The following is a 57,671-nucleotide window of genomic DNA, read 5'->3' as shown; positions in this document are numbered from 1 at the left end:
AATCATCCCACCGAACGATTGCAGAACCCCAAGAAAGCCATTAAAGAAATCCCGCGTCTCCGGCTCGGTTATTTCAAAGGTTAAGACGTTGTAGGCGAGCCAGTAAAACCCGTAACCAATGCCAAGCACGCTCCCAAGCAAAAAATTATAGGTGGAGGCCTTCTCACCTATCATTAAAACACTCAAAAAAAATAGAGATAAAAATGTTACCCCTAATCGTAATACAATAACGCGATCAATCTTTTTCGCAATTTTTCCTGCAAGAATAAACATAATTGGCTGAAACAAATAAATCCCCAGATTATACACGGCGATTGTAATATAGTCACCCGATTGTTTCCAAAGATAAATGTTAACAAAGGTATTGGAGAGAAATATCCCTAAGGAATAGAGACCGCCAATCACTAATAAAAAGATTAAATCCCGATTGATTTCTACTTTTCCTGTTAGGTGTTCTAAACTTTTTAGCATTGTCTTTAAGCTCCTTTTGTATATCTAATAGTGTGAACAAATCACCATTAGATATGCAAAAGGGTTGCGTTTTATAGCAAGCAAAAACACGGGGTGCTTCCCCGTGTTTTTGCTAAGCGTATATTTTATTTAGCTGCTTCGTAATTTTTTGCAACTTCATCCCAGTTCACAACATTCCAGAACGCTGAAACATATTCAGGACGTTTGTTTTGATATTTTAGATAATATGCATGCTCCCAAACATCAAGACCAAGAAGCGGTGTTTTACCTTCCATTACTGGGTTGTCTTGATTTGGTGTACTAGTAATTTCAAGCTCACCATTATGGAGTACTAACCATGCCCAGCCAGAACCAAAGCGACCTGTTGCTGCTGCTTCGAATTCTTTTTTGAACTTATCGAAGCTGCCAAACTTACCAGTTAATTTATCAGCTAATTCACCGGATGGTTCGCCACCGCCATTTGGAGAAAGTACTTTCCAGAATAAGCTATGGTTTGCATGGCCACCACCGTTATTCCGTACAGCTGTACGAATATCCTCTGGTACAGCATCAAGGTTTGAAATCAGGTCTTCAAGCGATTTTTCCTGAAGGTCAGCTTTTCCCTCAAGCGCACCGTTCAGCTTTGTAACATAAGTATTGTGATGCTTTGTATGATGGATATTCATTGTTTCTTTATCAATTGTCGGTTCTAAAGCATCGTATGCATAAGGTAATTCTGGTAATTCAAATTTTGCCATTACGAACGTCCTCCTTCAAATTATGTTTAAAAAGGGCGCGAATATTCACCCTTTTAACCCAAGATTAGCAGAGCTTTCCTGCACATGCAAATTATATGCATATAGTTACAGTGATAAAGATGCAAACTATTTAACTTCATTATGTGTATACCCTTTTTGGACAAAACAATAGCTTCAGATTATAACTAATAGAGCTGATCATGGATACGTTTCAGAAAGAAGGGTTTAATATGTTAATCAAAAATGCCGGTACTCAGGAATATTTCCAATCATACTAGCAATAAATTCTCAACACTGTAATGCAGATCAGGCTAGAGCTAATATCTTCGTCCGATTTTTCAACGGGAATGTAAATAAGCCTTGTGTTCATCCTACCAAAATTTTAAGAAGGCATATAGACAAATTAAAAAATGCTACCTAACGAAGATGACATTTTTAATTTTATTCACCAGTTTCCGCAAATCGTTTTATCCGCTCACCAATTTCATCTCTTACCCGCTGAAATATGTGCCATTTTTCCACGTCTGTTCCTTCCACCTTTGCCGGATCAGCAAATCCCCAATGGGCACGTTTCACACGTGAAGGTGTCATTGGGCATTTATCAGCAGCATCCCCGCACAATGTCACGACAAAATCGGCCTTATTTAAAAATTCAGGGTCGATTATTTCAGAACTTTGTTGCGAAATATCAATACCTGCTTCATCCATCGCTTTTACTGCAATTGGGTTCAATCCATGTGCCTCGATCCCGGCACTTTTCACATTCCATTCATCACCTAAATACTTTTTCGCCCATCCTTCTGCCATTTGACTTCTGCAGGAATTACCGGTGCACAAAAAATATATTGTTTTCTTCGACATGGCTTAACACTCCTGTTATAAAATTATCCATAACCATATGGCTAGACCTGTTAATGTAATAAATAACGTTGGAATCGTTAAGATAATTCCAATTCTGAAATAATAGCCCCACGATATTTTAACACCTTTTGTTGATAAAACATGGAGCCACAATAAAGTCGCCAATGAACCGATTGGGGTAATTTTGGGTCCTAAATCGGAACCAATCACATTAGCATATACGAGAGCCTCTTTAATGGCACCGGTTGTTTCCACATCGGAAATTGCCAATGCATCAATCATAACGGTTGGCATATTGTTCATAATGGAAGATAATATTGCTGCAATAAAGCCCATTCCGACCGTAGCCACGTACAGCCCCTGATCAGCGGTAAATTGGATTAAACTTGCTAATACACTCGTTAACCCGGCATTTTGCAAGCCATATACAACGACATACATACCAACGGAAAAGAAAACAATTGCCCAGGGTGCTCCTTTTATCACCTGTAACGTTGGAACTGCAGGACTCTTTTGCGCCATCAACAAAAACAAGACGGCAATAATGCCTGCGATAATTGAGACTGGAATACCGATAAACTCACTGACAAAGTAACCAGTCAGTAGCACAGCTAATACTCCCCATGATAACTTAAACATGGATTGATCCTTGATTGCTTCCTTTGGGTCTTTCAATTGGGTTAAATCGTATCGTTTCGGAATAGACTTGCGGAAATACAAGAACAAAACAAGGATACTTGCACCGATAGAAAAGAAATTCGGGATAATCATTCTTGATGCATACGCTACAAAGCCAATATCAAAGAAATCCGCCGATACGATGTTAACCAAGTTGCTTACGACCAATGGCAATGAAGTTGTATCCGCAATAAACCCGCTGGCCATGATAAAAGGTAAAACCATCCGCTCTTTAAAGTTCAAATTCCGTACCATTGCCAATACAATAGGTGTCAATATTAGTGCTGCACCATCATTTGCAAACAACGCCGCTACAATTGCACCTAATAAAATAATAAAAATAAACATTCTGATGCCGTTACCTTTTGCTACACGCGCCATATGTAATGCTGCCCATTCAAAAAAGCCAATTTCATCAAGAATGAGGGATATTAAAATTACTGCAACAAATGTGAGCGTTGCATTCCAAACAATGCCTGTAACGGTAAGTACATCACCCCATGTGACCACACCTGCAAGTAATGCGATAATCGCACCACCACATGCACTCCAGCCAATCCCTAATCCTTTCGGCTGCCAAATAACAAATACTAACGTAATGATAAAAATTCCTGCTGCTAAAAAGACTGATAAATCCAACTTCGCTCCCCCTTAGTCGCAACAAATCCGTTTGCCTTCCCTTTCCAGGTTAGCCAGTTTTTCTTGTTGATCTGGTATCTGGTTTAGTAACGTCATAACCAATGGATATCTCTCACTCTTCTTATTTAACGAATAAAAAATCCACTGGCCACTTCGCCTTTCCTTGACAATACCTGCATCTCTCAATTTACGCAGGTGTTGACTGATCGCCGGCTGACTCATTTCAAACACTTCAACAAATTCGCAGACACAGCATTCGTTGTCTTTTAGTAGACCTGCCATCGTTAATCGGGTTCTATCCCCTAACAATTTTAGTGTTAATGCAACCTTTTCGATATCCATTATGGTTTGCAGCATTTTTCTGTACACCTCCTAATTCATCTGTATATTACTATATAATGATCTACTTATATTATGCAAATTAAAATGATTTTGTTAAACCCTAATCAACTGAACTGTTTTTATACAATAAAAAAACAAGCATCAATAGCCTGTTTAAAATGGTGGCTCGGGACGGAATCGAACCGCCGACACAAGGATTTTCAGTCCTTTGCTCTACCGACTGAGCTACCGAGCCCTATTCAACTTCTGACCTCTGACTTCCAATATCCGATCTGTTCGTTATGTATGGAGGAGGTAGAGGGATTCGAACCCCCGCGCGGTTTGACCCGCCTGTCGGTTTTCAAGACCGATCCCTTCAGCCAGACTTGGGTATACCTCCGAATAGAACATGTAATGGTGGACCCTGCAGGACTCGAACCTGCGACCGATCGGTTATGAGCCGATAGCTCTAACCAGCTGAGCTAAGGGTCCTTACTTTAGTTGCGTCCTGTTTGATTTTCGCACCGTAATCTAAATTGTATGGGGCGACCGGTGGGGATCGAACCCACGGATGCCGGAGCCACAATCCGGTGCGTTAACCACTTCGCCACGACCGCCATCAGGGCTTGTTATTATTTCATATGGTAGCGGCGGAGGGGATCGAACCCCCGACCTCACGGGTATGAACCGTACGCTCTCGCCAGCTGAGCTACACCGCCATGTGGCTCCACAGGTAGGATTCGAACCTACGACCGATCGGTTAACAGCCGATAGCTCTACCACTGAGCTACTGTGGAATAATCTAGTAAGTATGTTTAATTATTTATTAGCGACGACTAATAATTTACCATATCCGACAAGATATGTCAATCATTATTTTTAAAATTCGTGTTCAAAAAGTTGCCAAATTTGGTCTTGAAGGTCGAGGCGGCGTAACTCCCGGCACCGGGCTTGCTCAGGAAGTGCTGACTTCTGCTGTTGGCGATTGTCGTGGGCGGTTTTAGCAGAAGCTCCTCTTACGCCATTACGAAGAGATTCGCCGCTTATCATTTGGTAACTTTTTGAACATCCTTTTAAGACATTATGTAAATCAAACAACAATAAATACTATAGCATGTTCATTTTCAGTTTTCAATATTAAACTAAAGAATTTTGCAGTCTTTTTTCGTCGTTTTATGAAAAAGACTGCAAAATTCCAATTGCAAACCTATTAATCGCTTAATCCCCAAGAACTTCTTCAGCGATATTTACCGCATGATCACCGATCCGTTCCAAATTGCTGATAATATCAACAAACACAATTCCCGCCGATCCGGTACATAGACCTTCGTTCATACGGATAATATGCTTTTTGCGATACTTTCGTTCCATTTTGTCAATTTCATCTTCCTTTTGTGTTACAGCAAGAGCTTCTTCCCGATTCGTTTGATCAAGTGCCTTTATCGCTTGTTTTACGGTCAAAATCGTTAAATCAAACATATTGTTCAAATCTTCTTTTGCCTGATCTGTCAGGTAAACCTTATTGGAAATTTTATAATCAATCAATTCAATAATGTTCTCAAAATGGTCACCAATCCGTTCAATATCCCGGACAGTATCCATTAACGCTGTATGTTTGGCACTCTCTATTTCCGACAACGACCCTGCAGATATCTCAACTAAATAGTCGGTAATTTTCCGATCCAAATTGTTGAGTGCCCCTTCCACCTGGATCGCCATTTCTGAATGCTTCTGCTGATGTGTGAACAAATACTGATTTGTTTCTTCCAGCCCCATACAAGCATATTCACCCATTCGGATAATTTCTGCCTTGGCCTGTTCCAAGGCAAGTGTGGATGATTGCTGGATAAATATAGGATCTAAATGTTGTGGTTTATACTCGATCGTTACATCCTCACCAGGAATGATTTTCGTCACCAACCAGGCAAGTCCCGCTATAAATGGAAATTGAATGATTGTATTGGCGATATTAAAACTGCCGTGAGCAAAGGCTAGCGTCATTTCCGGATTCAAATTCAATTGCTCTTGGAGAAACGTAACATATTTTGTAAAAAATCCTAAAAAAATAAGAAATATCGTTGCACCAACCATATTAAATATAACATGGGTAAATGCTGCCCGTTTTGCCGCAACGCTTGCTCCAAGTGACGCCAAGATCGCGGTTATGGTTGTACCAATGTTATCACCAAACAATACCGGAATAGCTGCTTGTAAATCAACTGCTCCCTCCGAAAATAATCCTTGTAATATCCCAATCGTCGCACTGGAACTTTGAACAATAACCGTAAATAGTGTGCCAATCACGACACCAAGAACCGGATTTGCACTCATGTCAACTGTCAGCTGATGAAAAGATTCCAGCTCCCGTAATGGTGACATCCCGCTTGACATTAATTCAAGTCCAAAAAAAAGTGCCCCAAAACCAAAAATCGCTTGTCCGATGGCAGTAACTTTCTGATTATTAAAGAAGAAGATAAGGAAGCAGCCAACCGCAATAATTGGCAACGCATACTCACCCAAATCAATACCGATAATAAATGCTGTAATCGTTGTCCCAATATTTGCACCCATGATCACACCGATTGCCTGTCGTAATGTCATAAAGCCTGCATTTACAAGTCCTACTGTCAGAACGGTTGTGCCGGAACTACTTTGAATCAATATGGTGACGACCATCCCTGCCAATACACCTAAAAATGGATTGCTTGTTGTTTTATCAAGAATATCCCGTAATCGTTCCCCAGCCGTTTTCTGTAATCCATCTCCCATGTATTTTATCCCCAGGAGGAATATACCTAAACCGCCAAAGAACTCAAAAAGAAGTGTTTGTAAATCGATTTCCAATGGTTGAACCGTCCCTTCGATGTGGAATTATGTCGTATACATGTTTATTATTAAGGATTTATTAACATATTGTAAAGACTTGTCGGAGATTCTTAACATTAAATTTACAATTCATACGTGTAAGACATCACAGTAAGCCGGAACCTGCGGGATGACATCTGTTCGGATAGCGATTGTTACCCGAGGTTTTGACCAAACTTACCTTTTTTGCACACAAGCTGCCGGATACTGGAAGTGTGAACATGCCCAGCAAAAAATAATTCTCATGAATCGTGCAGATTCAATGAGAATTATTAGCTAATCTATCGTCTCAACAAGTATCCGTGTACCATCAACCTGCACTACACGAATCGCTCTGCCCTTGGGAATCCATTGCCCATTGGAGATAGCACTGTAATCTTTATTGTTAATCCTTATCGTTCCTACAGGCCGCAGATCATTTAAAGTGATTCCTTGTTGTTCCAGTAATTTTTCGTATTCTGCATTCATCGAATTATAACCAGCCTCATTTGTTAATCGATCTTTCAACGTCATTTTCGACCACATTTTCCGGTGTTTAAAAACTTTTAGAAACAGGAACGATGAAACGCCGCCAACAAGAACCCCAGCGACACCGTACAAACCAGCATTTAAATTTGGAGCAGCCAAAGCGACAGAAGCAAGCATGCACGCCAATCCTAATGTGGAAAGTGTCCCATCATTTAATAGCTTCCCATCAATGATAATCAGTAATATTCCAATAAAATAAATAATAAGCATAATGATAAATGAACTTGTCTCAAGATATGCAGAAAAATAAACAACAATAAATCCGATTCCCAAGAGTCCAAAAAAGCCGCGCATATTCACCAAAATTTCGCCAATTAAAAATAATGTTCCAAGTCCGGTTATGACAAATCCAATCCAACCAGAAGAAAAAATATCCATCTATTTCCCTCCTCTACCTCTAATTTGTATACGTTTTATATCCACTATTTGTTTCACAAAAAGGAGAAATGAATATGTATTTTTTTAAGAAAAGCGGAATTTATATCATCATTATATTAATCATCGTAAGTATTTATAACGATATTACCAGCGGTACCTCATTGTCTCCAACTGAAGAGCCTCGGCAAACAAACAGTGTGGAAACAATTCATTCAAAACGATTTAAAGTCATAAAAGTGAAAGTACAGGCTGGTGATACAGTCTTGTCTATTGCCGAGGAAGTAAACAGTACCCTTTCTGCACTGGACATGAACCAGATTTTAGCTGATTTCAAGTTAATTAACCGTACCAGCTCACATCAACTAAACATTGGGGAATATTATTACTTTCCATTATATACAGAATCGGCTGCGAGGCAAGCACAGTAGCCTTACAACATTTGGACTTTTGGATACTCCGCATTGCGTAAAAGAGGCTGACAATGTGTTGTCAGCCTCTTTCCTTATACAAACGGCAGTATAAACAGCGAAATAAGGATGGAAACGGCGCCAGCAATAATAGCCGTCATTCCAAGCGTATTTGCACCTCTGCTCCTGGCGATAAATCCTACAATAATCCCTGCACCACCAAGAATAATGGGCAGCCAGAAGAAGGATACAATGGACAATGCTAATGCAACCCAGCCATATGTGCTGCTTGCATTCGTATCATCATCGTCTTCTATTCGTGATGGTGTGTCAAGATCATCGGCAGTTAATTCTGCTGCCGTTTCCTCATCATTTGCTTTTCGTGTCGGGTTGAATGCTGATGGATTTTGACCAGTTAAATTTGTTCCAACAATATCCTGGTCGTCTTGTTGTTCCCCTTGATTATTCTGAGACCTGTTCTGGTAACGCTCAAAATCATCCATAAACACATACCTCTCTTTCCCTGTAATTGAGGTGCATCTATAGTTTATGGATACTTTTCTAATCTAATGGTGTTACTTTTTGGAAAACGCTCCTATATGGCAGGGAACATTTTCAAGAGCAAATCATACAATAAAGAAGCATTAGAAGGTAAAGGAGTCTGAAGATGTCAACGTTTATCAAAGAATTAATAGCGAAAAAGATTTCCCAGCTATCCCCTGAAGAACTTTTAACGTACAGTAAGCAATATGGTTTTTCAATTACGAATGCACAAGCTAAAACGATAACAACATACTTAAAAACCCACCATATTGATCCGTTCAGTGCAGATAACCGGGCAAAAATGCTGCAGGAATTAGCAAGAATAACCGATCTGAATACTGCCAAAAAAGCCCAAAAACTGTTTAATGAAATCGTTAAATCTCATGGATTAGAATCATTATTTTATTAATGTGAAGGAAGCACACTAGCCGATGGGCGCTGGAGCTGGACGTGGCCTACTCTGGCATGAGCAGCATAGAGCCTAGATTTTTACACTTTTTTATCTTTAAAGAAAGGGAATAACGCTTGAGACGTTATTCCCTTTTCTTCTTAATTATTGGTCCATTATTTTTCCTTTTAAATCTTCATCGAATTGCTCAGCCTTAATCATACTTATTTCAAATTTGTAGGGAGGCTTTTTATTTTTCTTATCCTCCCCAACGTATGGTGTCTCCAAAATTTTTGGTAAGTCCGTTAATTGTGGATGATGAATGACATAATTAAGTGCTTCAAACCCAATATGGCCAAACCCGATATTTTCGTGGCGGTCTTTATGTGCACCACGTTCATTCTTACTGTCATTAACATGAATGACCTTCAGACGATCCAATCCGATAATCTTATCAAATTCATTTAATACACCATCAAAATCATGTACGACATCATACCCTGCATCATGAATATGGCATGTATCCAAACAAACAGACAGCTTCTCATCCAATGTAACACCATCGAAGATTTTCGCCAGCTCGTCAAATGTCCGGCCAATCTCCGAGCCTTTTCCTGCCATTGTTTCAAGGGCTATTTGGACATGCTGATCTTTATGAAGCACTTCATTTAAACCTTCAATAATTTTTTCAATTCCTGCTTCAGCACCAGCTCCAACATGTGCACCAGGGTGAAGGACAATTTGTTTCGCTCCAATTGCTTCTGTACGCTCAATTTCGTTACGTAAAAAGTTAACTCCAAGTTCAAACGTTGCGGGTTTCGTTGTATTTCCGATATTGATAATATATGGAGCATGCACAACGACATCAAGGACCCCGTTTTCCTTCATATGCTCTTTTCCCGCTTCAATATTTAACTCGTCAATTGGTTTTCGTCTTGTATTTTGTGGTGCTCCGGTATAAATCATCAAGGCATTTGCACCATAAGATACAGCTTCTTCACTTGACCCTAATAGCATTTTTTTCCCGCTCATTGATACATGTGATCCGATTTTCAGCAAAACGTTCACCTCTCCCTTTCACATATCTATTTTATTTTTTTCTTTTATTATTTTTCACCAACTGCCGTTTGATTTGGTCTTTTTGTTTTCTCATTTTTTTCTTATAGCCTGGTTTTACCTTTTTTGCTTTTCGTACCCGTTTCCAAGCTTCTTTTTCAGCGTTCGTTTCCATCTTCACCCGAAGATTTCGGTCATTCCACGCCTTAATCTCCTGCCACTCGCCATTTTTAACATTGTAGAATGTAAAGGTAAGCCCTTTTCCCTCTAATTTTTCGATCAGCTTGATATCCTGATCGTCATACAGGCTGATAGCCGTACCTTCCATTCCAGCTCTGGCAGTTCGGCCGACACGGTGCACATAAAAATCCTCTTCCTTCGGTAACTGTGCATTAATCACGTGGCTGACACCTTTAATATCGATTCCCCTTGCTGCTAGATCGGTTGCAACAATATACTGATACCTTAGATTCTGGATGTCCTTTAGTACCCGCTTTCGCTCCCTCGGGGATAAACCACCATGAATTAAACCTGTTTCCAGCCCCTTTTGCTGAAGCGCAGCTGCCAGTTCATCTGCGGCCTCCTTGCCATTGGTAAAAATAATGGCTAAATAAGGATTAATAGCTCCAGCAATATCCAGAATAACAGCTGCCGGATCACGATGTTTTAAAGGGATTAACCGGTGTTCCATCGTTTCCGGTGAAAGCGAATCATCCAGCTTAACATGTAAAGGGTTATCCAAATATTTTTTGAAAAAATGTTCAAGCCGTTGGGGAATCGTTGCCGAGAAAACAAGCAACTGGATATCTTTCCTGCAACGGACTAACAGCTGATCTACATCATTGATAAAACCTAAATCAAGCATCAAATCTGCCTCGTCAATTACAAAGGAACGAGCAGAATAGAGAGAAATTGCTTCTCCCTTAACCAAATCCAAAATTCTTCCTGGCGTTCCGACAATGATATGTGGAGGCTCTTTCAGTTTCTCTATCATTTTTTGTTTATCAGTACCACCAACGAGTAATTTGGCTTTCCATTGATGGTCTTTACCAGCGTAATGAATAATTTTCTTTACTTCTTCATGAATTTGCATAGCAAGTTCCCTGGTCGGTGCCGTAATAACAAATTGCACCTCTCGGTTACTCACGTTGATTTGATTAAACAGGGGTAATAGATAGGCATGTGTTTTGCCTGATCCGGTATGAGACTCTCCGATCACACTCTTCCCTTTTAGAACAGCAGGAATAACCTGTCGCTGTATTTCAGTTGGCTTTCGAAAATGCAAGTTCTCCACTACCTCCATTAAAACCGGATGAAATGCAAATTCACTGAAGTTATTCATTTCCATTAAACGTGCTCCCTTATTATATATTTACCGTAAAAAGCGCTACGGAAAATTAATCTCACTTCCTTTTAAATAAAGCGAAATGGTTCGGTATTTGCCTCTGAAATAATAATCTGGATGTCTTGCTTGTCAAACCGTTGTTCCAGGTACTGTTGGACCTTCTTCTTCATTACTTTTTCAACATGGTGTCCAGGATCTATTACAGCAAGTCCCATTTGCCAAGCATCCTGTGCCGTATGAAATGTCATATCGCCTGTAATATATGCGTCAGCACCTTTAGCCTTGGCAACATGTATATATTTTTCCCCGCTCCCCCCGAGAATGGCAATCTTTTTAATCTGTTTGGTCACATCTCCGGTTACTCTTACATGTGAGATGTCCAGGGCAGTCTTTACATGTTCACAAAGCTCGTTTAAACTCATACCTTGTTTTAATGTACCTATTCGCCCAATCCCATACATTTTCGCCTTATTTTCCAATGGATATATGTCATATGCCACCTCTTCATATGGATGCCTGTCGGTAACCGTTTTTACGACGTTCGTTATTCTCTCTTCCGGTACTATTGTTTCTATTTTTACTTCTTCCACCATAGCCAATTCGTTTTCTGACCCGATATAAGGGTTTGTCCCTTCAAGCGGCTTAAATGTACCCCGGCCTTCTGTTTGAAATGTACAATGGCTGTAATTACCGATGTGACCCGCACCGGCCTCTGAAAGTGCATCCATAATGTCTTCCGTATGCGTACGGGGAACAAATACACTGAATTTCACCAGTTTCTCCGTATGTGATTCCAATAGAACGTCCTGCTGATTGATTCCTATTGTATCACAAAGTATGTCATTAACGCCTCCAGTTGCTGCGTCAAGATTGGTATGTGCTGCATATACGGAAATATGATGCTGGATTAATTTCTGGACAATTCGGCCTTGAACCGAATCCAAATTCAACTGCTTTACTGGTTTAAACAGTAGTGGGTGGTGGGCAACAATTAAGTTTACCTGTTTATCAATTGCCTCATCCACGACTGACTCAAGCACATCTAACGTTATCATCACTTTTTTTACCGGCCTGTTAAAGGCACCAACCTGTAAGCCAACATTGTCCCAATCGTATGCCAGCCATTTTGGAGCCCATTGTTCCATCGCTGAAAACACATCGGCATTCTGAACGGTATTAGACATTATGCAAAACCCCCTCTATCCAAGTTAATTCTTGTTCAAATTGAACTATCTTTTCCTCATTTCGGATGGTGGCATGTTTCATTTGTTTGATAATTCGTGTTAACTTATGGTGCTCATACTGCCATTTCTTTAAAAATGCGTGAGATTGTTTTGTTAATAATACAGGTCCAAACAGTAATTCACGCTCCGTCCATTTAGGTAACGAGGAACTATCTTTACCACCATTATCTGCTACGATTATCTCATAAAAATGGCCATTTTCCTCTATCAATTCTTCATCCACAATTCGATAGTTGTTGATTACCAGCCATTTCCTGACACCTTTTGCATTAACATTAGGCTGGGCAATGATCCGCTCCATATGTTCCAGCTTTTCCTTCCCATCATCCAAAATAGAATGAATTAGTGCGCCACCCATTCCGGCAATGACCAGTTGTTTCACTTCACCACTATCAATCACTTCTAAGCCATTACCTAAACGTACATCAATCCTGTCAGTTAATTGATAGGCGTGTACAGTTGCTTTCGCGCTGTTATACGGACCATCATTCACCTCACCCGCAATTGCTTTTGCCTTGTTATCCTGCAAACATACAAAAACTGGCAAATAGGCATGATCTGAACCGATATCAGCGAAAACAGCTCCTTCAGGTAAAAAGAAAGCAACTTGTTTTAATCGATCGGAAAGTGTTAATTGTTGCGCCATTGTCTTCTCCTTTATGCAGGATAAAAGAAAGCTTTCTGTATGTATCAGAAAGCTTTCCCCTGTAGTTTATGTTTGTTATCCGCTATTTTTTCTCTGAAAGCCATTTTGCCAGTGCCTCTGCCTGATCATCCGGTACTAATCCCGCTGGCATTTGTCCTTTACCATTCAGGATTGTGTTTTTAATTTCATCTTTGGACAGTTTACCGCCAACCTTCTGCAGGTTTGGTCCCATTCCGCCAGATAAATCAGCACCATGACAGCTGGCACAAGTATTTTCAAAAATAGCTTCCGGATCGTCTGTTGAGGCGCCCTCACCTTTATCTTCGGCACTTTGTTGTGTATCCCCGCCTTCTTCTGCCTTTTGAATAGCTTCACGCTGGTCAATACCCACAATAGATATAACTATTACTAAAGCTATCCCTATTACGGCAATAAGTGCATAAGGGATGACTGGGTTTTTCTTCATCCGTATTTTCCTCCTTATGTATCCCCTTATTCAGTTTATAAAAAAAGACTATCCTTATTTTACTCGAAATTGCATGTAGTTTAAAGGAATAAGATGTGAAAACTTACAAAACATTATATACCGTTTTAAAAATAATGCCGGTAATACCGGGCAGTTCCAATGGCTTTATGCCAAAATCAGCCAGTAATCAAATTTTGTCATCATACGCTATTTGCACGTACCATGCATATTCGGGGAAGTTTTCCAGTTCCTCACTCCACCGCTTTGACCTCTCTGTGACACACGAGACATGCTATATTGATGTTCTGTCGACCTTCTCAATCGACTTTTGCCCACAGACTGATAATATAATCTGAAAAGCGTATCCCTTTTTTCAAAGGTCTATCCAGCTAAAACGAAAAACCGCAAAATAAAATTAAGATATTGAGTTGCAATATCAGATGAAATTTCGTAAAATAGATAACAAGGAATGAAAACGGTACCAAAAAGCAACTGTAATATAAATTGGTTAAATGAACTTATGTTTAATTTTAGCCATTTGGCAAGATGCACAAGAAGATAATTACAACATACGTTAGGCGATAACTTATGACTTTTCCGGTCTGTCTGTCCCTAATGATTGTTGCAATCGATTCTCCTTCCATACACCTTTTTATCCAAATGGTATCTGCAATCAGATCGTAAAAAAATAATGCGCAGTCATTGATCCACAGCCGTGTCCAATGACTGAACGATAGTTTATTCAAGAAAGTCCTTTAACCTTTTACTGCGACTAGGATGGCGCAATTTGCGCAGTGCTTTTGCTTCGATTTGGCGGATTCTTTCTCTTGTTACACCAAATACTTTACCAACCTCTTCCAAGGTTCTCGTACGCCCGTCATCAAGCCCAAAGCGCAAACGTAATACATTTTCTTCCCTGTCAGTTAACGTATCCAATACGTCTTCCAATTGTTCTTTCAGCAACTCATATGCAGCATGATCTGAAGGAGATATTGCTTCCTGGTCTTCAATAAAATCGCCTAAATGCGAATCATCCTCTTCACCAATTGGTGTCTCAAGTGACACGGGTTCTTGGGCAATTTTTAAAATATCCCGAACTTTATCAGGAGATAATTCCATTTCTTCGCCAATTTCCTCTGGAGTTGGTTCGCGGCCAAGATCCTGCAATAATTGGCGTTGAACACGGATTAGTTTATTAATTGTTTCTACCATATGAACAGGTATACGAATTGTTCTTGCCTGATCAGCGATCGCTCTTGTGATTGCCTGGCGAATCCACCATGTAGCATACGTACTAAATTTGAATCCTTTGCGATAGTCAAACTTTTCGACAGCTTTCATTAGTCCCATATTACCTTCCTGTATTAAATCCAGGAACAGCATGCCTCTGCCTACATAGCGTTTCGCAATACTAACAACCAGACGTAAATTTGCTTCAGCAAGTCGTCTTTTGGCCTCTTCTTCGCCTTGTTCAATCCGGTTTGCCAGTTCAATTTCTTCTGAAGCTGATAATAAATCAACCCGGCCAATTTCCTTCAGATACATTCGTACCGGATCGTTAATTTTGATACCAAGTGGAACGCTTAAATCATTTAGATCAAATTCTTCTTCTTTTGCTATTTGCTGCATCTTGGGATCTTCTTCAGACTCACCGATTACTTCAACACCTTGCTCATTCAGGTACTCATAAAACTCGTCCATTTGATCTGATTCTATTTCAAATCCGGACAATCTGTCGGCAACTTCCTCATACGCAAGGACACCGCGTTTCTTTCCTATTTCCAGCAATTGATCCTTTGCTTGATCAAGTGTTAACTCATTTTGATTGTCTTTTGTTTGTGCACTTTTTTCTTCAGCCATGAGTCCCCCTCCTTTCATACTTCTTAAAAATCAAATTGGGCTTTTTAACTGTTTTTGTATTTCAATGATTTCCATAGCAATTTGCGCAGCTTTTATTGGATCACTTTGCTGTTCAGCTAATCGTTGTTTTTCTTTTAACATTTTAATGGTTGCCATATCACTATTTTCGGCACGAATGATCCGTATATAATCATTGATCTCTTTATCACTAATATCTTCAACTACAGGCATCATTGCGATTTCAATGACAATCTGAATGATTTTTTCATCATTAAGCCTGTCAACAAATAGACTGACATCTGCAGGATGCCCTTCTTCGTAGTAAGCATACAAATGTGTTGTAATAATTTTATGCTCTTCCAAATTAAAGGAGCCGCCAACTTGCTCTTGCACTTTATCAGCTATTGCTGTATCTTTCAACATATATGCAATAAGCTGTCGTTCCGCATTATGAAATGCAGGTAAGAGCTTTTTGTTTTGATGAATATCTTTTGCATTATTAGTAGTATATCTTTTCTTTTCCCTCTTATCCTTATTAATCCCCATATTTTGCCGGATTTTGAGGATTTCCTGATTTAACGTATCCATTGTTAAACCATATTCCCTGCTTAATTCCTTTACATAATATTCCCGTTCCACAGCATTATCAATCACCGCCAGTTGTTTTAAAACAATTTCCAGATAGTTTATGCGATCTCCTTCAAGGTTTAAATTATAATCTTTTTTCATATATCGCATGTAAAAGCTCATATAGGTGTCGCTTGCTTTGATCACTTTGTCGGTAAATGCATTAGCGCCGTATGCCTTAATATAGTCATCTGGATCCATTCCATCTTCCATTCGGGCAACCTTAACTTTACACCCTACTTGCCTAAGAAGGTTGGCAGCTTTATAAGCTGCCTCAGTACCAGCATTGTCGGAATCATAACAAACAACTACTGTATCAACATACCTTCTTAATAACTTTGCCTGATTTTCGGTTAGGGAAGTACCTAACGTAGCGATGACATTTTTGACACCTGCCTGAAATGCTGCAATAACGTCCATATATCCTTCAAGCAGTATTGCTTCACCACTGGAACGGATATGTTTTTTGGCCTGATCGAAATTATACAAGAGCTTTCCTTTTTGGAATAGATCACTTTCCGGGCTGTTCAAATATTTCGGCTCCTGACCGGCAATTGCCCGCCCGCCAAACGCTACCGTCTTACCTAAATGATTGCGAATCGGAAAAATGACCCTGCCCCTAAAACGGTCGGCTACAGTATCGTCATCCCGTAAGGATAGTAAACCAGCCTTGACTAATACCTGTTGATGAAACCCTTTTTTTTCAAGAAATTCGGCTGTAAAATCCTTCACATTCGGGGCAAATCCTAATTGGAAAAGATCAATCGTTTCTTGCTTAATGCCCCGATCAATCAGATATTGGTATCCCTCTTTCCCATCCTTCGTAAATCGCAGCAGGTGATGGTAAAGCTTTTGCAGCCATTCATGAGCAGAGAGAATACTTTGATTTTCCTCCGATAGTGAACTGTTTTCGCGCATACCCATTTCGGGCAGTTTTACACCGCTTCTGTCAGCCAGGAATTTAAGTGCTTCATAAAAGGAGTAACTCTCCATTTCCATTAAAAATGTTACAACATTTCCACCTTTTCCACAGCCGAAGCAACGAAAAATTTGTTTGTCCTGGGTGACGGAAAAGGAAGGAGTCTTTTCCCCATGAAAAGGGCACAACCCCATATAGCTTCTCCCCTGTTTTTTCAACTGTACGTATTCGCCAATGACGTCCACAATGTCATTTGCTTTTCGAATCCTTTCAATTACATCTTCTGGAATTTGTTTAGGCATATGAAACCACCATACTATATTAATATTCGAGATTGTTTAAGAAAACCCTTCACGATTCGACAAATATTTTTTATTACTTGAAAAAAATTTCCTTCTATTGTTATGAGAAACTAAGAAGGACTTCTTCATGTATATGCCGTATGAAGGAATTTTTTGCACGTTTTTCTCATTAGTTAAGAAAGTATAAGAATCCAGGCTCTATTCCACTCATGTCAAAGTAAGCCACGTCCGGCTCCAGCGCCCAGCGGCTAGTATGCAACACCCGCCTCCGTACGATAAGTCAACATCGGTTCGCTTCCAGCTCACCGTGTTTCCTTTATCTCCTACGGTAGGAATGTTCGGTTAAAACCACCGCTCCCGGCGGCAACACCGAACCACCCTGCTTGGCAGGGCGCAGCACATACGCCGCTAAACGGGCGCTTACGCCTTTGTTCTTAAATCATTGTCAGCTTGGGTGATTATTGTTAATGGAACCAATATTCGTTTTCCATATTTATAAAGTTCTACATAGCCGAAACAGAATCCTTCCTAATTAGCAATGTTTTATTTTTCTGATTATGCCCCTTTAGCCATACATTTTTCACACAAAAACTAATTATAATACAAGCCTTTTAAAATTGCTATTAAAAAATACTGTTTCATAAGAAAACATTCTAACCTTACTTCAGGCAGAATGCTCTCCGATAATATGAAAAACGCTTTTTAGTTTTGTTTAATAATCCGTAAAATGCTGTTTGCCGTTTCTTCCACTGCTTTGTTTGATACATCAACAACTCTACAGCCAATTTTTTCGACTATTTTATCAAAATAATGTAATTCCTGATGGATCCTGTCCATATGCGCATATGTCGCCTGATCACCCAACCCCAAAGCTTTCAGTCTTTCTCTGCGAATATCATTTAATTTCACCGGATTGATCCTCAGGCCGATACATTTTTCCGGACTTACTTCAAACAATTCTTCAGGCGGATCTACTTCTGGAACAATTGGTACATTCGCAACCTTTATTCGCTTATGGGCAAGATATTGCGACAAAGGGGTTTTCGATGTCCGTGAAACACCGATTAGAATAATATCTGCCCGGGCTATTCCACGTGGATCTCGTCCATCATCATACTTTACAGCGAATTCGATAGCCTCCACCCGTTTAAAATAGTCTTCATCCAGCTTATGAACAAGGCCAGGCTCAAGCCGCGGTTTACCAAACAACCGTTCCATGGATTCCATCATCGGTCCCATTATATCAATTGCTTCCACGTTAAATTTTTTCGCTTCCAGATTCAAATAGTTGCGCAGTTCAGGATCAACCAGTGTAAAGCCAATAATACCCTGTTGCTCTTTTGCCAAAATAAGCACTTCATCAATTGTCTCTTTATCTTCTACATAAGGTATACGTTGAATTTTATATTCGCCATTATTAAATTGGCTCAGACCAGCTTTTATTACCAAATCTGCTGTTTCACCAACAGAGTCAGATAATACATAAACTAATGGTTTTTCTCCCATCACTATTCCTCCCCCTCTAGGTTTCAAAAAATTGCCGAATTGGATCTTGAAGGTCGAGACAGCTTAGCTCTTGGCACCGGGCTTGCCCAGAAAGTACTGACTTCTCCGTTGGCTATTATCGCGGGCGGTTTTAGCGGAAGATCCCTTGCTGCCAACTCTAGCGTTCGTCACTTATTATTTGCTGACTTTTTGAACATCCTCTATACATGTCCATCTGTAATTAGTTCAACGAAAGCCTTGGTTATCGTTGTTTTTGTAATACGTCCAACAATCTCCAAACCAGCGTCCGTATCTTTGATTACCGGTAATCCATCTATTTGCTTATAAATTAATTTTTTGGCAGCTTCTAACAGTGGATCTTCTCTCCTGCACACCGTAATATTGGGCATTCGTGTCATAATAATGTGCACTGGTATATCGTTTAAATCCTGTTTGCCGATGCTTGCCCTAAGCAGATCCTTACGTGAAAGAACTCCTGTCAGACAAGCGTTGTTATCAACAACAAATAATGTCCCAACATCCTCTAAAAACATTGCTGAAATAGCATCATAAACGGATACACTTTCCTTGACAACGATCGGCACAGATTGATATTCGTGGACTTTGAACTTTTTAATTTTTTCAGTTAATAGCTCTGAACCCGTTTTTCCTGTAAAAAAATAGCCAACACGCGGTCTGGCATCAAGAAAACCTGCCATTGTTAAGATTGCTAAATCAGGACGTAATGTTGCCCGTGTCAAAGACAACCGATCGGCAATGTGTTCACCAGTAATTGGGCCATTTTCCTTGACTATTTCAATTATTTGTTCCTGTCGCTTTGATAGTTCCACCTTTTCACCACCTACTCGGACAATATGACATACTAATCTTCACAATATTATATACCATTTGCCACAAAAAGAATATCAGGTTGTAGAGTTATCAGAACTAAGGCGCAAGCGCCCGTTTAGCGGCGTATGTGCTGCGCCCTGCCAAGCAGGGTGGTTCGGTGTTGCCGCCGGGAGCGGTGGTTTTAACCGAACATTCCTACCGTAGGAGATAAAGGAAACATGCCCCTGCAAAAGGGGTATGCCGACGTTGGGCGCAAAGCCCGTTCTTAGTCGGCCTTCCTTCTTACCCGAACCGATGTTGACTTATCGTACGGAGGCGGGTGTTGCACACTAGCCGCTGGGCGCTGGAGCCGGACGTGGCTTATCCGGTTATTAAGTTATCTACAGCCGCAAAATTTTATAATTTCCTAGACGACTAAAAATGCTGTTTCCAGCTTATTTGCGTCATATCGGCATAATCATAAATTAATGCCGCAAGTGAATGAAGCAATGCCAGACGATTGTTTCGTACTGCTTCGTTATCTGCCATCACCATATTATGTTCGAAAAAGTTATGAATTTCCTCCGTCAGACCACTTAATTGCAGTAAAGCCTGTTCTGCATCCAAGCTGTCTTTAGCTTGCTGGTAGCCAGCCTGCACTTCCTTAAACTTCTTATACAAAAAGGTTTCGGAAGGTGTTTCAAACAACCGGCTCTCCACAGCAGTACTTTCCGCTTTTTTTGCTAAATTCAACACACGGGTAAATGCCTCTTCGGTTTGTTTAAAGTCAGCCTGGTTACGTTTTTCCGACAGGTTGCCTGCTTTGGCAATGGTATAGTCCACAACGCCAATCGCTTTTGATAATACCGCCTGAATGATATCTATTTCAATATTTGCCTCTTTTAATAAATACGTTGCACGTAACGCTAAAAATTCATGTAACTCCATTGCTGTTTTTTCTATATCGCCCTGTTCAATATCAAGCGATTGATACAATTTCAGCGCTATATTCAGCAATTGTTCTACTGAAATTTTCCATTTGCCACTTTGCAGAATTTTCAACATACCAACAGCCTGCCGCCGCAGTCCATAAGGATCCTGAGAACCTGTCGGAACTAATCCAACCGAGATACAGCCAACAATCGTATCCAGTTTATCAGCAACACTTACAATCGCCCCTTCAATTGTTTCCGGCAGCTGGTCTGTTGCATGTCGTGGCAAATAATGTTCGGCAATTGCTTTTGCAACCGTCTCATCTTCACCAAAGTTGATGGCGTATTTCTCGCCCATTATCCCTTGAAGTTCCGTAAATTCATTAACCATATTTGTCATCAAATCAAATTTACTAATTTCAGCAGCCCGGACTGCTTTTTGTTTGCTCGTATCATCAAGTTTCAATGTCTCCGCGATTTCTTTTGTAATTTGGATGACCCGTTCCACTTTATCATGAATTGTACCTAACTTATCCTGAAAGACGACTTTGTTCAGTTTTTGCAAATAAAAATCGATCGGATGCTTTTGATCCTCTTCATAGAAAAATTGTGCATCAGCGAGCCGTGCTTTCAATACTTTTTCGTTCCCTTTAGCAACTGTCTCTAGCTGATAGATATCGCCATTTCTGACCCCAATGAAATAAGGCAATAGGTTTCCTTCAGGGGATTTAACAGGGAAATAACGCTGGTGTTCTTTCATGGACGTGATTAACACTTCAGGTGGCAAATCCAGAAAACTATCAGCAAATTCACCAATAAATACAGTTGGATATTCAACCAGGTTGCGTACTTCCTCAAGCAGGTCGGGATCAATTGGAATTTGCAATCCTTTTTCGTTTTCCATTTTTTTTATTCCATCGGTAATCAGCTTTTCGCGCTTGGCAGGATCAGCGATTACAAAGTTTTCGGCAAGCTTGACAATGTATTCCGCGGGGTGGGTAAGTGTGATCCTGCCTCCTAAAAAACGATGCCCGTATGTTTCGTTATCTGATTGAACATGGGCAATCGTAAACGGAACAACCTCACTGCCATATAATGCAACAAGCCAGCGAATTGGTCTTGCAAACCTGAGTGTTTCCGTTCCCCAGTGCATATTTTTAGGAAATTGCAAGGATAAAACAATGTCCCTAAATGCCGGCAAAAGTTTAATAGTCGGGTTTCCCTCGATATATTTTTTGACAAAAATGTATGATGTACCTTTAATATCCTTTGTATAAATATCATCGGTTGTTTTGCCTTGGCCTTTCGTAAACCCAATCGCCGCCTTTGTCCATTCTCCATCCGCATTACGTGCTATTTTTACAGCCGGACCTTTTACTTCCTCTTCCACTGCAGTCTGTTCTTCGGCCATGCCGTGAATCAGTATAGCAAGTCTCCTTGGAGTAGAATAAGAAGAAATGGAGTCGTAGGAAATACGTAATTCTTCTAACCACTTTTTTGTTTTAGCTGTCAGCTGATTTGCTGCATCATCAATGAAGCGTGCAGGTAATTCTTCCAGTCCAATTTCAAATAACGCGTCTTTCGCCATTATTTATGCTCTCCCTTCAGCATCGGAAATCCAAGTTCTTCGCGTTTGGCTACATATGCCTTTGCAATTCCTTTTGCCAAATTACGGACACGCGAGATATATCCGGTTCGTTCGGTTACGGAAATAACTCCTTTGGCATCTAGCAAATTAAACGTATGCGAACATTTTAATACATAGTCATATGCCGGGAATACCAGCCCTTTTTCCATGGTTGTTTTTGCTTCTTTTTCGTACATCGCAAATAATTCAAACAGCATTTCTGTATCGGATTCCTCAAAGGTATAGGTGGAATGTTCGTATTCCGGCTGCAGAAAGATATCTTTTACCGTTACGCCATCCGTCCATTCCAGGTCAAATACATTTTCCTTATCCTGGATATAAGAAGCCAGTCGTTCCAGTCCGTATGTTAATTCAACAGCAACCGGGTTTGCTTCCAGGCCGCCAATTTGCTGAAAATACGTAAACTGGGTAATCTCCATCCCATCAAGCCATACTTCCCATCCAAGTCCGGCAGCACCAAGTGTTGGATTTTCCCAATTGTCTTCAACAAATCGGATGTCATGCTCTAATGGATCGATTCCAAGTGTCTTTAGTGAGTCGAGATAAAGCTCCTGGATGTTTGCAGGTGATGGCTTCATAATGACTTGAAACTGATGGTGCTGATATAAACGATTTGGATTTTGACCATATCTGCCATCAGCTGGACGCCTTGAAGGCTCTACATAGGCTACATTCCACGGTTCCGGGCCAAGACTTCGTAATAGTGTCATTGGCGACATGGTCCCTGCACCTTTTTCTACATCATAAGCTTGCATTAAAAGACAATTTTGCTCTGCCCAATGTTTTTGCAATGTTAAAATCATTTCTTGAATGTTCATGTTATTATTTCCTCCCAATTATTAAACCGAATCCAAAAGAAAAAATCCGTCCCTATGTCATGTTTCCAAGACATAGGGACGGATTTTTGCCCGCGGTTCCACCCTATTTGCTCCTAATCAGAGCCACTTTATCCGAAATTGCTCAGGAGCGCCTTCCCTGTAATCCTATTATCCAGCTTCCACCATTCTGGACTCGCTATAAATAGCAGTTACAAGTACTTTTTCTCCATCACAGCAATCTTATATCACTTGAAAATTATGTACAAATCATACTGTATTTTGTCGTTTATGTCAACAATATTTACTTATCAAGAGATTAAGAAATTTATCAGTTGGAATCACTGGTTATCAAGATGGGCCACGTCCAGCTCCAGCACCCAGCGGCTAGTGGACTTCCCTCGCCTCCGTCCGATAAGTCAACATCGGTTCGGGTAAGAAGGAAGGCCGACTAAGAACGGGCTTTGCGCCCAACGTCGGCATACCCCTTTTGCAGGGGCATGTTTCCTTTATCTCCTACGGCTCAGTCCAGTCCATACGCCGCTAACCGGGCGCTTCCGCTTTTGTGTTTTACCTGAACTTGTCAAGCTGTTTTAAAAACTTTTTGGATTTTATGTAATATCCGCCAAACCGGTCATAATAAGCATCGAGCAGTTGTCTGATAAGCCGTATGTTTTCTTCCTTCATTGATATATTGCCAATTCGTTCAAGCCCTACACTACTGAACAGATACAAAAGCCTTGCCAGTTTATTTGACAATGGGATTGCTTCATTATCAAGATGTAAACACCTTCTGCATAACAGTCCACCTTCTGGAATGGAAAAAGAAAACGGCGCTTCTGTACTGCCACAATGGACACATTGATTAACAGTTGGAGCGAACCCGCCTTTTTGATACAATTTCATTTCATACATGATAATTGGAATCTCCGCACTATCATGACCAGCAATCCAGTCAATAGTTAACAGAAGCTGATTATATAAATAATGATCAGGCTTTTTTTGATCCACAAGTTTATCTGTCAATTCAACAATATAAGCCGCATATGCCGTTTTGACAATATCTTCACGAATCGATCGTAAAGAATTTAGCATCTCACCTTGCTGAATCGTACTTAACCCCGAATTCAAATAAACTAAAAATTCCCCATGAATGAATGGCTGCGTAACGGCAGCCATTCTGCTCTTTGGTTTTTTTGCGCCTCTGGCAATGGCAGCAAATTTCCCGATCGTTTTACTAAATATCGTAACTATTTTATGTGTTTCACCATAATCTTGCGTTTTGATAATAATTCCTTCCACTTTTTCGAGCACATAGCTTCACCTTTCTTTACCAGATCCTAAACTTTAAATATGTGCTACAGGTTGGTATCGAGTTGTGATAGTTCTTCGTCACGGTGTTTAGTTTGACCATTTACTTTTGGTTCTGTTTCCAACTCTTTCAATAATAAATAGGTTTCAATGTTCCCCGTTTGACTAAATAATTTCCACGTAAAGTCGATCACAAGAAACCCCGCCTTTCTATATAACATTTGAATTGGTACTTTTTGAACCTCTCCCTATTATAATGACCACACTTCCGGAATGAATGAGTTTTAAAATTTACCATGTTTAATATTCATCACTGCGAAAACCCAACTCTCGCAGTTGGCTCTGTCTGTTTCGCCAATCCTTTTGCACCTTTATCCAAAGCTCTAAGTACACCTTTGTTCCAAGTAAAGCTTCAATATCGGCACGAGCCTTTTTACCAATTTCCTTCAGCATACTCCCATGTTTCCCAATTAAAATTCCTTTTTGTGATTTTCTTTCTGTGATAACCGTTGCCTGAATAAATATAGCGTTTGAGTCCCGTTTTTCAATATTCTCAATTACAACTGCGATAGAATGCGGTACTTCTTCCCTGGTTAACTGCAGAACCTTTTCCCGAATTAATTCACTAATAATAAAACGCTCCGGATGGTCCGTTACCTGATCGTCGGGATAATACTTGGGTCCTGATGGCAAATGCGCCTTTAAAACATCAAGCATATGGTCCACATTATTTCCTTGTAACGCCGAGATTGGAATGATCTCCTCAAAGTCATATTTCCCTTTATATAATTCGATGAGTGGAAATAAGTCATCCGGATGGATTAAATCAATTTTGTTGATAATGAGAAAAACCGGTTTTTTAACTTGCTGCAAGCGGTCAATAATATATTGATCACCCTTGCCATAGCCCTCTTTGGCATTAATCATAAACAATATTGCATCCACTTCATTTAAGGTATTTTCGGCAATTTGCACCATAAAGTCGCCAAGCCGATGTTTAGGCTTGTGAATTCCAGGGGTGTCAATAAATACAATTTGTGCATCATCTTGTGTCAGAACACCCTGAATTTTATTGCGTGTTGTTTGTGCTTTATCACTCATAATGGCTATTTTCTGGCCAATCACCCGATTTAAGAATGTCGATTTCCCAACATTTGGCCTGCCTATTATCGCAATAAAACCCGATTTAAAGTTATTTTCCATTGTATATCCTCCGGTGCCCTCTATATTTATTTCGTTGTGTAAATACTATAATACTACAAAAACAGTCCACTTTCATGTTATCGACAAAAGCTTTAAAAAGTTTTTCTTTTTTCTCAATTTATGACATAAGTAAGCACCAATCCTGGGTGTTAAAGCTCACCGTGGCCCTCATGATATTCAGTAATCTACAGCGGATTAAGTTTATAATTTCCTGGACAAGTACAAAATGGACAAGCCTGATTCATTAAAACAAACCCCATCATTGTTCTGATGGGGTTTTGTAATTATAACAGGCTATATAGTTTTGGCAAAAAGACAATGAAACCAATAATCACGGCAATCACTGCGGCTATTAAAACAGTGGCAGCTGCAATATCTTTAATCGTCTTTGCTTCCGGATGAATTTCCGGTTTCAGGTAGTTGATTAATTTTTCAATCGTCGTATTTATCATCTCTGCCGTTAGTACGAACCCGATAACGAGCACAATCATTACCCACTCACCGGCTGTTAGTTGAAGAAAAAAACCAGCGCAGATGATGATGATACCAACGATAAGGTGGATTTGAAAGTTTCGTTCATGCTTCAGTACTTCCCAAAAACCATTCCATGCAAATTTAAGACCAATTCCCCGTTTTTTTCGTTTATCGTTTGAGTCCGAACGCATCTAAGATGTCCTCTTGTCGCTGAAACATTTCCTCTTCCTCTTCCTTTTCCACATGATCATAGCCAAGCAGATGAAGGAAGCCATGAACGGATAGAAAGCCTATTTCCCGTTCAAGCGAATGATTATAATCTGCTGCCTGTTCTTTTGCGCGATCAACGGAGATGACAATATCACCAAGTACGAGTGGTATATCCTCCCCGATAACTTGTAATTCCCCATCAACCGTTTCCTGTAATGCAAAGGAAATAACATCTGTCGGTCGATTCTGCTGACGATAATTTCGATTTAACTCCTGAATTTTCTTATTGTCAACAAAGTTTACCGACACTTCCGCTTCGTTTGTGATACCTTCTTTCTCGGCCGCAAAGTCCAGTAAACGATGAAGCATATCGATGAAATCACTAGGTACCGAATTTGTTTGATCATGAAAGTCAATATGCATTTATTTCGCCTCCTTGGCAGGATATTGAATTCTTGAATGAAAAATCCCTTTTAACGCCTCACAAACAGTCTTATGAACCGTGTTTAATTCTTTCATGGTTAACGGACATTCATCTAATTGTCCGTCCATTAACCGGTCCTTAATAATGGATGAGACGATCTCTTCAATTTTTTCCTCTGTCGGTTCTTTTAACGAACGAACGGCCGCCTCCACCGAGTCGCATATATTGACGATGCCAATCTCTCTTGTTTGCGGTTTTGGCCCTGGATACCGGAAATCTTCTTCCTTGACCTGGTCGTTGTTTTCCTTCTCCTTGTAATAAAAATATTTTAATAATGTTGTACCATGATGCTGCATGGCAATATCAATAATTTCCTTTGGGAGCTTGTGCTGCTTCAACATTGCCACTCCATCATACGGATGACTGATAATGATTTCAGCACTTTGCTTCGGATCCAGTTTATCATGCGGGTTCTCGATACCTAGCTGATTTTCAATAAAATACTGAGGTCTGACCGTTTTGCCAATATCATGATAATAGGCACCAACCCTTGCCAATAAGCCATTGGCACCAATTGCCTCACAAGCCGTTTCGCTTAAATTGGCAACCATAATGGAATGATGATAGGTTCCTGGTGCTTCTGTCAGGATCTTTTTAATTAATGGCTGATTGGGACTTGATAATGAAAGTAATTTGATGTCCGATAATATCCCCAATCCAGTTTCAAAAAACGGCAGCAGTCCGATTGTTAATACTGCTGATAGAAAAGCAGCCCCAAACCCGAAACCTGACTGAATAAAAAGATCCTTTAAGGAATATTTTTCAAACGATAGAAATAAAAATAATAATACAGTAATGACATTTACGACAGTCATTCCAATTCCGGCTCTGACAATCGCCAATCTATCTTTAATGTTCCGTAAAAAGATAATACCAGCAAGCTGTGAGAAGAAGAAATAGATGCCAGCTTCCACATTCAATGAGCCCGGTATTTCGCCATTAAATATAATACATCCCAAAATGGCATATAAACCTGCCAAAACAATTGCAAATCGCTCATGAATCAATTGTTTTAATAACAGTGCTCCAGTAGCAACAGGAACAAGAAAATACAACTGGTTGACTTGTGTTGTAAAAAAACTGACCCCCTTCATCAGTGAAATAACGATAACACTAATAAGCAAAACTGCTGCGATTTTTCCCTTATCCAGCTGCTTTCGTTTTCCTGACAAATACATTTCGTACCCGATGACACCGATAATCAGGATAATAAGTAGAGCCAGACCAATTACCGGGAATAAATTTCGTTCTTTATTTAATAAACCAACTAATTTTAATTCCTCATATATTTCATTTGTAATGGTTTGCCCTTCTCTGACAATGATTTCACCTGCGCGAATAATGACCGGTTCAACACTCGCTGCTGCTTCCTTCCTGGCATCCATCGTTTTCTCAACATCAAAAAATGAATTCTCTACAACAGCAAAACTGCTTAACGACATTAACGCCTGTTTGAGATCATTATCAAGATTCGTGTATTTTATTTGTTGTTTTACTTCTGCTGTTGCACTTTGCACATTCTCGGTGCGTACCCCGTTATTTAAAACTGTTGTTAAAGCTTCCAGCATGGTCTTTTTCCCATTTTCACGTTTTTCAGGTGCGGTTTCAATAAGCTGAGCTAAAATAAGTTCATCAACATGTTCGGTTATTTCCGGTGATAAAATATTTTCCAGCTTTTGCACTTTTTCCGGTGTTGTTAGCTGAACAGCTTTGTCGTTTTTATCTGTATCAGCAGAATTTTCGGTGTCTGCATTTTCCTCTTCCAATTTAGTAATCGCATCAAATATTTCATTTACATATCCAAGCTGTTCATCGGTAATTTCCTTGGATATATCATAGCGATCCTCAACCGATTGAACGGTTTCCCGTGTCTTTCGCTCCGTTTCCAGTTCGTTTTCGATCGTTATTGGCGAACGAATTGTTTCTCTCGCATTGCTAAACCGCTCGATATTAAATGTTTCCGTAAATACATTGTTTACGGTCACAAGGAAGAAGAAGATACCTAGTAAAATGACAGGTATAACGATTGTAATCCATCTTGAATTAAAATTTAGTAATGAAGTCAAAAATTCCCCTATTTTTTTCTTCACGGTTTCACCTCATTATTGAACATAGCTACTATAGAAAATAAGACCCGCTAAATCGGGCCTTACGTAACAGAAATTAATTTACTTTTTCATATGCATCGATAATCCGCTGTACTAATGGGTGTCGAACAACATCAGTCTGATTTAAATATACGAACGCTATTCCTTTCACATTTTCAAGCAACTGGCTCGCGACGTGCAAACCGGATTTAACCCCTTTAGGCAAGTCGATTTGTGTAATATCCCCAGTAATAACCATTTTGGAACCAAAGCCGAGACGCGTCAGAAACATCTTCATTTGTTCGGGCGTCGTATTCTGTGCCTCATCCAGGATAACGAATGCGTCATCCAGTGTCCTCCCCCGCATGTAAGCAAGCGGGGCAATTTCGATTGTTTCCCGCTCGATTAGCCTTGCTGTATGTTCTGCACCTAATACATCGTGCAAGGCATCGTATAAAGGACGTAAATATGGATCCACCTTCTCCTTTAAATCACCAGGCAAAAATCCCAAGCTTTCCCCCGCCTCAACTGCTGGCCTGGTCAAGATAATCCGTTTTACCATTCCATTTTTTAACGCATGAACAGCCATAACAACAGCTAAATACGTTTTTCCCGTCCCAGCAGGGCCAATACCAAAAACCAGATCATTTGCTTTAATTGCCGAAATATAACTTTTTTGTCCTAATGTTTTAACACGGATTGACTTACCTTTAACATTTTTGGTTATTTCATCTTCAAATAGTGTTTCAAGCTGGTTTATCTTACCACTTTTCGCTAACTCGACGGCATAAACAACATCTCGTTCAGAAATGGTTAAACCCTTTCGGATAATCGATAAAAACGTTAACAGTATTTCCTCCGCTAATCCAATAGCTTCGCTTGTTCCAGAAACCTGGATCTTCTCACCTCTTGTAACAATCGATACAGACAATAGCTCTTCCATCTGTTTTAAAAATTTATCATTAGTACCGAACAAAGCCATGGCTTCATTTGGACTTGTTATTTGTAGATCAATTGTGCTAAGGTTCTCTGACATATTCAATCTCCTTGATTTATAGGTTCTGCTTTGGCAATATTCTCTTCTACCGTATTATATAAGATTAACTTAACTTTACCACTCTCCGTAGTTTCATGCAAAACTTTTTGTGAGATAATTTTTGCCTCAGGACCCAACCTTAGCTGTAATTCTTTTTCTGCTTGTTTAAGACCGATTTGGATTGCTTCCTCCTTCGTACGTTCAAGCTTTTCATACTGCTTTTCACTTAATATTGATTCAACAAAATGAACTGGCAGCTTCCATTTTAAAAAATGGATCGCGTTGTCATTTTCTTCTTGCTGAATTCGCTTATAGTCTGGTTCGCCAAATCCCCATATTGGCAGCTTAAAATCGCCAAATCGCAAATAATATTTCTTCTCTTTGTTTCCGGTCAGCATTTCAAAATTTGCCTTAAGTGGGACAGTGACCTTAACTTCATACCACGTTTTCGCGATAACTTCTCCTTCCGCTGCCACCAACTTTGCCTTTTCTTTTTTGCTATCTTCTTCATTTTCGTTTTCGGCAAAATTCAGCTTCCCTGAAACAAGGATATCACCTGGCTCAACGTAGTCGTTCACCTGTACCTTTGAAAGCCCCTTTGAAACAAACATATTTTGGATAACACCTTTTTTTGTTGCGATGAGGTTACGAGGTCCTTTCACTTCTTTTTCTTTGACGATAGCTTTTTCTACACCCTCGAGAAAAAAGGTTGTCCCTTTTTTGTTTACACCAACCCACAACAATTCCGGAATGTCATTCACCAATTTTTGCTGGATAACACTTGGCGGTTCCAGTGTTAAACTCCAGGATCCAGGATGAATACCATACGCGTCAAGCTGTTTTACAATTTTCTTTTCAATATCCTTTGGCACACCGGTTATCTTCACGTCCCAGATGATGTTTGATAAGCAGAAAATTAACAGGATACTTAATAAAAGACCTGTAACGAGCTCTCTTTTTTGGAGAAATCTTTTTAAAAGAAAGGGAGAACCTTTTTTGCTGACAAAGGATAATTTATAATCCGTTCCTCGCTTTATTTCTTTGATTAATTTGATATCCTGCAGTTTTACATTCCCTCGGCAAGCTGTTTGTGACTCTTTCTTTACATTCCAGACAAGAATGCCGCGTTTAACACATTTTTGAAAAAAAAGCTCCGGCATTTGTCCTTTCACCAAAATGGTTACGTATCCGGTTAGAAATGATCCTTGAACTTGTTTCATGTCTTCCTCCTTTATAGCAGCATGGTCCTTAAATTATGCTGGAATAAATTTCACTTCATCAATTGTTCCTTCCACTAAAATTTCTTCCGGAAGCATCATTTTTAAAACAAAAGAAGACCCCAATATTTGGATGTATCCTTTATTTGTTTTTAATTTTAATTCGGTTTCTGAATATACGACGAGCCCCTGGTGGTTTTCGATATATACATGTATTTGACCAATCATGGTAATTCTGGGCAGTTCAAGAATGACATCTGAAGGAAGTGCAAGATGCTTTGTTAACCACGGTGTAAATCGTTTATGCCATTTCACTTACAGAGCCCCTCCTCTCACAATCATATTTATGAAAATCAGCGGTAGATAAGAACAAAAAAAGCCTTCATGATAAGCATATTTGCTTTTCATGAAGGCTAAAGGTTTATGATTAGTAAAAAAGTATACAAGTTATAGTTATATTAATTCATTTCCAAGAAAGGCCACGTCCGGCTCCAGCGCCCAGCGGCTAGTGGACTTCCTTCACCTTCGTACGATAAGTCAACATCGGTTCGCTTCCAGCTCACCGTGTTTCCTTTATCTCCTACGGCTCAGTCCAGTCCATACACCGCTAACCGGGCGCTTCCGCCTTTGTTCTTATTTTGTCCGTTCGGATATCACACTGCGATAAGGTTTACGCGATCTGGGTGGCCCCAGCACCTCCGCCATAATAATACCGTCAACCAATCCTTTACGGGTCAAATTTTTTCTGACCTGTTTTTTCATTGCTGCTTTTTGGTAATCGATATTCTTTGGTTGTCTTAGTGTATTTCCAATAATCGCATCATGGGAGAGCTTTTTTTGCATTTCTCTTGTACTCGTATTTATTTGCTCTGCCAATTGTTCTATTTGATTGTCACGCTGCTCTTCGATAATAGTGCTTGTTCTTGAGTTATCATGAACGGCCGGTTCAGAACGTTCTGCTTGATAATTTCTGCCAGAAGGTGTTGCGGTTGGCTTTGGAACCTGATAAGGCTTCTTGTTTGTTTTATCAGTTGATTTATCCTTGAACAAACCGATAACGCCACCAATGATGGCTAGAATGACGAGAAGTCCTTCCATGATTTCCCTCCTCTACTGTGAATGACGAAACCATTATTGTTCATTATTATCTTCACTGTCATCTTTGGAGAGTTTGCCAATGGAATCACGCATATCTGTATCGGCATCAATATTTTTGTAATTCATATAATCCATTACCCCTAAATTACCGGAACGCAATGCTTCTGCAAGTGCACGTGGTACATCGGCTTCTGCTTCCACAACTTTCGCACGCATTTCTTCCACTTTCGCAACCATTTCCTGTTCTTGGGCAACAGCCATCGCACGTCTTTCTTCTGCTTTCGCCTGGGCAATATTTTTATCTGCCTCTGCCTGGTCAGTTTGTAAAATGGCTCCGATATTTTTGCCGACATCAACATCAGCAATATCAATCGACAAAATTTCAAAAGCAGTACCTGCATCAAGCCCTTTGCTTAACACATTATGGGAAATAGAATCTGGGTTTTCCAGCACTTTTGTATGAGCCTCTGAACTACCAATTGTACTAACAACACCTTCCCCGACACGGGCGATAACCGTTTCCTCGCCAGCACCACCGACAAGGCGATCAATATTTGCACGAACGGTAATTCGCGCTTTTGCTTTTACTTCAATCCCGTCCATTGCAATACCAGCAATAAATGGTGTTTCAATTACTTTTGGATTTACGCTCATTTGTACAGCCTCAAGTACATCACGTCCTGCCAGGTCAATTGCCGCACATCTTTCAAAGCTTAACTCAATATTTGCCCGATGTGCTGCAATCAGTGCATTTACAACCCTGTCTACATTACCACCAGCCAAATAGTGACTTTCAAGCTGATTGGTATTCACATTTATGCCTGCTTTATATGCCTTGATGAGTGGATTGATGACTCTCGATGGCACAACTCTTCTAAGGCGCATACCAACTAACGTAAAAATACCTACCTTTACACCTGCAGCCAGCGCACTTATCCAGAGCATAACCGGAATAAATGTAAAAAGAACTGCAAGAACAATCAAAATGATTCCGATAATGATAATCGGCATTAGTTGCTGAAATTCCATTCCTAATTCCTCCATTCGTTTCTCTAGCAATATATTTTATATTTCTTTCACAACAATACGAACTCCTTCAACCTTAACAATTTTGACGGCCTTATCCTTTTCGATATAACTCCCTTCTGAGATGACATCGATTCGTTCATCATCAAATATGGCTGTTCCCGATGGCCTTAGCGGAGTCACTGCTTTTCCTTCCAACCCAATTAATTCAAGCCTGTTTACCGATGATACATACCCCAATTCAGTTGAGGTCTGATCCCGTAAAATGATATGCCGGAAGAACCCTTTCTCCAGCCCAATTGTTTTAAACAGAATAACAGAAGCAACGATGGCAATGATAAACGCGATACTAACACTCATAGCCATATGTCCGATATCCTGTCCTGATAAAAATAATGATCCAAGGATAGAACCGATCCCCAAGAGCCCTACAATTCCCCCAGGCACAAAGAACTCTGTAATGATTAAAATAATACCCAGTACAAGCAAAATAATCGCTTCATATCCTGCTAAACCTGCTACGATATGACCGTAAAAAAACAGTATAAGCGATAACAACCCCATTATTCCTGGAACACCAAATCCTGGGGAATAAAGCTCTACAATAAGTCCCAGACTAGCAAGCGATAATAATATCGGCACGACGACAGGATTCGTCAAAAATCTTGCCAGTTCTTCGGAAAATGTTGGCTCCATTTCTACTATTGTCGCCTTATTTAAACCAAGCTTATTCAACAATTCAGCCCTGTCTTTTACAACTCCCTGTGCATAGCCAACATCAAGGGCTGTAGTTGGATCCAAAGTTAGAAATTTACCTTTAGGCGCCCCATAATCAGGTAGATCTATGCTAGGATCTGCCATTGCTGCTGCATAGATTGGATCACGCCCTTTCGATTCAGCTGCACTTTTCATCGCCGATAACCAGGCAGACTGGGCTTTTTTATCTGCTGCAGTACCATCCTGATTAATCACGCCACTCGCCCCCATGGTTGCGTGCGGTTTCATATAAATGGCATCCATATTTAAGGCAATATACGAGCCGGCAGATAACGCCTGATTTACAACAAAGGCCGTTGTTGGTGTTTTCAGATCCTGCAGTATTGTAGCAATTTTTCCAGCAGCATCAACCCTCCCTCCCGGCGTATCAATTTCGAAAATGATTTGATCGGCACCTGCTTCCTCTGCTTCCTTGGTAGCCCGTTTTAAAAAGGATTCCAATCCCTTCTCTACCTCTTTTTCAATTGGGATTACATAGACAAGCTTTCCATTATCATTTCCTTCTTCAGCATGAACCATATCAAATCGTGGTATGGAAAATAACACTACTATCAGGCCTAATGCTATGTATGACATGAATTTTCTTAGTATCACTGTCATCACCCCCCTTAACTTTCTGTACATTGTAATACGAAATAGTTTACAAATTGGTTTCATAATTTTATTACGGTATTAACGGGCTGTCGTCCTCCACCTCTATGCATGAGTAAATCAAAAACTCAGAAGGTGGGGGACAAAAAGCCAGTAAAGGTCCGATTATCGGAACAAAGACTAAGACACGTCACATCCTTTGCCTTCATCTTTGTGACCTACACCGGGGTCTCAGGCTAACATGCAGTGGGGCGGAAGGGCAGGCTAAAACCGTCACGTCCTGTGCGCCGGAAACCCGCACTGAATGAAGTTTTACGTTATCCCATTTAACAGAAAATATTATCTAAATTGTACCATATTTGGCGCAAGCAGAGGAAAAATACTCAAAATAATGGACAGTTGATACATTCACTAGATTTAATTAGCAAAAAAGGCCCTTGCCGAAGTGGACAAAGACCTTCTGTTACATTCCATATTTGATGGGTCATCAACTTAAATGTTTTTGCACAAGCTTATTCACTTTAGAGCCGTCTGCCTTTCCTTTTACCTTAGGCATAATTGCGCTCATTACCTTGCCCATCTCACTCTTTGATGTGGCATTTACTTCTTGAATTGTTGACTGAACGATTGCCTCAAGCTCGTCATCGGAAAGCTGTGTTGGCATATATTGCTGTAAAATATTGATTTCAGTTTGATTTTTTTCAACAAGATCATCGCGTCCAGCTGATTTAAATTCTTGGAGGGAATCATTTCTTTGTTTTAACTCTCTCGACAAAATGGTTAACTCTTCATCTTCTGAAAGTTGATCTTTACCGAGTTTTATTGTTTCATTTTGCAATGAAGCTTTTACCATTCGGATAACACTTAGCTTCTCTTTATCCTTTTGCTTCATGGCTTGCTTCATATCTTGATTCAGCTGTTCTAATAATGACATGCTTGGCACCCTCTTTAGAATTTACGCTTTCTAGCGGCTTCAGATTTCTTTTTGCGCTTAACACTCGGTTTTTCATAGAATTCACGCTTGCGATATTCTGATAGTGTACCACTTTTTGACACACTACGTTTAAAGCGACGAAGAGCATCCTCAAGAGACTCGTTTTTACGAACGCGAGTTGTATTTGACATGCTAATTTCCCCTCCCTCCGAAGCATAAAACAGTTTGTACAGGCATATATCCCTTTAACATGCCTTTTGTAATTATAATATAACGAAACACCAAGGTCAACTCATTTTCCCACCCGAACTAAAAATTCCTGAAGAATCCTTTCTGTACTAACTAAAAGTGCGTGTTCAAAAAGTCGCCGAATGAGAAACAAGCGGGCGACTCGATTCCCGCTTATCATTTGGTGACTTTTGAACATTCTCTAAAAGGAAAATGATCCATTTAGTAATCAGAAGAACCTTCATTACCTGCGATGATATCAACCCCTGCGCTTGCGCCAATCCGTGTTGCACCGGCAGCTATCATTTCCTTTGTTGCTGTTAAATCACGTACCCCGCCGGAAGCTTTTACTCCCATATCATTACCAACCGTTTTCCGCATTAATTTGATATCCTCGACGCTGGCACCTCCACCTGAAAATCCGGTCGAAGTCTTCACAAAGTCAGCCCCCGCTTCTTTAGCAAGTTTACAAGCACGAACTTTTTCCTCATCGGTTAATAACGATGTTTCAATAATTACTTTTACAAGTGCTTGGCCCTTAGCAGCGGAAACAACTGCCTCTATATCGCGTTTTACAGCAGTATCATCGTTCAATTTTAGTTCTCCAACATTAATCACCATATCAACTTCTGTGGCACCATCCCGAATTGCTTGTTTCGTTTCAAAGACTTTCGTTTCTGTTGTGGTTGCACCTAACGGGAACCCGATAACTGTACATACCTTTACATCCGTGTTTTTTAACTGATCATAACAATATGATACCCAGTACGGGTTGACACAGACAGATGCAAAGTGATTTTCACGTGCTTCTTGAACTATTTGCTTAACCTTATCCTTCGTAGTCTCCGGTTTTAATTGTGTATGGTCAATATATTTGGCTAGTTCTTTACCCACTTAAAAACTTCCTCTCTGCTTACGTTGTACGTACCTCTTTAGTATCATAGCATGGTCCGTAAAAAAAATCTAACTGAAACTAGTTTTAGCTATAGGATAAATAAAACCCGGTTTGTACCGGTTTTAGGAAGATGCTTTAACCGGGTGATTTGTTGCATTGTCCATAATCCTGACAAAGGTGCCTTCATTATATGGATAGCCTGATTTCGTTATTTTCACCCGGACAATCTTGCCGATCATATCATGACTGCCGGAAAAAACAACTTTTAAATAATTATCTGTGTAGCCGACAAGTAAATCCGGGTTGTCTTGATCGGGCATACGCTCCTCCGGAATAACTTCAAGCACTTCATCTTCATAGTCGGATGCATATTGTTTTGCCAATTGGTCGGACAACTCAATCATGCGGTGGACACGATCGTTTTTAACATCGTCATCTACTTGATCCTGCATTCGGGCGGCTGGGGTTCCAGTTCTTCTTGAAAAAGGAAAAACGTGCAGCTCTGAATACCCAACCTCTTTTATAAAGTTGTACGTTTCCATAAACTCTTCCTCTGTTTCCCCTGGAAAGCCAACAATTACATCAGATGTGATCGCCAGGCCAGGCAATGCTTTTCGTATCTTATCGACTTTTTCCTTGTAATACGAACTGGAATACTTCCTACGCATCCGTTTTAAAACGGTATCGGAACCGGATTGCAATGGAATGTGCAGATGACGGACAATTTTCGCTGATTTATCCAGTACATCAATAACCTCATCCGTAATTTGACTGGCCTCAATGGATGAAATCCGGATTCGTTTTAACCCAGCAACCTTTGTTTCCAATTCCTGAAGAAGTTTTGCAAAGTTGTAATCACTCATGTCTTCCCCATATCCTGCTGTATGAATACCAGTTAAAACAATTTCTTTATATCCAGCATCAACCAAGCGCTGTGCCTGCACGAGTACATCCTCCGGTTTTCTTGAGCGCAACAAACCACGTGACCAGGGAATAATACAAAATGTACAGAAATTATTGCATCCTTCCTGAATTTTTAATGATGCACGTGTCCTGTCAGTGAATTGCGGAACGTCCATTTCTTCAAACACACGATTTTTCATAATATTAGTCACACCGTTTATCGGTTCCCGGGATTTCTGGTGTTCTTCAATGTACCCGATCATTTTTTTACGGTTTTGTGTGCCTACAATGACATCAACACCAGGAATTTCCATAATTTCCCCGGGAGATGTTTGGGCATAGCATCCTGTTACACAAACGACAGCATCAGGGTTCTTTCGGACTGCACGCCGGATCACTTGTCTGCTTTTTTTGTCCCCTGTGTTGGTAACTGTACACGTATTAATGACATACACATCAGATTGATGGTCAAAATCAACCCGTTCGTAGCCATTTTCCTTAAACATATTCCAAATGCCTTCTGTTTCATAATGGTTCACTTTACAGCCTAAAGTATGAAAAGCTACTGTTGGCATTATTCACACCCCAATTCTTCTAAATGATAGGAAATACTTGCTAAAACATATAACGAAGCTGTTTCTGTCCGTAAGATGCGCGGACCTAAGCGAACCGGAGAAAAACCATTTGCTTTTAATGTTTCCGCCTCATTCGCTGAAAAACCGCCTTCCGGACCAATACAGACGAGTACATTCTGATTCCTTCCTAGACTTTTTACTGCCTTCGCAAAGGACTGATAAGCTGTTACTTTCGCTTCTTCCTCATAGGCAAAGAGCAGCATATTGTAATTATTGCTCTCGCGAATCAGTCCATCCATATTCACTAGTGGATGGATCACAGGAATTTTATTTCGGTGACTTTGTTCGCTTGCCTCTTTAACAAGCTTAGCAAAACGATTCAGCTTCTTTTCCGTCTTCTTTTTATCCCAGACAACAATGGAACGCTCCGATTGAAAAGGAATAAAACCTGCCGCACCTAACTCGGTCCCTTTTTGCAAAACGAAATCAATTTTATCACCTTTTGGCAGCCCCTGGGCAATCGTAACGTTAACAGGAAGCTCAACTGTCTCGTTAAGCCATTCCACAATAGCTGCTGAGATATGGTCAGGATCAAGTGTACGAATCACACAAATGGCGGCCTTGCCATCGGGACGATTACATATTACTTTGTCTCCCTCTTTGAAGCGCATCACTCTCGTCATATGATGAACATCATCACCAAAAATAGATACTGTATCCGCTGCCCAATTTTCTGCAGGAATAAAATAGCGCTGCACATGTAACACCTGCTTCCAGTCTAAATATTACGTTATGATCAACTATAACAACCTATTTTTGCGCTATAATCGAAACCCAATCTTCCATTTCATTTATTTCTAAAATAGTAAAACCATTTTCCTGCAATTGATCTTTAACCATTTGTTTTTTTGGCTGAATGATACCTGATGTTATAAATATCCCGCCCGGCTTCAGATTGTTCCAGGCATCACGAATAAACCGGACAATAATTTCTGCCAAAATATTGGCGACAATAATATCCGCTTGTTTGTCAACATGATCCAGCAGATTATTTTGCTTCGTCTCAATTTGCTGGTCAAGTTTGTTTTGCCTTGCATTGAGGGTTGTGCTTTTAACGGCAATTTCATCCAAATCATACGCGAATACCTTTTCAGCTCCGAGCAAAATAGAAGCAATGCTTAAGACACCTGAGCCACAGCCAACATCCAGGACGATATTACCCTGTTTAATATAATGTTCCAATGCCTGAATGCCAAGCACTGTAGTAGGGTGTGTGCCGGTTCCAAAAGCCATACCAGGATCCAGCTCAATAATTATTTCATCACTCGACACTGGTTGATAGTCTTCCCATGTCGGTTTAATCGTAATCTTTTTTGATATTTTGACAGGCTTATAATATTTTTTCCAGGCCGTTTCCCATTCTTCCTCATTTACTTCGCTTAAGGTAACGTTATTTCTTCCTAAATCCACATCATAAATCATTAAATTATTAATTGCCTGTTTAATTTCTTCAACTGTTTCCCCCAGGAAACTATTCACTGGCAGATAGGCTTTAATATATACCCCTTCGTCAGGGTATTCATTCGGGTCCAGCTCATAGATTTCGCCAAATTCACCTTCCCTTATCCTCACTAAATCTAATGGATCTTCAATAACGACGCCACTAGCACCACTTTCATGGAGGATGTTGGAAATTGGCTCAACAGCTTCGTTGGTAGTATGAATACATATTTCAGACCATTTCAATGGAATTCACCCATTTCCCTGCTACAAAAGCGGAAGCGCCCGGTTAGCGACGTATGGACTGCGCCCTGCCAAGCAGGGTGGTTCGGTGTTGCCGCGCAAAGCGGCGGTTTTAACCGAACATTCCTACCGTAGGAGATAAAGGAAACACGGTGAGCTGGAAAGCGAACCGATGTTGACTTATCGTACGGAGGTGAGGGAAGTCCACTAGTCGCTGGGCGCTGGAGCTGGACGTGGCATATCCTGCCATCCTAGCTTCTATACACCTTTGTACCAATTTGAATTATTCTGTAGACAAATATAAAAACTATGTAAGCGGTGCTGTTGCACAGCACCGTACATGAAACCGCAGACTTCCTTTAATCACCTTTAAAAGCTTTTTTAAAGCGCTGAAAAAAAGATCCTTCCTGTTCATCCGTTGCTTCATTACCACCAATTTCATTAAATTCACGAAGTAGTTCTTTTTGTCGTTCTGTCAGTTTGGCAGGCGTTACAATGCGCACTTTTACATGTTGATCGCCATGTCCATATCCACGAACGTTTGGAGCACCTTTCCCTTTTAGACGGAAGGTTTTACCTGTTTGTGTCCCAGCAGGTATTTTTAGCATTACATTACCGTGGACAGTGGGAACTTCGATTTCATCCCCCAATGCAGCCTGCGTAAATGTGATCGGCATTTCGCAATAGATATGATCGCCTTCGCGTTCAAAAAATTCATGAGGCTTCACTTGAACAACAACGTACAGATCCCCCGCCGGTCCACCATTTACACCTGGTTCACCCTTGCCGGAAACCCGAATCTGCTGCCCTTCATCAATGCCGGCCGGAATGGAGATATGAATCTTTTTATGTTTTTTAACCTTACCAGTACCGCCGCAAGTATTGCATTTCTCAGGTATAATTTTCCCCGTCCCATTACAGTAATGGCAGACCCGGCGGTTAACAACTTTACCAAACGGTGTATTTTGTTCCGTGTTTAATTGCCCTGATCCATTACAATGTGAACATGTCTTTGCTTTTGTACCTGGTTTTGCACCCGATCCGTGACACGTACCACAGGTTTCCTCTTTAGGAATACTAATGTCTGTTTCTTTCCCAAAAATTGCTTCCTCGAAATCAAGAACGATCGTATATTGTAAATCTGCTCCTTGTTGTGGTGCATTCGGGTCACGCCTGCGTCCGCCGCCACCAAAGAACATATCGAAAATATCGCCAAATCCGCCAAAATCCTGTGCACCGCCGCCGAAACCGCCGAAACCTTGTCCTTGCGCACCGGCATGACCAAATTGATCATATTGGGCACGCTTTTGATCGTCGCTTAAAACTTCGTACGCTTCCTTTGCTTCCTTAAATTTATCAGCAGCACCCTCTTCTTTGTTCACATCAGGGTGATATTTTCTAGCTAATTTTCGATAGGATTTTTTAATTTCTTCTTTTGAAGCATCTTTTCCTACGCCGAGTACATCATAATAATCACGCTTGCTCACTTGATAATCACTCTCCCGATACACTACTTGCATAACTTTTATCTTACCATCAAAAACACATCAATAGCAAATGGAAAAAGCCAAAGCCAAGGGGATCCTGACTTTGACTTGAGCCTAAAGGATGCTGGTTGTTCAACATTGAACCATAACCTGGTAAATCAAACTTCCACATCGCTATTACCGTTATTTTTTATCTTCTTCGTCATCTACCTCTTTATAGTCAGCATCAACGACATCATCGTCGGCTTTTTGACCTTCTTGACCTTGCCCGGCTTGTTGTTCCTGTTGCATTTGTTCATACATCTTAACAGATAATTGTTGCACTTGCTCTTGTAAAGCATCTTTCTTTTCCTTAATTTGATCGATATCATTCGATTCAATGGCTTTTTTCAAAGCTTCTTTTGCATCCTCTGCTTTTTGTTTTTCGTCATCGGATACTTTGTCACCAAGATCTTTGATTGTTTTGTCCGTCGTAAAGATTAGTTGATCTGCTTCGTTGCGAAGTTCAACTTCTTCACGGCGTTTTTTATCTGCTTCCGCGTTTTCTTCCGCTTCATGAACCATACGCTCTACCTCTTCGTCTGATAAGCCGGAAGAAGATTTAATGGTAATCGATTGTTCTTTGTTCGTACCCTTATCTTTCGCACGAACATTAACAATACCGTTCGCATCGATATCAAATGATACTTCGATTTGCGGTACCCCCCGCGGAGCAGGCGGGATATCTGTTAATTGGAAACGGCCAAGTGTCTTGTTATCTGCCGCCATTTCACGTTCACCTTGCAATACATGAATGTCAACAGCTGTTTGATTGTCAGCAGCAGTTGAGAATATTTGTGAATGACTTGTTGGAATGGTAGTATTCCGTTCAATTAATTTCGTAAATACGCTTCCCATTGTTTCTATCCCTAGTGATAAAGGTGTAACGTCCAGTAATACAACGTCTTTTACATCGCCTTGCAGGACACCGCCTTGAATAGCTGCTCCTAATGCAACAACTTCATCAGGATTGACACCCTTTGAAGGTTCTTTCCCGATTTCGCGTTTAATGGCTTCCTGTACAGCAGGAATGCGGGTTGATCCGCCAACTAAAATTACTTTGTGAATTTCATTTGCTGAAAGGTCTGCATCGTTAAGAGCCTTACGCGTTGGAACCATGGTACGTTCAACTAAGTCAGAAGATAATTCGTCAAATTTAGCTCGTGTCAAGTTCATTTCCAAATGCAATGGACCAGCTTCACCAGCAGTAATAAATGGCAGCGAAATTTGCGTTTGCGTAACACCAGAAAGATCCTTCTTCGCTTTTTCAGCTGCATCCTTCAACCGCTGCATTGCCATTTTATCCTTGGAAAGATCAATGCCATTTTCTTTTTTGAATTCCTGTACTAAGTGGTCGATAATTACTTCGTCAAAGTCATCCCCACCTAACCGATTGTCACCTGCAGTTGAGACAACTTCGAATGTACCCTCACCGATATCCAGGATTGATACGTCAAATGTTCCACCACCCAAGTCATAGACAAGAATGGTTTGATCCTGGTCATCTTTATCAATACCATAAGCTAAAGCAGCTGCAGTAGGCTCATTAATAATACGCTCTACTTCAAGCCCGGCAATTTTCCCGGCATCTTTTGTCGCTTGACGTTCAGCGTCATTAAAGTACGCAGGAACCGTGATAACCGCTTTATCAACTGTTTCGCCAAGGTAATCTTCCGCATATGATTTAATATGCTGTAAAATGATTGCCGAAACTTCTTGTGGTGTATACTCTTTTTCATCAATTTTCACTTTATAGTCTGTACCCATATGACGTTTAATGGACTGAATGGTATTCGGGTTCGTAATTGCTTGCCGCTTGGCTACCTCCCCGACCTGACGCTCACCATTTTTAAAGGCAACGACAGATGGTGTCGTACGATTTCCTTCTGGGTTCGGGATAACGACTGCTTCCCCGCCTTCCATTACTGACACACATGAATTTGTTGTTCCCAAGTCAATTCCGATTATTTTACCCATAATCGATTTCCTCCTTTACTGCCTATCCAATTATTTATTTACTTTAACCATTGCAGGTCGAATAACCCGATCTTTCAGCATATATCCTTTTTGCAATTCTTCTGTAACACTATTTGAGTCCAGTTCTGAATCTTCTATTTGCATTACTGCATGATGAAGGTTGGGATCGAACGGTTTTCCTGTTGCTTCTATTTCTTCTACCCCTTGACTTTTCAGTGCATCCTTTAACTGGTTATACACCATTGTAATCCCTTCAACAAAGCTTTTATTTGCTTCAGTGACTTCCTGACTCAGGGCACGCTCAAAGTTATCCAGCGCAGGTAATAATTCATTCACCAAGTCCTGTGACTTATATTTGCGTTCCTTCTCTTTTTCTTTTTGGGAACGTTTTTTAAAATTCTCAAACTCTGCTTGATTGCGCAACAACTTTTGATACATGTCTTCTTTTTCCTGTTTCAAACGTTCAATTTCCTCTTTCAAGGATTCCATGATGCTTTCATCAGAGTCCAACAGTTGTTCTTCTTCGTCTTTTTCTTCATCCAATACTTCAATTTCAGATTCAGTTTCTTCCATTTTTTCTGTATTAGCCGTTTCTTTGTTTTGTTCAGCCACCATAGCCACCTCCTCCTTCAATAACCACGTAAGACTATACCATGAAAAGAATCGTAATTAAAATAAAAAAGACAATTAAACAAGGTTAACGCTAACGTTTTAATCATTGTTTTTATACCATAGATATAATGCTTCTGTCATTTCATTTGATAAAGCATTTAATAAGGTAATTACTTTTTTGTATTCCATTCTTGTAGGTCCAATAAGCGCAATGGTACCCATTTGTTCGTCACTTAGATGGTACGTTGCGGTAATTAAACTTAGATCTTTAATTGCCTCCACCTTGTTTTCATGGCCAATTGAAACTTTAATCCCGTCTGTTTTTGCTTTCAAGAGATTCGCGATTTCTTCTTCTTTTTCTATCATCGTATAAAACGAGCGCACTTTTTCTATGTCCTTAAATTCGGGCTGCAATAACATATTTGTCTTGCCGCCAATATACAACTTCACTGGGTGTTCATTAAAAAAAGCAGCTTTCACATAATCATACGATTTCTCAAAGTCATTTACATACACCTTGAGAAGTTCCATTACTTCGCTATTCAATTTTTCGGACAGACGGACGATGGGTACACCATAAAGCCGGTCATTTAAGATATTGACCATTTTCTCTAAATCGGCCGGATCAATTTCTTTCGGTATAGAAAACGACCGATGTTCTACATGACCGGTGTTCGTGATCAAAATGGCCACGGCTGTTTGCGGTGTCAAGGTTACAATTTGAATTTGCTTTAGTTTAGTTTCAAATATTTCGGGACCTAAAATAATTGACGTATAATTCGTCAAATCAGAAAGTACTTCTGCAGACTTTTGGACAATTTGTTCAAACTCGAAGAAGCCGTCATGAATAACATGCCTGATCAAATTCACATCTTCCTGTGTTATTTGTGGTGATAACAAATGATCGACATAAAAACGATACCCTTTTTCGGAAGGTACCCGACCAGAAGATGAATGTGTTTTTTCCAAAAACCCCATCTCCTCAAGATCGGCCATTACATTGCGAATTGTAGCCGAACTGTAGGGGATATCTGCTTTTTTGGAAATTGCACGTGATCCAACTGGCTGCGCTGTCTGGATGAAATCATCAATAATGACTTGCAGAATCAATATCTGTCTTTCTGTTAACATGATGATCACCTCTGTTAGCACTCTCCACTTGCGAGTGCTAATTCTATTAATAAATTATCAAATCCCCTTTTTTTTGTCAACGAAGATGACTTAATTCATCATCTTCTAATAAAAATTGCGCAAAAACCTCGTTCCCAAATAGCAATCCTTGTTCGGTTAAATGGATTACATCGCCATTATCTTGAAGCCAGCCCTTTTGCTGCAGCAAAGCAATTTCAGACTGGTATAATGCATCCATGGGAAAGCCGAACTTATTAGCAAAGGCAGTTTTCGAAACTCCGGCAAGCTTCCGTAATCCAAGGAACATTTCTTCTTCAATCTGTTCTTGGAGACCGATTTGTTCCGTATTTAAAACAGGGTTCCCGTCCTTCTTTGCTTGTTTTACATAGTGGGGAAGCGGTCTGATATTGCCTGTCCTTTTTCCCGGTAAATAGCCATGCGCACCAGCTCCAAACCCATAATAGTAATCATTGTTCCAATACGTTAAATTATGTTTACTTTCATAGCCAGGCTTGGCAAAATTACTAATTTCATATTGAATAACACCATTCGTTCGCATTGTTTCGCGCAGCAATTCATACATCTGGACTTCCGTTTCCTGGGGAGGACGGTGTAATTTCCCTTTATGGTACCGTTGATAAAAGACTGTTTTCGGCTCTATTTGCAGGGCGTATGTTGAGTAATGCGGCAGCTGGAACTGGACTGCCTCATCCAGCGTGTTACGGAAATCCTCCAGTGTTTGATTTGGTAAGGCATAAATTAAATCAATACTAATGTTTGTATACCCCTGCTGATGAAGCTGATCAATGGTTTGATAAACATCTTTTACTTGATGCAAACGGCCGATTTCCTGAAGCATGTGGTCATCAAAAACCTGGACTCCAAGGGACATCCGATTGACCCCGAAATTCTTCAACAGTTTGATCTTTTCTGTCTCAAAATCTCCAGGGTTCGCCTCAATCGTAAATTCTTCACAACTCGGGACGTCAAACTTTTCATTTATGAATGCAAGCAGTGCTTGTAGCTGTTTCAGGTTTAATGCAGTCGGTGTACCCCCGCCAATAAAAATGGTTTTTACCTGATTATGTTTTCCCTGAACATGGGTATTTATTTCATTGATCAGCGCCTCGATATATTGGTCTGCTTGTTTCTCATTATAAAAAAACTTCGTAAAATCGCAGTAATGACAGATTTGCTGACAGAACGGGATATGGATATAGACGGATTGTATCACGTTTATTCACTCCTTCCCCAAAAGAAAAGGGTGAAACTTCCGGCAAAGTCGGAGTTTTCCCTCTCTATTTTTCAATTGTTAATCGTCATCCATTTGCAATACAGCCATAAATGCCTCTTGCGGAACCTCGACCGATCCTACCATTTTCATCCGTTTCTTTCCTTCTTTTTGCTTCTCCAAAAGTTTCCGTTTTCGGGAAATATCGCCACCATAGCATTTTGACAATACGTTTTTCCGCATCGCCTTGATAGTGGAGCGGGCAATAATTTTATTCCCGATAGCGGCCTGTACCGGAACTTCAAATTGCTGTCTTGGAATTAGTTCCTTCAGCTTTTCAACAATTTGTTTTCCCCGGTCATAAGCGAAATCACGATGCACAATGAACGAAAGCGCATCAATTGTCTCACCATTCAATAAAATATCCATTTTTACAAGGTTTGAATTCTGATAGCCGATCAGCTCATAATCAAACGACGCATAGCCCTTTGTCTGGGATTTTAATTGATCAAAGAAATCATAAACAATCTCCGATAACGGAATATGGTAAACAACATTTACTCGGGATTGATCCAAATATTCCATATCAACAAATTGGCCGCGTTTCTTCTGGCATATTTCCATTACAGTTCCGACATAATCATTTGGCACCATGATAGTTGCTTTGACAAACGGTTCACGAATTTCCGTAATTTGCTGTGGATCCGGCATAAGCGATGGATTGTCAATTTTAATTGTTTCATCATTTGTTTGTTCCACTTCATAGATAACACTTGGCGCAGTTGTAATAAGGTCAATGTTAAATTCCCGTTCAATTCTTTCCTGGATGATTTCCATATGCAACATCCCTAAAAATCCGCAGCGAAACCCGAATCCCAGCGCCTGCGATGTTTCCGATTCGTACTGCAATGACGAATCATTTAATTCCAATCGCTCAAGTGCCTCTCGTAAATCGTTATAGTTATTCGAATCAACCGGATACAGTCCACAGAAGACCATCGGATTTAATTTACGGTAACCAGGCAACGGCGTATCAGCCGGATTATTAGCAAGTGTGATCGTATCCCCCACTCTTGAATCGCCAACCTGCTTAATGGATGCTGTTAAATACCCAACATCACCGACCGTTAATGCTTCTTTTGCATCCGGTTTTGGGGTAAATACACCAACCTCGTTTACTTCAAATTCCTTTCCGGTTGCCATCATCTTAATTTTATCGCCAACTTTAACTGTTCCCTCTTTTACGCAAACATAAGCAATTACACCACGATACGGATCATATAATGAGTCAAATATCAAAGCTTTTAATGGTGCATCAATATCTCCCCCAGGAGCTGGGATAGCCTCAACAACTCGTTCAAGAATTTCATCTATGCCTATACCAGCCTTTGCCGATGCTAAAATCACATCATCACCATCAATCCCGATGACATCCTCCAGTTCCTTCGTGACACGTTCAGGATCTGCGCTAGGCAAATCTATTTTATTAATGACCGGGATAATTTCCAGTTCATTGTCAAGTGCGAGATAGACATTGGCAAGCGTCTGTGCTTCAATCCCCTGCGCTGCATCGACGACAAGTATTGCCCCTTCGCACGCTGCAAGGCTTCTTGATACTTCATATGTAAAATCGACATGGCCGGGTGTATCAATCAGATGAAAGGTAAATTCTTCACCGCTTTTACTTTGATAGTGCAGTTGTACGGCATTTAACTTAATCGTAATGCCACGTTCCCGTTCCAAATCCATCGCATCAAGAAATTGCTCTTTCATTTCACGTTGGGTTAAAGCTTTGGTATTTTCTAAAATTCGATCCGCAAGCGTTGACTTTCCGTGGTCGATATGAGCAATGATCGAAAAGTTACGGACATTTTTTTGTTTTTTCGCCATTAGTGATGTTCACTCCTACATGTTTTTTACCGTTTAATCCATGACGTTAATGCTAGGATTGATTATAGCAATAGCGGGTTGGACAATCAATAAGAAAAACGCTGACGGACTTCCTGGATGTTAGAAGCCAGGTAACGGATTGGAAGAAATCGGCGTGACAGCCAATTTCAATCTCCTTATTACCTGCCGATTGTATACTTTCCTATCCTTTCCCTTGGTAAAAGAAAGGTCCCTTTACTCTTCGCAAACCTGATACGAAAAATAAAGGGATCTCACAAGCATCATTCAATGAAAAAATATTTGGGCAATTTGATAAAAAATCATGACAACTGTTTCATAGAAGCCTTTGATGACCTCTCCCAAAAACGATGCCATTTTCTGTGTGAAATGAACCGGCGCATCTTCCATATCCATCCCGGTTTCATGCACTACCTGGATATTTTCTGCAGAATCATTTGCATCTGTTATTACCACATCTTTGATTTCCTCTTCATCCTGAACAATATCCGTATTCTGTCCGCGATCAATTCCTAAAAGCATTCCCGATAAAAAGAAGACGGCTAACAACAATAATGTGATAAAGGAGCGCACCATCCGTTATTCCTCCTTCGATTCCGCATTTACTTTTTCGGCATCCCAATAAAAATCACTAAAGATTTCTGCCATGGCATCTGCTGAACGATACAATTCTTCAAAAGTGTTATCTACACCACCAAATTCAAATAACAGGGCATTTTCCATTAAATCCTGATTGTATACGCCATTTGCTCCTGCACCTCCACGCTTGATAACCCCTCTGCTCAAGCCCGGATACTTCTTCTCAAGGCGCTTATGGAGTTCAGTAGCAAGCGCCAAATTCGTCTGCTTATCGGAATTGTCGTTACCAATAACGATCATGATTTTGGCATATTTCTTACCGTCGATCTCTGCTGTAGTTTTATCACCGGAAAGGGAGTCCCGATGAATATCAAATGCATATTTGATATCTTTGTTATTCTGAAAAGCTTCTTTTACGACACCCCGTGAAGCGTCATAGGATTTCGGATATTCCCAGCCTTTTTCGTTTAATATCGTCATAATATCCGTATGATCAACACTTGTTCCGATACCATTGGCTTTCAATGTCTTCGCCAGCCTGTCACTCACTTTTGTTATGTTGACTGTATCATGCTGGGCCAGATTCCCGTCTGTTACACCTGGTAAATGCGGTAAAAAGGATTCCCGATTGTGCGTGTTGTAGAGAAAAACGACTTCCCGATCGCCAGTAGTAGGCTTGTCTTTTTTGTCTTTCTCAGCTGCATCATCGGACTCCTCAGGCTCATCGAGTACTGCCTCACGATCTTTTAAAATTTCTTCTAACGGCGGTGATGATTCAATCGGTAATGTGGTGTAATCGGTTCCCTCACCCGCCACAATTATCTTTGTATCAAAAGTAGAAAAACCGGGTAGTTCATTCCCTAACAAGCTCCTGGGATCATTTGGTTTTATGCTTGTTGCCATATGAAAAAGGGTTGTCGACAGCTTTGGCAATTTCTTATCTTCCGGATATGCCTGTTGAAAAGCCCGATTTTCCATCCCTAATAAATGCAAAAAGAGCGTGCTTTCAATTTCACTCGTCCATTCTGCAATAACATGGGAGGAAAAACGGTAGGCCGGAGCAAGACTTGTCATTATCCCGATAGAAACAAACAGGATTAAAACACATAATACATATAATCCGCTTCTCTTATATAGTTGATTAAATTGTTTTGTCTTTTTTTGATTCATTGTTCCATTCCTTCCAAAGTATACGCCATTGGTAAAATCTATGTCGTAACTTCGGAAACTAGAACAAAATCTTTTAATTCTATTAACAAAGGCGCCAACAGACGGGTCCTGTCCTGGTGTGAGCATGATAGAGCCTGTTTTAAAAACTTTCTTATCTATCTAAAAAAATAGAGCGGATGAGAAAAGTGAATTTATCTGGAATAAGATGCGAAATTATCTACATCAACTTTTTCGTGGAGAGCAGCGTTAACGCCATTTGCGATCACATGGGACATGTCAATCATGAAGCCATCAACCTCTTTTGGAGTAACCATGAAATTATACCCAATCGGCGTGAGAACCTCTTTAATCAAAGTCTTTTTTTCTTCCTCAGACAAGGTTCCAACTATTCCAAGAAATGTCTTTCGTTTTTCGTCGTCAGGCAAATCCGCTTCCGTAAATTTTTTCGCACCAAAATTCAACCCCGCCGGTGCTAGTGATTTCGATGGTTTATCCTTTTCATTCCATTCTCTGCCAAAATGTTTTAAAATGAAATCAATCGTGTCACTAGTAATCGTTACCGCGTCAACCACTGTCGGCACACCAATTGCCAGAACCGGAATACCTAATGTGTCCTGACTTAATTCTTTCCGCTTATTTCCTACACCAGATCCCGGGTGAATTCCTGAGTCAGAAAGCTGAATTGTTTCATTAATTCGTTCTATTGATCTGGAAGCAAGCGCATCAACCGCAATCACGAATTCGGGCTGGAACTTTTCAATAACCCCAAAAATAATGTCACTTGTTTCGATACCTGTTACCCCCATCACGCCAGGCGTTACCGCTGCCACCGAACGATACCCTTCAGCAACCGTTTCATGCTGCAATTTAAATAAATGACTGGTAACAAGTACTTTTTCAATGGTCATTGGCCCGAGTGCATCTGGTGTTACATTCCAGTTACCTAACCCAACAATCAACCCAGTTGCATCTTTCGGAATATTATTTTTCGCCATTAATTGTTCCAATTCCTTTGCCAGGATTTTTGCCGCAGCTTCTTGTTTATCCGTGTCCTGTTTTTTTACCCCATCAGCATATATCGTAATATAGGTGCCTTTCTTTTTATCGATTAACGCCGCACCTTCATCATCAATTTCGACATAGGAAATCTTAATATTATCTTGTTCATGTTCTTTGATGGTGACCCCTTTTATTTGACCGTCCTGTTTGTTTTCTTGTTTTTCAACATACATGTCTTTTGCTTCAACGGCTAAATCGGTTCGCACCTGAAAATCAGCATTATTTTCTTCCATTATGAAACACCCTCCTTCAACAAGTTTTGCACATATTCATTAACCATAGACTATACAAATTGGCAAGAATTCATACAAAATTAGGCGTGTATCTGATAAAGCTATTGAAAACAACACCCCTGTTTGGTAAAATATCCTTTGTCACAACTAGTGTACAGTTGGCTATTTAGGAGGTGAAACAACATTGGCTAATATTAAATCTGCAATCAAACGTGTTAACATAAACAATAAAAAACGTGTGCAAAATCAAGCTCAGAAATCGGAAATGCGTTCGCAAATCAAACATGTAGAAAGTTTAGTTGCTGCAAATGATGCTGAAAGTGCAAAAACTGCACTTATTTCTGCTACTAAATCAATCGATAAAGCAGTCCAAAAAGGGATTATCCATCAAAATAATGGTAATCGCCAAAAATCTCGTTTAGCGAAAAAAGTAAACGGACTAAGTGCTTAAACGGTAGTAAGATGTAAGCGTTCAGCTTGGAAGAAATCGGCGCGAATGCCGATTTCGTTTTCCCAATAGTAAGCCAAAACAAAAAAGCGACCCTTTATGGATCGTTTTTTTTATCGTCTAGGAAATTATAAAATTTTGCGGCTGTGGATAACTTAATAACCGGATAAGCCACGTCCGGCTCCAGCGCCCAGCGGCTAGTGTGCAACACCCGCCTCCGTACGATAAGTCAACATCGACTCGGGTAAGAAGGAAGGCCGACTAAAAGCGGACTTTGCGTCCAACTCACGTCTACCCCTTTTGCAGGGGCATGTTTCCTTTATCTCCTACGGTAGGAATGTTCGGTTAAAACCGCCGCTTTGCGCGGCAACACCGAACCACCCTGCTTGGCAGGGCGCAGCACATACGCCGCTAAACGGGCGCTTGCGCCTTTGTTCTTTCCCAGCCAAAAAAAGTATATAACGGCCGCTTCCGCCTTTGTTCTTTATTATCTTGTTTGGATTAGTTCGAATAATAATAATTCAAACGCAAGCTCTTTCTCCATCTTCCCTTGTTTCATCGCAGTGTCGGCCTCTGTTAGTTGATTTATTATAGACTGCAATGCACCATGGCTGAACTTGTCTTCACGACTGGAAGCAATCTTTATCACATACGGATGAACTCCCAGCTGTTTCTGCATTTGAAATTGAGTATACCCTTTTTGTTTCAACAGTTTAACCCGATAAATGGTGCGAAATTGAAAAGCTAAAAGTGCAACGAGTGCAATTGGTTCTTCCTTCATTTTTTCCAGATCCTTATAAATGGTCATCGCTTTATAGATATCACGTTCCATCACAGCGTCCACAAGTCGCAATGATGAACTGTTCGATGTATGGGAAATTAATCTTTCAGCTATTTCCCTTGTGATTGTTCCGCCTTCTCCAACATATAAAGCTAATTTCGCCAGCTCATTTTTAAGCAAATAAAGATTCGTGGAAATTTCTCCTTCCAGAATTTCGTATGCATCCTGCTCAATTACGATCTTTAACTGATTTGCTTGATCGTTAATCCATTTGCTGACATCCTGTTCTTTTATTGGGCTGCAATTAGCTACTGCCCCATTCTTTTTTAATAATTTACTTATTTTCTTACGTTCATCAATTTTTTCATACTGGGCAATAAAGACAACTACTGAATAGTCTGCTGGTGTTTCCAGATATTGCTGTAATACCACTAAATCATGTTCGAACGGCAATTTATCCGGTTTCGCTTTTAGGAATACTGGATTGTTAACAATAATTAACTTCTTTTCTCCAAAAAAAGGATATGTTTCGGCGTCCGTTATAACCTCCTGTATCGGTGTCTCTTCCAGATCATATGAAACCAGATTTTCAACATCATCATCTGGCAGGACAGCCTTTGTAATATGCTTTTTAAAATTTTGTATAAAATAAGAATCAGATCCATATAATAAATATATTGGTGAAATTTGCTTGTCCTTCACCTGTTTTAAAACGTCCATATATCCCATGTAGTTCACTCCAATTATGTATATATTATCGCAATTCAAGCCACGAAAGCAAGCACACTAGCCGTGACGACCCTGAGCGTGGCCCATTATGATAATCAAATTATTCACATACGTAAATTTTGTAAAAATAAAGGGAATTGCTCATCAAGGCAATTCCCTGTCAGGATCTATATAAACGCTTAAATCACAGCCCCGGGAAAACTGTGCTTTAAACGATGTTTGCTCTTACCTATAGAATGACCATTCAACACAAAAGTATAGATGTTAACTCTTTCTAGAAATGGAGACGCAAATTTTTGTGCTTGTTCCAACCAAAAGTGGATTTTTTTCTGTAATTCCTTTATACTAAAAATAATACAGGAGGGGTAGATGTGAACGAATTCGAAAATGACGTCCAGTCAAAAAATAATGATGTAGTCGACTCTATAAAGGGATTTGGATTCTCGTTTGTATTCTTTGTCCTAATTTTTGTAATTGGTGTAGTAATTAGTGTCGCCGGATCGTAAAGCTTTCTGTATACTTAGAATATGTTCCAAAAGCAAAGAGGCTGGTCGTAACCGTCTCTTTGTTTTTGGATAAGAAAGTATAAAAGTCTAGGCTCTATTCTGCTTATTCCAGAGTAGGTCACGTCCGGCTCCAGCGCCTTTATTTTTGTTTGAAAAATCCCGTTATGTTTTTACAATAACTTATGGCAGGTACTTAAAAAATGTGCCTCGATTATCCTTAAAACGAAACGTAACCGCACCATCCGAGTCAGTTCTAAACAGAAAAACACCTGCTGTTTCCATTCGCTGCAAAACTTCTTCAGCGGGATGGCCATATGAATTGTTGCGCCCTACAGATATCAGCCCATACGTTGGATCAATACTTTTCAGAAAGCTTTGCTCGGTTGATGTTTTGCTACCATGATGGGCTACTTTTAAAACATCAACTGTCAAATCAGCGTTTTCAGCAATCAGTTCCCGTTCTACATCCGCATCAATGTCGCCGGTAAAAAGCCACGATAATCCACCCAGTTCCGTATACAGTACAAGTGAATTGGCGTTTGCTGAATTACGATTCACGACAGGGGAAACAACGGAAAATACCTGATTGCCAATGGTAATCGTCTGACCTTGTTCAAGTTGCTTTATTTCAGTTCCGTTTCTTTTCCAATCTATCCTCAGGTTATCGGGTAATGGAAAATACTCACTAATAATTACTTTTCCAACATCTATATCCTCGATCATAAATGGGACACTGCCAACATGGTCAATATCTTCATGTGACAGGAAGATGGCATCAATTTTGCTGATTCCTCGGGATAATAAATAGGGTTTAATGATTTGCCGATAATTTTTATCGGATAATTTTTCGTCTCCGAAATTTACCTTTGCACCTGCATCTACCATTACAACTCCTTTTCTGTATGGCAGTTCAATGACAAACGCATCCCCTTGGCCAATATCAAGCATCGTTACCGAACCGGCAGAATTGAAATATGGCTTCAATGTAGTACCAATGATAAAAAGTGTAATTAAACAGCCATATGAAAAAGATCTCCATAACCGCTTTTTCTGCAGTTGTTTCATGAATACGAAAAACAGGACTAAGTACAGTATCGCACCTGTAATGGATATCGAACCTACTGTCAGCGGATAATAAAAATGGTGATCAATTGCTTGCATAACAAAGATGAAAATCGTCTGAATTTTGCTAAATAGTGTATCCAGTACCGTTGTAAAAAATCCTGAGATCGGTAATAACACCAACATTAAAAACATAAATGGAATCACAAAAAATGAAAAATAAGGTACCACCATCAGATTCAGCAAAATCGATAATGGGTGAAAAGTATAAAAATAAGCAATCTGTAGTGGAAAAATCATCATTTGGGAAACAAAACTTATGTACAGGAGCTGATAAAGAGAAGATTCGGTCTGAAGCAGCAAGCGTCTTGATAACAGTAAACCAAATGTCACCAAAAATGATAATTGAAACCCGATGTGATATACAATGTATTTATCTGAAAGAATTAATAAAAGAAACACAATACTCAATGCATCTGTTATACTGTACCGAAGTTTTAATTTCTGCAGGATGATAAACAACATAACCATCACACATGCACGCCATACAGATGGTTCTCCACCAGCGATGATTGCATATAACGGCAAGAAGAAAAGCATAACCCATTGGGCTTTTTCCTTTGTTAGGATATTCAATTTGATTAGCATAAAATATACTAATGCCACAATCAGCCCTACATGCAGCCCGGAAATAGCCAAGATGTGCGACAATCCCCAGCGCTGAAATAACGTAATTGTATCTTCATTAATGGACGAATCATCCCCAAGTACTAATGCAGTTAACCAGGCGGCAGTCTCCGGACTTACCTCGTGCCGGATATACTGGATTAGCTTCGTACGCATATCATAAAACAGAGCCATTTTAGTCGCGCCGGTACAGGAAATATCATCAGGTGAATGAAGGACTACCTGATACGTTATCCCTTTCGTCAGTAAATACCGCTGATAATCGAATTGACCGGGGTTTGTACTTGAATCAGGCAATTCAAGTTTTCCATGTAATTGACATGTTGCACCGTGCCTCCAATCTTTTACATGCTTATCGATTAAATTATCTGTTTTATCGGGAAAGTAAACAACAAGAAGTTTTGCTTTAGAGGAATCATCATGGAGAACGAAATCGACTTTTTTTGGTGTTTTATTGATAGATCCGGCGATCGTCCCGGAGTAAGTAGCAGTTTCACTCGCCGGGGGCGATTCAATAGGAGTTAAAACTGGTATAAAGGTATAAAAGAAAAAGAACAGAACTAAAGAAACCATAATCGGTATCTTCCCTAACCGTTTAAATACATATAGCATTAGCAACCATAAAATAAAACCAGTAATCAAGCTTTTGTCTTGAAAAATAATTACGACAACACAAATTGCGACTGAAATAGCCGGAAAATGCCAATACCCCTTCACGTATATTCATCACCTGCCTTTCATACGTGTTCAAAAAGTTAGCAAATGGCTTCCCATATGCTAACCGGAGACCAAAACGTCATCTAAATGTGAAACAATCGCTTGGCTTCTTTTTTGAGCTGACCAGCAGCCTCTGACTGTTCCAAATTATCGAGCAATGATTTCACCAGATTTATCTTTTCATTCGTATTTTCATCTATTGTTAAAGAAGCTAATTCCACTTTTTTGGTTTGTACACCTGCTTCTTTAAACAGCTCAACTGCATATGGATGATTTTTATAGTCGGCAGCATAATAAACGAACTTGATTCCACTTTGAATAATTTGCTTGCAGCATTGCAGGCACGGAAAATGTGTGACATATAATTCGGCACCATCCGTTGGCACACCAAACTTCGCACACTGCAGTAATGCGTTCGCTTCTGCATGAACCGTTCTGACACAATGTCCGTCAATCACGTAACAGCCTTCATCAATGCAATGTACACTTCCCGAAACACTCCCATTATATCCGCCCGCTATAATTCGTTTATCTCGGACAATCGTTGCACCGACCATCAATCGGGTACATGTACTTCTTAACGCAAGTAAATGACTTTGTGCCATAAAATATTGATCCCAGGAAATCCTCTCCATAAAAATATTCTCCTTTTTTATCTCTTTTGTAGTGCGTGTTCAAAAAGTCGCCGAATTGGGCATTGAAGGTCGAGGCGGCGGAGCCCCGGGCACCGAGCTTGCACAGGAAGTGCTGACTTCTGCTGTTGGCGATTGACGTGGGCGGTTTTAGCAGAAGATTCTTCACTGCCAACTCTAGAGTTCGCCGCTTATCATTTGGTGACTTTTTGAACATCCTCTTGTAATTAAGTTTACATGCATCTGTTCTGATTCGTCAATCCACTATGGTACTTGAATATCATCCCGGAGGTTTTCAACTGTCTTCTCACCAATTCCGGAAACGTTAAGTAAATCTTCAACAGTCTGAAAAAAGCCATTTTCCTCACGATATTGGATAATTGCCTGTGCCTTGGAAGGACCAATGCCATTTAGTGTTTCCATTTCTTCTTGTGTAGCATAGTTCAGGTTAACCTTACCGTTTCCATCCGCTTGCCCTGAAGCGGCGGTTGTATTGGAAGGTGCTTCACCGAGTTTTGGAATGGCAATAACCATTTCATCTTGTACTTTTTGTGCCAGATTTACCATTGTCTGATCAGCCTCTTTAGAAAAACCTCCTGCCAGTTCAATCACTTCATTCACCCTGGCATCACCCGAAATTTCATAGACACCGGGACGAAGAACTTCTCCTTTTATATCAACCATGACTAGCTGATTTTCCGTTTCTTTCGTTTGGCTCTTTTTATTTTCGGAGTCAGTAACAGGGGTGAAATCTTCGGGGGATTCAGCTTTATGATCATCATTGTTCATCACAAAGAAAATAATCAGTGCAAGCCCGACTATAATAAAAAATGCGCCCTTTTTCAGGACCTCAATCAGCATGAAATCACATCTCCCTTCCTTGATGTTCGCTGGTTTAT

Annotated in this window: 54 protein-coding genes, 6 tRNA genes and 1 other annotated feature (1 of these 61 only partly in view); of the genes, 4 read left to right on the top strand and 56 right to left on the bottom strand. The window is 40.2% G+C overall.

Annotation, left to right across the window (positions count from 1 at the left end; all coding sequences use genetic code 11):
• The 13 genes from IEX12_RS01645 to IEX12_RS01585 all read right to left on the bottom strand — a co-directional run.
• A protein-coding gene (locus IEX12_RS01645; protein ID WP_155554102.1) for an MFS transporter crosses the window boundary here: on the bottom strand, window positions 1–471 show its 5' portion. Its footprint begins 801 nt before the window's first position; 471 of the gene's 1,272 nt are visible here — the first part of the coding sequence; its start codon is at window positions 469–471; its stop codon lies off the left edge, out of view.
• A 125-nt stretch (window positions 472–596) separates the two neighbouring features.
• Window positions 597–1,208, bottom strand: a complete 612-nt coding sequence (locus IEX12_RS01640) for a superoxide dismutase (RefSeq protein WP_088050652.1) — start codon at window positions 1,206–1,208, stop codon at window positions 597–599.
• A gap of 441 nt (window positions 1,209–1,649) precedes the next feature.
• A complete protein-coding gene (gene arsC / locus IEX12_RS01635; protein ID WP_102415084.1) occupies window positions 1,650–2,069 on the bottom strand; it encodes an arsenate reductase (thioredoxin) in 420 nt (139 codons plus the stop codon).
• 15 nt (window positions 2,070–2,084) lie between these two features.
• Window positions 2,085–3,386, bottom strand: coding sequence for an arsenic transporter (locus IEX12_RS01630; protein ID WP_102415083.1), 1,302 nt, complete (start codon window positions 3,384–3,386; stop codon window positions 2,085–2,087).
• A 12-nt stretch (window positions 3,387–3,398) separates the two neighbouring features.
• Window positions 3,399–3,743 (bottom strand): ArsR/SmtB family transcription factor, encoded by a 345-nt coding sequence (locus tag IEX12_RS01625; protein ID WP_155554104.1) that lies wholly within the window; start codon window positions 3,741–3,743, stop codon window positions 3,399–3,401.
• Between the two features lie 144 nt (window positions 3,744–3,887).
• A tRNA-Phe gene (locus IEX12_RS01620) sits at window positions 3,888–3,963 on the bottom strand.
• Window positions 3,964–4,014: 51 nt separating this feature from the next.
• Window positions 4,015–4,107: transfer RNA gene (locus tag IEX12_RS01615), tRNA-Ser, on the bottom strand.
• Between the two features lie 15 nt (window positions 4,108–4,122).
• A tRNA-Ile gene (locus IEX12_RS01610) sits at window positions 4,123–4,199 on the bottom strand.
• Between the two features lie 49 nt (window positions 4,200–4,248).
• Window positions 4,249–4,324: transfer RNA gene (locus IEX12_RS01605), tRNA-His, on the bottom strand.
• Window positions 4,325–4,349: 25 nt separating this feature from the next.
• Window positions 4,350–4,426: transfer RNA gene (locus IEX12_RS01600), tRNA-Met, on the bottom strand.
• A gap of 3 nt (window positions 4,427–4,429) precedes the next feature.
• Window positions 4,430–4,504 (bottom strand) — tRNA-Asn (locus IEX12_RS01595).
• A 421-nt stretch (window positions 4,505–4,925) separates the two neighbouring features.
• Window positions 4,926–6,551 (bottom strand): Na/Pi cotransporter family protein, encoded by a 1,626-nt coding sequence (locus IEX12_RS01590; protein ID WP_155554105.1) that lies wholly within the window; start codon window positions 6,549–6,551, stop codon window positions 4,926–4,928.
• A gap of 297 nt (window positions 6,552–6,848) precedes the next feature.
• Window positions 6,849–7,478, bottom strand: a complete 630-nt coding sequence (locus IEX12_RS01585) for an NfeD family protein (protein ID WP_102415080.1) — start codon at window positions 7,476–7,478, stop codon at window positions 6,849–6,851.
• Between the two features lie 74 nt (window positions 7,479–7,552).
• Here IEX12_RS01585 and yqfZ point away from each other — a divergent pair, with 74 nt between their 5' ends.
• Window positions 7,553–7,906, top strand: coding sequence for a protein YqfZ (yqfZ, locus tag IEX12_RS01580; protein WP_102415079.1), 354 nt, complete (start codon window positions 7,553–7,555; stop codon window positions 7,904–7,906).
• Window positions 7,907–7,980: 74 nt separating this feature from the next.
• Here yqfZ and IEX12_RS01575 read toward each other — a convergent pair whose 3' ends face one another.
• Window positions 7,981–8,388, bottom strand: a complete 408-nt coding sequence (locus tag IEX12_RS01575; RefSeq protein WP_088050659.1) for a DUF4190 domain-containing protein — start codon at window positions 8,386–8,388, stop codon at window positions 7,981–7,983.
• 164 nt (window positions 8,389–8,552) lie between these two features.
• On the opposite strand from IEX12_RS01575, the gene IEX12_RS01570 reads away from it, so the two are divergent.
• Window positions 8,553–8,837 (top strand): DUF2624 domain-containing protein, encoded by a 285-nt coding sequence (locus tag IEX12_RS01570; RefSeq protein WP_088050660.1) that lies wholly within the window; start codon window positions 8,553–8,555, stop codon window positions 8,835–8,837.
• A 144-nt stretch (window positions 8,838–8,981) separates the two neighbouring features.
• On the opposite strand, the gene IEX12_RS01565 is transcribed toward IEX12_RS01570, so the two are convergent.
• The 38 genes from IEX12_RS01565 to gpr form a co-directional block, all read right to left on the bottom strand.
• Window positions 8,982–9,875 (bottom strand): deoxyribonuclease IV, encoded by an 894-nt coding sequence (locus IEX12_RS01565; RefSeq protein ID WP_088050661.1) that lies wholly within the window; start codon window positions 9,873–9,875, stop codon window positions 8,982–8,984.
• Between the two features lie 31 nt (window positions 9,876–9,906).
• A complete protein-coding gene (locus IEX12_RS01560; protein WP_155554106.1) occupies window positions 9,907–11,220 on the bottom strand; it encodes a DEAD/DEAH box helicase in 1,314 nt (437 codons plus the stop codon).
• A gap of 65 nt (window positions 11,221–11,285) precedes the next feature.
• Window positions 11,286–12,401 carry a Nif3-like dinuclear metal center hexameric protein gene (locus tag IEX12_RS01555; protein WP_155554107.1) on the bottom strand — a complete coding sequence of 372 codons (1,116 nt, stop codon included), beginning with the start codon at window positions 12,399–12,401 and terminating at the stop codon, window positions 11,286–11,288.
• A complete protein-coding gene (locus IEX12_RS01550; RefSeq protein WP_155554108.1) occupies window positions 12,394–13,107 on the bottom strand; it encodes a tRNA (adenine(22)-N(1))-methyltransferase in 714 nt (237 codons plus the stop codon). Before IEX12_RS01550 ends, IEX12_RS01555 begins: the two co-directional genes overlap by 8 nt.
• Before the next feature lie 82 nt (window positions 13,108–13,189).
• Window positions 13,190–13,573 (bottom strand): cytochrome c550, encoded by a 384-nt coding sequence (gene cccA, locus IEX12_RS01545; protein WP_088050665.1) that lies wholly within the window; start codon window positions 13,571–13,573, stop codon window positions 13,190–13,192.
• Between the two features lie 738 nt (window positions 13,574–14,311).
• On the bottom strand, window positions 14,312–15,433 hold the full coding sequence (rpoD, locus tag IEX12_RS01540) for an RNA polymerase sigma factor RpoD (protein WP_088050666.1): 1,122 nt from the start codon (window positions 15,431–15,433) through the stop codon (window positions 14,312–14,314).
• Window positions 15,434–15,463: 30 nt separating this feature from the next.
• Complete coding sequence (gene dnaG / locus IEX12_RS01535; RefSeq protein ID WP_155554109.1) at window positions 15,464–17,281, bottom strand: DNA primase; 1,818 nt, start codon at window positions 17,279–17,281, stop codon at window positions 15,464–15,466.
• Between the two features lie 702 nt (window positions 17,282–17,983).
• A complete protein-coding gene (locus IEX12_RS01530) occupies window positions 17,984–18,787 on the bottom strand; it encodes a pyruvate, water dikinase regulatory protein (protein ID WP_088050668.1) in 804 nt (267 codons plus the stop codon).
• A gap of 200 nt (window positions 18,788–18,987) precedes the next feature.
• On the bottom strand, window positions 18,988–19,617 hold the full coding sequence (ccpN, locus tag IEX12_RS01525; protein WP_088050669.1) for a transcriptional regulator CcpN: 630 nt from the start codon (window positions 19,615–19,617) through the stop codon (window positions 18,988–18,990).
• A 415-nt stretch (window positions 19,618–20,032) separates the two neighbouring features.
• Window positions 20,033–22,117, bottom strand: coding sequence for a glycine--tRNA ligase subunit beta (gene glyS / locus IEX12_RS01520; RefSeq protein ID WP_088050670.1), 2,085 nt, complete (start codon window positions 22,115–22,117; stop codon window positions 20,033–20,035).
• Window positions 22,117–22,995 carry a glycine--tRNA ligase subunit alpha gene (gene glyQ / locus IEX12_RS01515; protein WP_088050671.1) on the bottom strand — a complete coding sequence of 293 codons (879 nt, stop codon included), beginning with the start codon at window positions 22,993–22,995 and terminating at the stop codon, window positions 22,117–22,119. The genes glyS and glyQ overlap by 1 nt, the downstream gene beginning before the upstream one ends.
• Before the next feature lie 71 nt (window positions 22,996–23,066).
• Window positions 23,067–23,237, bottom strand: a binding site (T-box leader).
• Window positions 23,238–23,562: 325 nt separating this feature from the next.
• The gene (recO, locus tag IEX12_RS01510; RefSeq protein ID WP_088050672.1) at window positions 23,563–24,306 is read right to left on the bottom strand and encodes a DNA repair protein RecO; all 744 of its coding nucleotides are present in this window, start codon (window positions 24,304–24,306) and stop codon (window positions 23,563–23,565) included.
• Window positions 24,307–24,350: 44 nt separating this feature from the next.
• A complete protein-coding gene (locus IEX12_RS01505) occupies window positions 24,351–24,497 on the bottom strand; it encodes a YqzL family protein (protein ID WP_088050673.1) in 147 nt (48 codons plus the stop codon).
• Between the two features lie 106 nt (window positions 24,498–24,603).
• Window positions 24,604–25,506 carry a GTPase Era gene (era, locus tag IEX12_RS01500; protein WP_088050674.1) on the bottom strand — a complete coding sequence of 301 codons (903 nt, stop codon included), beginning with the start codon at window positions 25,504–25,506 and terminating at the stop codon, window positions 24,604–24,606.
• Window positions 25,507–25,790: 284 nt separating this feature from the next.
• The gene (locus IEX12_RS01495) at window positions 25,791–26,171 is read right to left on the bottom strand and encodes a diacylglycerol kinase family protein (protein WP_088050675.1); all 381 of its coding nucleotides are present in this window, start codon (window positions 26,169–26,171) and stop codon (window positions 25,791–25,793) included.
• The gene (ybeY, locus tag IEX12_RS01490) at window positions 26,149–26,613 is read right to left on the bottom strand and encodes an rRNA maturation RNase YbeY (protein ID WP_088050676.1); all 465 of its coding nucleotides are present in this window, start codon (window positions 26,611–26,613) and stop codon (window positions 26,149–26,151) included. The genes IEX12_RS01495 and ybeY overlap by 23 nt, the downstream gene beginning before the upstream one ends.
• Window positions 26,614–28,764: an HD family phosphohydrolase gene (locus IEX12_RS01485; protein WP_230855981.1), complete on the bottom strand. Its 2,151-nt coding sequence runs from the start codon at window positions 28,762–28,764 to the stop codon at window positions 26,614–26,616.
• 73 nt (window positions 28,765–28,837) lie between these two features.
• On the bottom strand, window positions 28,838–29,797 hold the full coding sequence (locus IEX12_RS01480) for a PhoH family protein (RefSeq protein WP_088050677.1): 960 nt from the start codon (window positions 29,795–29,797) through the stop codon (window positions 28,838–28,840).
• Window positions 29,798–29,799: 2 nt separating this feature from the next.
• Window positions 29,800–31,017, bottom strand: a complete 1,218-nt coding sequence (yqfD, locus tag IEX12_RS01475) for a sporulation protein YqfD (RefSeq protein ID WP_155554110.1) — start codon at window positions 31,015–31,017, stop codon at window positions 29,800–29,802.
• Between the two features lie 33 nt (window positions 31,018–31,050).
• Entirely contained in the window at window positions 31,051–31,329 is a 279-nt protein-coding gene (gene yqfC / locus IEX12_RS01470; protein WP_088050679.1) for a sporulation protein YqfC, read from the bottom strand.
• Between the two features lie 318 nt (window positions 31,330–31,647).
• Window positions 31,648–32,112 (bottom strand): YqfB family membrane protein, encoded by a 465-nt coding sequence (locus IEX12_RS01465; protein ID WP_188724579.1) that lies wholly within the window; start codon window positions 32,110–32,112, stop codon window positions 31,648–31,650.
• A gap of 33 nt (window positions 32,113–32,145) precedes the next feature.
• The gene (gene floA, locus IEX12_RS01460) at window positions 32,146–33,141 is read right to left on the bottom strand and encodes a flotillin-like protein FloA (protein WP_088050681.1); all 996 of its coding nucleotides are present in this window, start codon (window positions 33,139–33,141) and stop codon (window positions 32,146–32,148) included.
• Between the two features lie 36 nt (window positions 33,142–33,177).
• Window positions 33,178–34,515, bottom strand: coding sequence for an NfeD family protein (locus tag IEX12_RS01455; protein WP_088050682.1), 1,338 nt, complete (start codon window positions 34,513–34,515; stop codon window positions 33,178–33,180).
• Window positions 34,516–34,993: 478 nt separating this feature from the next.
• Window positions 34,994–35,440, bottom strand: a complete 447-nt coding sequence (locus tag IEX12_RS01450; protein ID WP_188724578.1) for a GatB/YqeY domain-containing protein — start codon at window positions 35,438–35,440, stop codon at window positions 34,994–34,996.
• Window positions 35,441–35,454: 14 nt separating this feature from the next.
• Complete coding sequence (rpsU, locus tag IEX12_RS01445; RefSeq protein WP_088050684.1) at window positions 35,455–35,631, bottom strand: 30S ribosomal protein S21; 177 nt, start codon at window positions 35,629–35,631, stop codon at window positions 35,455–35,457.
• A gap of 259 nt (window positions 35,632–35,890) precedes the next feature.
• Window positions 35,891–36,562 (bottom strand): deoxyribose-phosphate aldolase, encoded by a 672-nt coding sequence (gene deoC / locus IEX12_RS01440; RefSeq protein ID WP_188724577.1) that lies wholly within the window; start codon window positions 36,560–36,562, stop codon window positions 35,891–35,893.
• Window positions 36,563–36,685: 123 nt separating this feature from the next.
• A complete protein-coding gene (gene mtaB, locus IEX12_RS01435) occupies window positions 36,686–38,041 on the bottom strand; it encodes a tRNA (N(6)-L-threonylcarbamoyladenosine(37)-C(2))-methylthiotransferase MtaB (protein WP_088050686.1) in 1,356 nt (451 codons plus the stop codon).
• Window positions 38,041–38,799, bottom strand: coding sequence for a 16S rRNA (uracil(1498)-N(3))-methyltransferase (locus IEX12_RS01430; protein ID WP_155554112.1), 759 nt, complete (start codon window positions 38,797–38,799; stop codon window positions 38,041–38,043). The genes mtaB and IEX12_RS01430 overlap by 1 nt, the downstream gene beginning before the upstream one ends.
• Before the next feature lie 52 nt (window positions 38,800–38,851).
• Window positions 38,852–39,787 carry a 50S ribosomal protein L11 methyltransferase gene (gene prmA, locus IEX12_RS01425; RefSeq protein WP_188724576.1) on the bottom strand — a complete coding sequence of 312 codons (936 nt, stop codon included), beginning with the start codon at window positions 39,785–39,787 and terminating at the stop codon, window positions 38,852–38,854.
• A 356-nt stretch (window positions 39,788–40,143) separates the two neighbouring features.
• Window positions 40,144–41,271: a molecular chaperone DnaJ gene (dnaJ, locus tag IEX12_RS01420; RefSeq protein WP_088050689.1), complete on the bottom strand. Its 1,128-nt coding sequence runs from the start codon at window positions 41,269–41,271 to the stop codon at window positions 40,144–40,146.
• Between the two features lie 183 nt (window positions 41,272–41,454).
• Entirely contained in the window at window positions 41,455–43,287 is a 1,833-nt protein-coding gene (gene dnaK, locus IEX12_RS01415) for a molecular chaperone DnaK (RefSeq protein WP_088050690.1), read from the bottom strand.
• Window positions 43,288–43,317: 30 nt separating this feature from the next.
• Window positions 43,318–43,902 carry a nucleotide exchange factor GrpE gene (grpE, locus tag IEX12_RS01410; protein WP_088050691.1) on the bottom strand — a complete coding sequence of 195 codons (585 nt, stop codon included), beginning with the start codon at window positions 43,900–43,902 and terminating at the stop codon, window positions 43,318–43,320.
• Between the two features lie 96 nt (window positions 43,903–43,998).
• Window positions 43,999–45,030 carry a heat-inducible transcriptional repressor HrcA gene (gene hrcA / locus IEX12_RS01405; RefSeq protein WP_088050692.1) on the bottom strand — a complete coding sequence of 344 codons (1,032 nt, stop codon included), beginning with the start codon at window positions 45,028–45,030 and terminating at the stop codon, window positions 43,999–44,001.
• A 76-nt stretch (window positions 45,031–45,106) separates the two neighbouring features.
• The gene (gene hemW, locus IEX12_RS01400; RefSeq protein ID WP_088050693.1) at window positions 45,107–46,264 is read right to left on the bottom strand and encodes a radical SAM family heme chaperone HemW; all 1,158 of its coding nucleotides are present in this window, start codon (window positions 46,262–46,264) and stop codon (window positions 45,107–45,109) included.
• A 78-nt stretch (window positions 46,265–46,342) separates the two neighbouring features.
• Window positions 46,343–48,151 (bottom strand): translation elongation factor 4, encoded by a 1,809-nt coding sequence (lepA, locus tag IEX12_RS01395; protein ID WP_088050694.1) that lies wholly within the window; start codon window positions 48,149–48,151, stop codon window positions 46,343–46,345.
• A gap of 285 nt (window positions 48,152–48,436) precedes the next feature.
• Window positions 48,437–48,745 carry a hypothetical protein gene (locus tag IEX12_RS01390; RefSeq protein ID WP_088050695.1) on the bottom strand — a complete coding sequence of 103 codons (309 nt, stop codon included), beginning with the start codon at window positions 48,743–48,745 and terminating at the stop codon, window positions 48,437–48,439.
• 3 nt (window positions 48,746–48,748) lie between these two features.
• Window positions 48,749–49,918: a stage II sporulation protein P gene (gene spoIIP, locus IEX12_RS01385; protein ID WP_188724575.1), complete on the bottom strand. Its 1,170-nt coding sequence runs from the start codon at window positions 49,916–49,918 to the stop codon at window positions 48,749–48,751.
• Between the two features lie 191 nt (window positions 49,919–50,109).
• The gene (gene gpr / locus IEX12_RS01380; protein WP_088050697.1) at window positions 50,110–51,210 is read right to left on the bottom strand and encodes a GPR endopeptidase; all 1,101 of its coding nucleotides are present in this window, start codon (window positions 51,208–51,210) and stop codon (window positions 50,110–50,112) included.
• A gap of 184 nt (window positions 51,211–51,394) precedes the next feature.
• On the opposite strand from gpr, the gene rpsT reads away from it, so the two are divergent.
• Window positions 51,395–51,661 (top strand): 30S ribosomal protein S20, encoded by a 267-nt coding sequence (rpsT, locus tag IEX12_RS01375; protein ID WP_088050698.1) that lies wholly within the window; start codon window positions 51,395–51,397, stop codon window positions 51,659–51,661.
• A gap of 484 nt (window positions 51,662–52,145) precedes the next feature.
• Here rpsT and holA read toward each other — a convergent pair whose 3' ends face one another.
• A complete protein-coding gene (gene holA / locus IEX12_RS01370; RefSeq protein WP_088050699.1) occupies window positions 52,146–53,168 on the bottom strand; it encodes a DNA polymerase III subunit delta in 1,023 nt (340 codons plus the stop codon).
• A 371-nt stretch (window positions 53,169–53,539) separates the two neighbouring features.
• On the opposite strand from holA, the gene IEX12_RS01365 reads away from it, so the two are divergent.
• Window positions 53,540–53,674 (top strand): YqzM family protein, encoded by a 135-nt coding sequence (locus tag IEX12_RS01365; RefSeq protein WP_088050700.1) that lies wholly within the window; start codon window positions 53,540–53,542, stop codon window positions 53,672–53,674.
• Between the two features lie 180 nt (window positions 53,675–53,854).
• Here IEX12_RS01365 and IEX12_RS01360 read toward each other — a convergent pair whose 3' ends face one another.
• From IEX12_RS01360 to IEX12_RS01350, 3 genes are all read right to left on the bottom strand, one after another.
• Complete coding sequence (locus IEX12_RS01360) at window positions 53,855–56,140, bottom strand: DNA internalization-related competence protein ComEC/Rec2 (RefSeq protein WP_188724574.1); 2,286 nt, start codon at window positions 56,138–56,140, stop codon at window positions 53,855–53,857.
• 83 nt (window positions 56,141–56,223) lie between these two features.
• Entirely contained in the window at window positions 56,224–56,775 is a 552-nt protein-coding gene (locus IEX12_RS01355; protein ID WP_088050702.1) for a ComE operon protein 2, read from the bottom strand.
• Between the two features lie 261 nt (window positions 56,776–57,036).
• Window positions 57,037–57,671, bottom strand: a 635-nt coding sequence (locus tag IEX12_RS01350; RefSeq protein WP_286170801.1) for a helix-hairpin-helix domain-containing protein, incomplete at its 5' end; no start/stop codon positions are given.

This window comes from Lentibacillus populi (assembly GCA_014642895.1).
Taxonomy (GTDB): Bacteria; Bacillota; Bacilli; order Bacillales; family Amphibacillaceae; genus Lentibacillus_C; species Lentibacillus_C populi.
Note: the sequence above shows the minus strand (reverse complement) of the source record. Positions and strands in the feature narration are given on the sequence as shown.

What these genes read in the sequence shown, in the direction of transcription:
- IEX12_RS01640 (WP_088050652.1), bottom strand. Translation starts at nt 1,208, where the DNA reads ATGGCAAAATTTGAATTACCAGAATTACCTTATGCATACGATGCTTTA.
- arsC (WP_102415084.1), bottom strand. Translation starts at nt 2,069, where the DNA reads ATGTCGAAGAAAACAATATATTTTTTGTGCACCGGTAATTCCTGCAGA.
- IEX12_RS01625 (WP_155554104.1), bottom strand. Translation starts at nt 3,743, where the DNA reads ATGCTGCAAACCATAATGGATATCGAAAAGGTTGCATTAACACTAAAA.
- IEX12_RS01585 (WP_102415080.1), bottom strand. Translation starts at nt 7,478, where the DNA reads ATGGATATTTTTTCTTCTGGTTGGATTGGATTTGTCATAACCGGACTT.
- yqfZ (WP_102415079.1), top strand. Translation starts at nt 7,553, where the DNA reads ATGTATTTTTTTAAGAAAAGCGGAATTTATATCATCATTATATTAATC.
- IEX12_RS01575 (WP_088050659.1), bottom strand. Translation starts at nt 8,388, where the DNA reads ATGGATGATTTTGAGCGTTACCAGAACAGGTCTCAGAATAATCAAGGG.
- IEX12_RS01570 (WP_088050660.1), top strand. Translation starts at nt 8,553, where the DNA reads ATGTCAACGTTTATCAAAGAATTAATAGCGAAAAAGATTTCCCAGCTA.
- IEX12_RS01560 (WP_155554106.1), bottom strand. Translation starts at nt 11,220, where the DNA reads ATGGAAATGAATAACTTCAGTGAATTTGCATTTCATCCGGTTTTAATG.
- IEX12_RS01555 (WP_155554107.1), bottom strand. Translation starts at nt 12,401, where the DNA reads ATGTCTAATACCGTTCAGAATGCCGATGTGTTTTCAGCGATGGAACAA.
- IEX12_RS01550 (WP_155554108.1), bottom strand. Translation starts at nt 13,107, where the DNA reads ATGGCGCAACAATTAACACTTTCCGATCGATTAAAACAAGTTGCTTTC.
- cccA (WP_088050665.1), bottom strand. Translation starts at nt 13,573, where the DNA reads ATGAAGAAAAACCCAGTCATCCCTTATGCACTTATTGCCGTAATAGGG.
- rpoD (WP_088050666.1), bottom strand. Translation starts at nt 15,433, where the DNA reads ATGGCTGAAGAAAAAAGTGCACAAACAAAAGACAATCAAAATGAGTTA.
- dnaG (WP_155554109.1), bottom strand. Translation starts at nt 17,281, where the DNA reads ATGCCTAAACAAATTCCAGAAGATGTAATTGAAAGGATTCGAAAAGCA.
- IEX12_RS01530 (WP_088050668.1), bottom strand. Translation starts at nt 18,787, where the DNA reads ATGGGAGAAAAACCATTAGTTTATGTATTATCTGACTCTGTTGGTGAA.
- glyS (WP_088050670.1), bottom strand. Translation starts at nt 22,117, where the DNA reads ATGGCGAAAGACGCGTTATTTGAAATTGGACTGGAAGAATTACCTGCA.
- glyQ (WP_088050671.1), bottom strand. Translation starts at nt 22,995, where the DNA reads ATGAACATTCAAGAAATGATTTTAACATTGCAAAAACATTGGGCAGAG.
- era (WP_088050674.1), bottom strand. Translation starts at nt 25,506, where the DNA reads ATGGAAAATAACTTTAAATCGGGTTTTATTGCGATAATAGGCAGGCCA.
- IEX12_RS01495 (WP_088050675.1), bottom strand. Translation starts at nt 26,171, where the DNA reads ATGCGTTCGGACTCAAACGATAAACGAAAAAAACGGGGAATTGGTCTT.
- ybeY (WP_088050676.1), bottom strand. Translation starts at nt 26,613, where the DNA reads ATGCATATTGACTTTCATGATCAAACAAATTCGGTACCTAGTGATTTC.
- IEX12_RS01480 (WP_088050677.1), bottom strand. Translation starts at nt 29,797, where the DNA reads ATGTCAGAGAACCTTAGCACAATTGATCTACAAATAACAAGTCCAAAT.
- yqfD (WP_155554110.1), bottom strand. Translation starts at nt 31,017, where the DNA reads ATGAAACAAGTTCAAGGATCATTTCTAACCGGATACGTAACCATTTTG.
- IEX12_RS01465 (WP_188724579.1), bottom strand. Translation starts at nt 32,112, where the DNA reads ATGGAAGGACTTCTCGTCATTCTAGCCATCATTGGTGGCGTTATCGGT.
- floA (WP_088050681.1), bottom strand. Translation starts at nt 33,141, where the DNA reads ATGGAATTTCAGCAACTAATGCCGATTATCATTATCGGAATCATTTTG.
- IEX12_RS01455 (WP_088050682.1), bottom strand. Translation starts at nt 34,515, where the DNA reads ATGACAGTGATACTAAGAAAATTCATGTCATACATAGCATTAGGCCTG.
- IEX12_RS01450 (WP_188724578.1), bottom strand. Translation starts at nt 35,440, where the DNA reads ATGTCATTATTAGAACAGCTGAATCAAGATATGAAGCAAGCCATGAAG.
- rpsU (WP_088050684.1), bottom strand. Translation starts at nt 35,631, where the DNA reads ATGTCAAATACAACTCGCGTTCGTAAAAACGAGTCTCTTGAGGATGCT.
- mtaB (WP_088050686.1), bottom strand. Translation starts at nt 38,041, where the DNA reads ATGCCAACAGTAGCTTTTCATACTTTAGGCTGTAAAGTGAACCATTAT.
- dnaK (WP_088050690.1), bottom strand. Translation starts at nt 43,287, where the DNA reads ATGGGTAAAATAATCGGAATTGACTTGGGAACAACAAATTCATGTGTG.
- grpE (WP_088050691.1), bottom strand. Translation starts at nt 43,902, where the DNA reads ATGGTGGCTGAACAAAACAAAGAAACGGCTAATACAGAAAAAATGGAA.
- hrcA (WP_088050692.1), bottom strand. Translation starts at nt 45,030, where the DNA reads ATGTTAACAGAAAGACAGATATTGATTCTGCAAGTCATTATTGATGAT.
- lepA (WP_088050694.1), bottom strand. Translation starts at nt 48,151, where the DNA reads ATGGCGAAAAAACAAAAAAATGTCCGTAACTTTTCGATCATTGCTCAT.
- IEX12_RS01390 (WP_088050695.1), bottom strand. Translation starts at nt 48,745, where the DNA reads ATGGTGCGCTCCTTTATCACATTATTGTTGTTAGCCGTCTTCTTTTTA.
- spoIIP (WP_188724575.1), bottom strand. Translation starts at nt 49,918, where the DNA reads ATGAATCAAAAAAAGACAAAACAATTTAATCAACTATATAAGAGAAGC.
- gpr (WP_088050697.1), bottom strand. Translation starts at nt 51,210, where the DNA reads ATGGAAGAAAATAATGCTGATTTTCAGGTGCGAACCGATTTAGCCGTT.
- holA (WP_088050699.1), bottom strand. Translation starts at nt 53,168, where the DNA reads ATGGGATATATGGACGTTTTAAAACAGGTGAAGGACAAGCAAATTTCA.
- IEX12_RS01355 (WP_088050702.1), bottom strand. Translation starts at nt 56,775, where the DNA reads ATGGAGAGGATTTCCTGGGATCAATATTTTATGGCACAAAGTCATTTA.